This is a genomic window from Rhizobium sp. NLR16a (assembly GCF_017948245.1).
In the GTDB taxonomy this organism is placed as follows: domain Bacteria; phylum Pseudomonadota; class Alphaproteobacteria; order Rhizobiales; family Rhizobiaceae; genus Rhizobium.
Window position 1 is genome coordinate 452,255 of sequence record NZ_CP072867.1, and the last position, 56,332, is coordinate 508,586.

Sequence of the window (56,332 nt, forward strand, 5' to 3'; positions counted from 1 at the left end):
CGCCGCCTCGAGCAGGTCTTTGGGAATGTTTGTCAATCCGGCATAGGAGACGAGGGCGACAAAGGATGTCGTCAGCCAGATATCGGCGAAAGAGACGGAATAGATGACGATATCTTCGTCGGACAACCAGGCAATCGCATCGGGATCGCTGATGACGCCCAGATGGACGAGCCCGTAGTTCAAGATGCCGATGTTCCCGACCAGGAGAAAGCGCCACAAGAGGCCGGCGACGATTGGCGGCACCATCAATGGCAGCGTGAAGATCGTGCGGTGCCAGCGCGATTTACCGGGGAGCGCCGTGAACAGCAGCGCGGCGCAGAAACCGAAGGTAAATTCGAAGAACAGCGCAAAGATCGAATACTGGATTGTTCTGAATGCGCTTTCCGCGACACGCTTCGAGGTTAGCGCGTCGATATAGTTCTTGAGCCCGATCCATTCTCGTATGTGGGGAGTAATGGTGTCGACCTTAAAAAAGGAATCGAACACCAAAAGCCCTACCGGGTATGCGACCAGCAAGCCAAGGATGGCGAGGGCTGGCGCAAGCATGCACAGCACGAATCGGTCTTCACCCGACATGGCGCTCTCCGAAAGCTGATGATGCGAGGAGGACCACCCGTCCTCCTCGCCGCCGAGGGACTAGTCGAGGATGTCTTCGATCGTTTCCTTGGCGTCCGTCAGGACCTTGCCGACGTCCGCTTTGCATGTCAGGGCCTGCTGCACGGCTGGCAGAACCGCTTCGTCGACAAATTCCTGATATTTTTCATTCATCGGACGGCCTTGCGTCGCAGGAGCGCCCAACGTCTCAAGCAGCGGCGTGAAATGCTCATAACCGGGCTTGCTGGCATAGCCGTTATAGGCCGAATTCGTCGCAGCCAATCCAAGCGGCGCTTCGATACCGAGCGCATTGTTGGCGATGGCGAAGGCTATGAACTTCTTGGCCGCGTCCTTGTGCTGGGAGGTCGACGGAACGACATTGTACCAAGGACCCGGAATTGCCGCGATTCCTGCATCGCCAGCCAGCATTGGGGCGACGCCGACCTTTCCGCTGACCTTGGAATCGGCGGGCGTCATCTTGTAGGCGTGCGCCCAGAATTTCATCATCGCCGTCTTGCCTTGATAGAACAGGTTCTGAGCTTCGCCCCAGCCAGTCTCGTTGACGTTTTCGGGCACGGAATGATCGATGCAGTGAGGCGCGATGTAGAATTCGAGCGCCTTCCTATGCGCTTCGTTGTCGATGATCACCTTCCCATCCTTGTCGAGGATCACACCTGGCGAGCCCGCCTGAAGCACATGCGCCATCCACTCTTCGGAGAAGCTGCCGATGGTGTCGGTGCCCCAAAAGTCAGTCTTGCCGTCACCATCGGTGTCTCGGGTGAAGAATGTTGCGATGTCGCGCCATTGCTGCCAAGTCTTCGGCGGGGCGAGGGGATAACCATATTTTGCCTGGAACGCTTTCTGTTCTTCCGGCTTGTCGAAAACGTCCTTGCGATAAAAAACAATTTCGGCATTGGCCCAAGCAGGCATGCCGATCAGTTTGTCGCCGATCTTCGCGTCGGCAAGCAAGGCAGGCGGCAGGTCCTTGCGAACCGCGTCGGTGAAGAGCGGCGCGAGGTCTTCGACATGGCTTGCAAATTTCGCGTTCCACACGACGTCGATCGTTACCACATCGAACGCCGATGAGCCGGAGGCGATTTCGGCCGAAAACTTGTCGAAGACGCCCTGATAGGGAACGACGGTGAAGTCCACCTTGATACCGGTCTCGGCGGTAAACTTCTCTGCGGCTGCCTTCTGCAGCATTTCGCCGCCGCCTTCCACGAGGATATTGATGGTTTCGGCCTTGGCGGAGGCCGCTATGCAAACGAGCGCGAGCGCGCTGGCGCCAAGCAGTTTTTTCATGAATTCCTCCCTTGTTCCGCCGGAAGCACTTGCCTCAGGCTGTTCCATTGTTGGACCATAGGCGCGCTATGACGACGTTGTCAATTGGAATTGTCGACGTTGTCAGAAAAATATGTCGACGTTGTCATGCGTGTAGTTTACAACAGACCCGCATCAGGAGAATTGGCGGACATGGTTAGCATCGTCAGCGTCGCGAAAGCGGCCGGGGTTTCGAATAAAACAGTCTCTCGCGTCATCAATGGCGAGCCCTACGTGACTGAGGAAACCCGGGAGAGGGTGGAAAAGGCTATTCGCGACCTCGGCTACATCCCGAATATGGCGGCGCGCCTCATACGATCCAGCCGTTCCAACACCTTTGGGATTATCACCGATTATGTTTCCACGACGCCTTATTCGGTCGATATTGTCCGCGGAATTCAAGATTGGGCCAATGCGAACGGGAAAACCATCCTGATAGCCAACACCGGTGGTTCTTCCGAGAGAGAGGTGGAAATCTGGAAAATGTTCCAGTCCCATCGCATTGATGGAGTCCTGTATGTAACCATGTACCGCCGCATTGTGGATCCGGAGACCGGCGATGTCAGCATTCCGACGGTGATGATCAATTGTCGGCCGCAAACAAGGGAGCTCCTGCCGTCTATCGAGCCCGATGATTATCAGGGGGCGCGAGATCTTACCCGGTATCTCCTTGAACGGGGTCATCGCAGAATCGGTTACATCCGGCTCAATCCGATCCTATTGGGAGCCGAACTGCGCCTGGAGGCATTTCGCCGAACGGCAAGCGAATTCGGTCTCACAGAGAACGACCTCTCTATCAGCCTCGGCATGGATGGGCCTGTCGGGGCAGAAAACAACTACGTCTTTGCGGCAGCGACCGAAATGCTCAAACAAGACGACCGTCCGACCGCGATCATGAGCGGCAACGACGAAATGGCAATTCAGATCTACATTGCCGCCATGGCGCTGGGATTGCGGATTCCACAAGACGTCAGCATCGTCGGCTTTGACGATTTTCGAACAGTCACGACGGCGCTGAAGCCAGAGCTGACCACAGCAGCGTTACCATACTACGATCTCGGCAGAGAGGGTGCGAAGTGGCTGAACGATTTGATAGCGGGCGAGAAGATTTATCCGGGCAGTCGGGTTGTCTCTTGCAAGCTGGTTGAGCGTAGCTCTGTCGCCTTTAACCCTCATTAGGCGGGAGAATCTCTGCTGCCTACCTTGAATGAGAAGCGGCATTGAGCTTCTTGCACGACCGGGCGCCCTACGCCGGGGCTTACTCCGGTTTACCTAATCGCGGTGAACGCCTGGATGTGAGATACTGAATATGCGGCAGATCGCCCGATCTGCCCGATTGTTGAGGAGGATGTCCTATGCCACTGTTCATAATCACAGGGTGCTATTCAGCCGCGGCAGCGAAGGGAATGATCGCCGATCCATCGGACCGGGAAGCGGCGGCCCGTACCATCATGGAAGCAGCAGGCGGGAAACAGCATTCTTTCTACGTCACGACCGGCGAAACCGACTGGATGGTAATCGCAGAATTCCCCGACGGTGTTGACCTGATCCCCGCGCTTCTTGTCGTCGGCGCATCGGGAGCAGTATCGAATATCAAAACCGTGCGAGCATACACGGGTGCGGAATTCAAGGCCGCCCAAGAAAAGGCGGGCAAAATCGCATCTGCCTACAAGGCCCCGGCAAAATAACGAAACCACTCGTCGAACGATCTTCGGCAGCGGATGTTCGATCCGCTGCCGGTTCGTTCCGGCATCGCCACAGGCGGAGAGGTCAGCCATTCGGGCAGGAGAGTGCGTAAATCCAAAATTGTGGGTGTCCAAGAGTGCGTGACCGAAGTCCAAAAGTATCTGGCGACACTCACTGAATGGTGGGGGTGGTGGTGGAGAATCTGTGGCGCTCAGGTTGAAATGTCCGCTGAGCCGCAAAGCAGAAATGTCACTCGCGGCTGCCACGCGGCACGACGACCAGCCCCGATCTGAGCGGCTGGTCCGGGTTGCAAGGTCAGAATCGGGGCGGGGTTGTGGCACCATTGGCTTTAGCTTTGAGACTATGCGATCGACGCCTCACGCTGCCGCATCGAGCTTTTAGTTGCCGCTCAGATCTGGCATCTGCGGTCTTCAAAAGTATTCCGCTTGAGCTCGCGGAAGATCGTCGAGCGATGCCGGCCGAGCTTCTCGGCAATGACGGTGGCGCTCACGCCGGCCGCTCGCCAGCGAACGATCCTGCGACGTTCATCCATGTCGATTTGGGAGTAGGTGCGTCTCGCAAGTCGCACTTCATCCTTGAGTCCACCCCGGCTACAGGTGAATCCGGCGTAATCTGTGTTATGGAACTTGAAGACGTGTGGCAACCGCTGCCACATAATTCGTTGAAATACCCAGAAAATTACTTCTTGTGCCTTCCCACATCAGAGCGTCAGCCAGTCGCCGATCGTTGTCCCGACACGTCGCATGGAGCGTGTTGTTGGAACGGCCGGGTGCTCGGTTGCTATGGTCTTTCGGACTTCACGCGGGCTGAGCCCGAATTCATGGCTGAACGCGCGGGTGAAATTGGCTGCAACGTCGAAGCCGGCGGTCTCGGCAATCTCCGAGATTGGCCTGGTGTCGGTCGGGTTGGTAAGCTCCGCATAGGCCTGCAGCAACCGACGTTTGCGAATGTAGTTGAAGACGCCCCCGCTCGTTTCGAACAATTGGTAGAGCCGCGTCCGCGAGATCCCCAGCGCACGGCACATGACCTCAGGCGTCAAGCTATCTGAATGAAGATTGAGGTGAATATAGCGATGCGCCCGCTCCATCAGCCCCATGTTGGTCTGTTCGTGACCGCGGTCCGAACTGGTGGAGGATGCGGCGCATGCAACGACCATATCGCCGATCGTCCGTACGATCCGCGGCACCTCCTCCACCGTCAAGCTGCTCAGATTGGCTTCCAGGCCGTTGATATAGCTGACCAGCAATTCAGCCAGGCTACCGGAGAAGGCGGTGTTGTTGGCGTTCTGCAGAAGGCTGGCATCACGGGTCAACAGTTCATAGGGCAGGAAGACGAGCACAGCGACTGAATCGGTCATCCGCCCGCGGTACGGATAACCAAGAGACCTGAAAAATATCTCACCCGGGCCGGTCTCGGTTACATGCCGATCGGCCTCGGTCCAGGCCCGGCCGCTGCGCAGCACGCCGAGGTTCCAGTGATCGATTGGGCTCGATCGCAGCATCGCCTGATCGCGAATATAGCTGCACGCCTGCGCGCGCTGCTGAACGATGAGGATATCGCCGAGATGCCAGCCGGTCTGTTCCGCAAGGAAACCGTCGCCCTCCGATTTTTCGTCCGGCAGATGAACATTCATAAGGGGCGCGACATGTGATCGCCAAGCCTGGAACTGTTCTTTCGGTGGCAGTTCGTGCGTTGAAAATCGCAGGGGCGCCAGCGCCGGTGGAACGTCCACCCGATGTTCTTTCTGGGAAGACGGTTCGCGCGGCCAGCGCCGCCGCTCCAGGTGCGCCGGCCATTCCTGTCCCGCAGCCGGGTCATCTCCAGATTCCGTAACCATCCAATTCCTCCAGCGCAAGAGCCAATCCGGGCTGTTCAAACTGAAGCAAACAATCGTTTTCGCGGCTGAACCGCGCAGCCATCCGACAAAACCGAATTGACTAAAGCTCTACGTGCATAAGCTACTTATCATATTCATCCGCGAGCAGAAATGGACGGACCGATAATTTTCTGGATGCGGCGATAACGACAATTGCGTCCCGTTCATATATCTAAATAAGCAATGGTTAATTCCGAAGGACGTTCGGAAATTTCCAAAATACTCAACTGCCGGTGCAATGTAGTGTCGAAGCGCCGTCAACGTAAAAAGACACTTATTCAAAACAAAAGATGCGAACATGGGAGGATAGGTCGTGAACTATCGGGGAAATAGTCGTGTGCGATTTGCGCAAGCCTTGGCTTGCGACAGGAATCATCCTGAGGGTGCGCCAGGAGAGATTCTACCGCCCATCGTGCCGATTCATGCGAGACGCTCCTGAGGCCGGACATCGGCAAATAATGGCGCGCGAGGGGTTGCGCGCAACCGAGGCCATCTGTGTCGATGCGTAAAGGCTCGAGGCTTGCACGCAACCCCTATCATATCCACCCATTGTCGAATTTCTTTGACGCTGCCCTTCATGTGGCAGAGGAGGCTAAGATGACTACCGCATGCGATGAGAACGTAATCCAATTGAAGCCGATTTCGAGCTGCAGACGAGAAGTCGAAGTCGCAATGGTGGAAATGCTCGTCAGTTTGCAGAAACGTGGATGGTCGGCTGCGGAGTTGGCATTGACGCTCGCAGACGCCTCGGAAGATCTTGTCATGCTGATCGCGACCAAAAAGCTTCGACCGAATTAAAGCAGTTCCAGGAAATGACAGGGTCCGGAATTGCGTAAACACAAAAGAGTAGAGCGGTTCTGTGCTTCCGTGAAAAGCTGAACCGCTCTTTGATCGCGTGGAATTAGGCCGTTTCTGTCTTAATGAGATGTCGGCATTACAGGCGCGGCGCGGCGATTTTCATCACCCCATACCCCACCACGTCAGTTCGCCGCGCCGGGATGGTTGACCACCGCATCGATATGCCCACGCCTCCGTCGGCGGCATTTGCTCCAAAGCCGAATTGTTTCTGTCGCAGGTTACGACCATCACTTGTCTACTAATTCTCAATGCGCTAATTTATGCAATAATGAGTTGCATCCGTTTGTGCCGGGTCCCCTAGCGACGGATGGCTGCAGAGCGATACCTTCGGATGACAATATGATCTGGAACCATCGCATCACACGCATCGTCGTCGGCCTGTTGCTGCTGGCACTCGTGACCGTCCTGTCATTGCCGACGATTACCGGCTTTACGAGCCTTGATGGCACAGTCAATGCCCGGTTTGCTGTCGTTAATGCCCCAATCGACGGCACGATTGCGGAAGAACCCCTCAAGGTCGGCAGCCCGGTCAAGGCGGGGCAACCCCTCGCAGAAATCCGAAATACACGCGTCAATCGTGCAATCCTCGCTTCGCTCGAGGCAGATCGCAACACGGCACTCGACCGCGTCGCGGCACTTAAAAAGGAGCGGGAGGAGCTCTCCGCACTTCGCGAGGAATTGTCTGCCAGATTGGAAATCTACAGGCAGACCACCATTGCCAATCTCGAGCGCGAAGTCGAAATCCTGCGGAAAAAAGTCGAAGTGTCGCAAGCTCAGGATCTGGTCGCGCAGGTCGACCTGAATCGCCGGATGGAGCTCGAGTCAAAAGGCATTCTAACGCAGAAGCTGGTTGAGGTCGCGCGGGCCGCCGGAGCTGCGACTGGCGGCGAGGTCGAAATCAGCAATTTGACTGTCGATCAATTGGAACAAAGGCTCAATGCGGTCCGCCAGGGTATCTTTGTCTTCGGCGACGGACAGAATGACGTGCCTTATTCGCGACAGCGTGAAGACGAGGTTGTCGTTCGCATCAACGACTTGAACTCACGCATCGCGGAAAATGAGACACGAGCCACCGAAGTTCAAAAGCAGCTGGTCAAAGAGGCAGATCGCGTCAGCAGCCTTGAATCCGCGACCGCAATAGCGCCGTTCGACGGCGTTATTTGGACCAGGAGCATCGTCGACGGTTCCAACGTGGTGCTGAACGACGAGTTGATGCGCCTCCTCGACTGTCGAGAGCTGTTTGTGGATATCCTTGTTCCCGAGGTCAATTATGACGAGATCTATCCGGGGCTTGTTGCGCAGGTGCGCTTGTTCGGCCGCAGCGATGTCTTCCAAGGCACCGTCATTTCTGCCAGAGGCAGTTCGGCTTCGGTCGAGGCCGATTCCTTTGCCGCCAGTTTACCGCCGTCGACCGAGCGTAATGCCCGCATTCGCGTTCGCCTTGATCCATCTTTCATGAACGACGATTTTGCGAACTCCTGCCAGGTGGGGCGCACAGTGCAGGTACGGTTTTCCAAGCACGGCATCGACGTATCCAACTGGGTCAAAAGCCTGTGGTTCAGTATCTTCTAGCGCTGGTTCCGACCTTTCTCGTTATGGCCTTCTTCTTTCTGGGGCCGTTCAATTGGTCGCGGCATCACACCTGGACACGGGCGGTAACCTGCGCGTTCGTCGCAGCATTCGCCTTGCGATACATGTACTGGCGCTTGACCGAGACGGTGCTTCCCTATCCGAACGACGGTGCGAGTTTCTACTGGGTCTGGATCCTCTTTGTCGTCGAGGTTCTCGCCTGCGTCGAAGTCATCCTTTTTCTGGTATTGATGAGCCGCTATGTCGACCGGAGCGCGGAAACCGACAGGTTGGGTCGTGTTTTCTTTGCGCGCGACAAGCGTGAGCTGCCGACAGTCGATGTTTTCATTCCCACCTATAACGAGCCGCTCGATGTTCTCGAGCGAACCATCATCGGCGCCCGCTCGCTGGATTATCCTGCGGACAAATTGAATGTGTATGTGCTTGACGATCAACGCCGGGATTGGCTGAAGGCCTATTGCGAAGAAAAGAACGTCATCCACGTCACGCGCGGCGACAACAGCCATGCCAAAGCCGGCAATATGAACAATGGGCTGAAGGTCAGCTCGGGCGAGTTTATTGCGATTTTCGATGCCGATTTTGTTCCCTATCGACACTTCCTTCGCCGGACCCTGCCCTTCTTTTCCGACGAAAGCATCGGTATCGTCCAGACACCTCAACATTTCTTCAATGTCGATCCGGTGCAATCAAACCTGGGCCTGGAGAATATCTGGCCGGACGAGCAGCGTTTGTTCTTTGACGAGATCGCGCCCAGCCGAGATGCCTGGAACGTCAGTTTCTGCTGCGGGTCATGCTCGATTGCCCGCCGCCAGGCCGTCGATGCAATCGGCGGTTTTCCGACGGAGTCGATCACAGAAGACCTGCTGACAACTCTTTCGATGCTCAACAAAGGCTACAAGACGCGCTACCTGAACGAGCGGCTATCGATGGGACTGGCCGCCGAAAACCTGACCGGTTATTTCGTGCAGCGCGAACGATGGTGCCAGGGGGGTATTCAAACCCTGTACTTGTATAATGGCCCGCTGCGCGGCCCGGGATTGACGCTCTTTCAACGGATCATGTTCCTGCCGGCATCATGGCTGGTGCAGTATCTGGTCCGCTTCACTATATTGCTTGTCCCCATCGTCTATCTCTGGTTCGGCCTGCTTCCGCTCTATTTCACGGATATGGCCGATTATGTATCTCATCAGGTGCCGCTGCTGGCGGCGTATTTTCTGCTCATGCTGTGGATCACGCCGACGCGCTATCTGCCTGTGGTTTCCAGCGCCGTCGGTACCTTTGCGACATTCCGCATGTTGCCGACCGTGGTCTCCAGCCTGGTGAGACCATTTGGCAAGCCTTTCAGGGTGACGCCAAAGGGCAGTGGCAACGAGGCGAACCAGTTCGACCGCTACAGCTTCGCCTGGATCGCAAGCATGATCACGATCACCGTGGTTGGTCTGCTGGTCAACATCGTACCGGAAACGTCGCATGTACAAGGCCAGTTTTCGCCGGTCGCGGCATGGTGGTCAGGGATCAATATTGTCGTCCTGCTGATTGCGTCACTCATCTGCTTTGAGAAACCCCGGCGCCTGTTTCATGCGTTCAAGCTCGATGAACCCGCCATCGTCAACGATGTCCCCGGCCAAGTCGTCAGTCTCGCACTCGACAAGGCGGTCGTTGCAGTCCCGGACATGGCCCGATTTCAATCCAAATCGGCGATGCTGAAACTCTCTGGCTTCGCCCCGATCAAAGCGGAGCTCGGACAGATCACCCAACGACGAAGGAGCGTAAGTCGCGGCGGCGACAAGCAAGCCTATTACCTGCACTTGTATTTTGAACTCAGCGGCTCTGCTCGCGACAGCATGATTGTAAAACTCTACACCGGTCGATATTCGCGGGACGTTCGCGACATCGACAAGGTTGCCGTCTCTCTTAATCTGCTGTTGCGGTCATTCGGGCGAACGCGCACGTTGTAGCCCGGCTCGTGAGAGAGGTTGTCGCGCTTCTTCAACTTATTGCCCGGATCGTTCGTCGAGGATGGACAGCGCGTCCTGCAGTCTGAGCGCCGCCAGCGCTTCCGTTGCCTCGTCCGGAGACCATCCTGCTTCGAGCGCTGCAGAAAGAACCAGCGATTCCGTTTGAAGTTCGAGCTTCTCATAAAGCGGCTCGATGGCTTCGCGTGCGGTGACAACGTGCTGATCGGGCGGAGTGATGGGCGTCGCGGCAACCGTAGGCATGATGCTCCTCCTTTTAAACGCTAAGGTTCGAAACCCAATTGCAGGCATGCTTGTTCCGTTCACAATCGCATTTAGCCGGATCACGGCTGACGGACACTGTTCCGAAGCTCTGGCGATCGCAATTTCGCCCGTCCTCGGCATCTCTGGGCTCCCAGCGAAAATCTCCGCTGGATGTGAACGAACGGACAGGCTACCGCACAATTGCCGAAAGCGGAAGCGACTTGCGGTAATCACCGTTGCCGCAGAAGCGCGCCTAACGAGGACCGTCGCCACATCTGCCGAAATTTCCTCCATTTCAGAAGCGCCCTGATGACGAGGGCCGACGGTATCTTCTCGTGGTCGCCGACGGTCCCCTGCTTGGCGACCGGTGCGTTTGCGTAGAGGAGAAACGCGATCAGCGTGGCTGGATCCTTGGCCTCGAGGTCGAGGCGGGCATCCGACAGATGCAGTCCCTGCTCGCCGTCCATGAAGGTCTGACCATCAACGGTGATCGAGCCATGGAAGACATAGAAGTAGAGATCCCTGCCCTGCTTGCGCGGGAATTCCGACCGCGCACCCGCTTCCAGCCGGATGTCGAAGATGTCGACAGCGCTGCGGACATAAAACGGCGCGCCCTCCCCTTCCGGGCCGACCAGGTGTCGCCAGACATTCGCCGCGACCGTGGGGATCGGGCCGTATTGAATTTTGGGCTGCAGATCGACCGCACGCGGACGAATGAGGATCTGCACCATTCGCAGCGGCGGATCGGTCACCAGCGTCTCCTCGGAGTGCCAGAAGCCTTTCCCGGCATTCATCACCATCAGATGATGGCGGTCGATCAGCAGCCAGCCTGTGGCTCGGTTCTGGTGACGCATCACGCCATCAGGCACCCAGGAGACGATCTCGTCGTTTCTGTGCTCGTGCATCGCGATCAGCCGGCCAGGGTCGAGAATGGATTCGACGACCATGGCGAGAGGGCCATGGCCGTGGTCCGTCGGCTTCGGCTTCAACCATCCCGGCATATTGATGTGCGCGACAAAACCGCCAGCATCCCGCACCAGGAATGTCCGTTCGCCTTTGAGCAGCATCGCGTCCTCCATGCCTGTCAGGCTATGACGACACGTCTTGCTGAGGATGCCGATGAATGGCCTTAGTGGCAATTTGAAAAACATCCGCCGCAATCGATTCGCATACGGGATCTCCAATGACCATCGACGCCGCACGAAATCCGCATCCGATCTACTTTGCCGGCGCTTTTGCCACGGGTGGGCTCCTGACGTTCATGGTGCATCTCAATGGCGAGCTGGCACGGTACGGAAATCCGCTTTTTTCTTCCTGGACCGCTCACGGCACCGGCATCATCGCCGCCGTCATTCTTCTCCTGCTGGTTCACCGGCGGCGAATGCCAAGGCAGGAAAAGATCTTGAAGGCGCCCTTATGGGCCTATTTCGGCGGCATTTCCGGCGCGGCAACGGTCATGCTGACCTCGACCGCGGTCAACTCACCGCTCGGGCTCTCCGGCACCTTGGCTCTCGGCCTGGCAGGCCAGGTCGTCTTCAGCGTCGCGGCCGACAGCTGGGGGCTGTTCGGCCTGCAAAAGCGGCATCCCGATACTCGCGACATCGTTGCGCTCGGCCTGGTCGTTGCGGGAGCGGCGCTGATCATCCTGTTCGGGCGAGGCGCGGCATGACGCTCTTCATTCTCCTCGCTTGCCTCGGCGGCGTGCTCGTCGGCCTCAGCCGTCAGCTTAATGGGCGGCTGAGCATCTCGACGACGCCGCTGATCGCATCCTTCTGGAATCACGCGATAGGCTTTGCCGTCCTCACCTGCCTCGGTGTCGTCGTCGGCGGCCTGCTTCCTGCGGGGGCTGCCGAGGCGCCCTGGTATGCCTATCTCGGCGGTCCGCTCGGCGTTGTCTTCGTGGCGGCCGGCAGTTGGGCGATTGCGCGGATCGGCGCAGTCAACTCGGCTCTGCTGATCATCGGCGGGCAGATGGTCACGGGGGTGGCGTTTGATTATCTCAGCGCCGTGCCGGCCTCCTTCTGGGCGAATGCCGGCGGGATTGTTCTCATCATAGGCGGAATGATGGTCAGCCGGGGACGGCGCAGGGCCGGCGCTCCGAAATAACCCCGGCGTCCGGCGGGAACGCCTCCCCGCCGCCGGATCACCAAGCCGCTGCATTCTCAAGCGAGGTATTTGGTAAACCAGTCGACCGTCCGCTGCCAGGCCAGCTTGGCCGCCGCCTCGTCGTAGCGCGGCGTGGTATCATTGTGGAAGCCGTGATTGACGTCGGGGTAGATATAGGCCTCATAGGTTTTTCCCGCGGCTTTCAGCGCCGCTTCATAGGCCGGCCAGCCTTCGTTGACGCCCGTGTCCAGCCCGGCATAGTGGAGCAGCAGCGGCGCCTTGATCTTCGGCACGTCTTCGGCGCGCGGCTGCCGGCCGTAGAACGGCACGGCTGCGGCCAGTTCGGGATAGGCGACCGCCGCGGCATTGGCCACGCCGCCGCCGTAGCAGAAGCCTGTTATGCCGACCTTGCCGGTGGTGAGGTCACCCTTCATCAGGAACTCGACCGCCGCGAAGAAGTCGTTCATCAGCTTTTCCGGATCGACTTTCTGCTGGAGCTCCCGCCCCTTTTCGTCATTGCCGGGATAACCGCCGACCGAAGTGAGGCCGTCGGGCGCCAGCGCGATGAAGCCGGCCTTCGCCACGCGCCGCGCCACATCCTCGATATAGGGGTTGAGGCCCCGGTTCTCGTGCACGACCACGACGGCGGCGACCTTGCCGGTGGCGTTTTTGGGGCGGACGAGATAGCCGCGCACATCGCCATTTCCTTTCGGCGAGGGGTAGGTGATGTATTCGGCGGCGATATCCGGATCGGTGGCCTCGACCTGGGTCGCCAACGCATAATTCGGGCTCAGCGACGCCAGGATGGCGGCCGCGGTCACGCCGCCGACGGCGAATTTGCCGGCGCGGTCGAGAAACTCGCGCTTGGTGATCCTCCCATGCGCGTAGTAATCATAGAGTTCGAGCAGTTCCTGTGGGAAATCCTTGGCTGTCATGCGGGTCATGATGGCTCCTCCTGGCCTCCGGTTCCCATCCATCCTACACAGGCCAGCGTGCTCGACTTTTCAACATTTCGCGAGTTCTGCGTGAGCTTGCCGGCGAAATTGGCGTCAGTTGCAACCATTCGGCGCTTCCGCATCCGGTCGTCGACCGCATGAAAATCGAAAGCCGCCTGCCGGTTTATGAAAATTAATTTCATGGCCGTGGCGTGAGGCCCGTTTTCTATTGACGCCCTCCAATTTTTGTCTCAACTTAAAGAAAATAAATTACTTAGTTGGGAACTTGATCGGCATGAAAGTGGGCATCATCGGGCTCGGATTCCGGCTCGGCTACCTCGGCTACGTCTTCAAGGCGATCGATAGCAGCTTCGACATCGTCGGCTACGTGGATCCGGATCCCGCCGGCCTTCCCGGCTTGACGGAAAAGGGTATTTCCGCCGGCAAGGCCTATGGTACGCCGGAAGAGCTGCTCGCCTCGGAAAAGCTCGATCTGCTGATGATCGGTTCCCCCAATCACCTGCATCTCGACCACATCCGGCTCGGGCTCCAGTCCGGCCTCAAGGTGTTCTGCGAAAAGCCGATCGTCACGACCATCGCCGAGAGCATCGAGCTTGCCCATCTCCTGGCGAAGTTCGGCCACGAGCGGCTGATGGTCGGTCTCGTGCTGCGTTATTCGCCTCTTTATAAGGATCTGCGCGCCATCCAGGCCGAGGGCAAGCTCGGCCAGATCGTGTCGATCGAGGCTTCCGAACATATCGAGCCCTATCACGGCGCCTTCTTCATGCGCGACTGGCGCCGCTATGAGCGCTATTCCGGCAGCTTCATGCTGGAGAAATGCTGCCACGACCTCGACCTTTACAATGGTGTCGTCGGTGCGCGGCCGGAGCGCGTCGCCAGTTTCGGCGGCCGCAAGAGCTTCATTCCGGCCAACGATCCGACGCGCGAGGGCATCAACGACCTCGAGCTTTTCCATCGCAAGCCGAGTGGCTGGATGGGGTCGGACAAGGTGTTCGACAGCGATGCCGATATCATCGACTATCAGGTGGCGATCGTCGAATATGCCAATGGCGTCGGCATGAACTTCCATACCAATCTGAACGTACCCGACCAGTTCCGCCGCTTCGCCATCATGGGCTCGCGCGGCATGGCCGAAGGCGATTTCGTTCGCGGCTATCTCAACGTGCACGAACAGCTGACCGGCAACAAGGTGGTCGCAAACACTTATGCTGCAACCGAACTGTCCCAGCATTACGGCGCCGACGAACAGATGGCGAGCGACCTCCTGGAAAGCGTGCGCACCGGCCTCGAGCTTCCGGTTTCGACGCTGAATGCGCTCGAGGCCGGCATCCTGGCCCTTGCCATGGACGAAGCGAGGATGAAGAAATCGGTCGTCGACCTGCGTCCCGTGTGGGACCGCTTCGACGAGGCCCTTCACGCCAGAGCGGCTTGAGGAAGGCGGCAAGATGAGTGTTCAAAGAAGCGCCTTCATCTTCGCCTGGATCCTTCTTCTTCCGGCCGTTCTTTATGTCCTCGCCATCGTCGCCTATCCCCTCGTCGATACCTTCATTCTCTCCTTCACCGATGCGTCGCTGAAGAAGACCACCAATTGGGTCGGCTGGGTCAACTATGAGAAGATCTTCAACGCCACATTTGCGGAGGTCATTCTCCGAACCTTCGTCTGGACCTTCTTCTCCGTCGCGCTGAAAATGGTGATTGGCACATTCGGCGCCTGCATGCTGAATGCCGCCGTGCCGGGCCGCTCGCTGTTCCGGCTTTTGACCATGCCGCCATGGATCGTGCCGATGGCGATCGGCATCTTCATGTGGGGCTGGATGTATAATGGCCAGTTCGGGATGATCTCGGGCCTGTTGCAGCGCTTCGGCCTCGTCGACGGCCCGGTCGCCTTCCTCGCCTATGGCAGCACCGCCTTCTGGGCGACGATCGTTACCGACGTGTGGATCGGCGTGCCGCTGGTGACGATCTATTTCCTGGCGGCGATCCAGTCCATTCCGAAGGATCTCTATGAAGCCGCCTGGACCGATGGCGCCGGCCGCTGGTACCGCTTTCGCCGCATTACCCTGCCGCTGATGGTGCCTGCCATCATCACCATGTCGATGCTGTCGCTGATCGCCACCTTCAACTCGTTCGACATCATCTGGATCCTGACGCAGGGCGGTCCGAGCGGCGAGACGACGACGATGATCATCGACACCTATCAGACCGCGATCGGCTCGAAGAAATACGGCGAAGGGGCGGCGCGCGCCGTCCTGATCTGCATCTTCCTGTCGCTCTTCTGCTTTGCCTATTTCCGTGTCACCCGCCGCCTCAACCCGGAGAAGCGCGCATGAGCAGTGCCGCCATGATCGACCGTTACCGCTGGTGGGAAATCATCCTGATCTATTGCGGCATCGCGGTGTTCCTGTTCTTCGTGCTGGCGCCCTTCGTCGAGGGTTTTCTCGTATCGCTGAAGCCGCTTGCCCAGCTTTTCTCTTCGCCCTATCGCTTCTGGCCGGAGAACGGCTCGTTCGAAGCCTACCGGACGATGTGGATCAGCGTGCCGGGTTTCGGGCGCTATATCTTCAACTCCTTCTTCATTTCGATCATCGTCACGCTGATCGTGCTCTGCCTCGTCATTCCGGCGGCCTATGCCTTCGCCAAGTTCGAATTCAAGGGCATGGGCATCCTGCTCGGCGCCTTCCTGACGGTGAACATGTTCTCCGGCGCCGTGCTGCTCATCCCACTCTTCCGGCTGATGCGCAGCATGGGCGTGCTCAACACCTATCTCGCCATGATCGTGCCTGGCGTCGCCTTCCTGATCCCCTCGGCGATCTGGCTGCTACGCACCTATATGATCCGCATTCCCCAGGAGCTCAACGAAGCTGCCTTCATGGATGGCGCCAGCCACTTCTACACGCTGCGCCGCGTCATCCTGCCCATCGCGATGCCGGGGATCATCGTCGTCGCCATCACCACCTTCATCGGCGCCTACGCCCAGCAATTCATCTTCGCGCTGACGTTCAACTCGAAGAGCGAATACATGCCCTTGCCGGTGGGGCTCTTTGCTTACTTCGGCAAGCAGGAGGTCATCTGGAACGAACTGATGGCGGCTTCTTTCGTCGGCATCGCGCCGGCGATGGTCGTCATCTTCTTCCTTCAGCGTTACCTCGTCGGCGGTCTGACCGCCGGTGCGGTGAAACAATAAGAGCAATAATCAGTGAACAGCTAACAACCACATTGGGAGTCACAACGTGAGCATAGCAATCAAGACAGGCCTTATGGCGCTCGCCCTGCTCGGTTCGACGGCATTGACCGCGGTCACTGCCCATGCGGCCGACAAGGAAATCAGCTGGATCTATTGCGGCGACACGATCGATCCGGTCCACACCAAATACATCAAGCAGTGGGAAGAAAAGAACGCGGGCTGGAAGGTCACGCCTGAAGTCGTCGGCTGGGCGCAGTGCCAGGACAAGGCAACGACGCTCGCCGCCGCCGGCACGCCTGTTGCCATGGCCTATGTCGGCTCGCGTACGCTGAAGGAATTCGCCCAGAACGACCTCATCGTTCCGGTGCCGATGACCGACGACGAAAAGAAGGCTTATTATCCGCACATCGTCGACACGGTGACCTTCGAAGGCAACCAGTGGGGCGTTCCGATCGCCTTCTCCACCAAGGCGCTCTACTGGAACAAGGATCTCTTCAAGCAGGCCGGCCTCGATCCCGAGAAGCCGCCGAAGACTTGGGCCGAAGAAATCGAGATGGCCAAGACCATCAAGGAAAAGACCGGCATTCCGGGCTTCGGTCTCTCCGCCAAGACCTTCGACAACACCATGCACCAGTTCATGCATTGGGTTTACACCAACAACGGCACGGTGACGGATGCCGAAGGCAAGATCACGCTCGACAGCCCGCAGATTCTCGCCGCGCTGAAGGCCTACAAGGATATCGTCCCCTACTCCGAGGAAGGCCCGACGGCCTATGAGCAGAACGAAGTCCGCGCCATCTTCCTCGACGGCAAGGTTGCGATGATCCAGGCAGGATCCGGCGCTGCCTCCCGCCTGAAGGAAACCAAGATCAACTGGGGCATCACGACGCTGCCGCTCGGTCCCGACGCCAAGGGCCCCGGGACGCTGCTGATCACCGACAGCCTGGCGATCTTCAAGGGCTCCGGCGTCGAAGACAAGGCGACGGAATTCGCCAAGTTCATCACCTCGCCGGATGTGCAATCGGAGTACGAGCTGCAGGGCGGCGCCGGCCTCACCCCGCTGCGGCCCTCGAAGAAGGTTGACGAGTTCGTCGCCAAGGATCCCTATTGGAAGCCCTTGATCGAAGGCATCGACTATGGTGGTCCGGAACCGCTCTTCACCGACTACAAGGGCTTCCAGAACTCGATGATCGAGATGATCCAGTCGGTCGTCACAGGCAAGGCCGAACCGGAGGCCGCGCTGAAGAAGGCGGCTGGCGAAATCGAAGCCTTCAAGTAAGCTTGCTTCGCGCCTTGGGATCGTGGAGGCAACAATCCGCGATCCCTCCCCTGCAGCGTCACGCGTCTTATCGGATGCGTAACGCTGCAGCACCTTGCCTGTGCAGTAATGATGATCGAACGTGCGACAAAGACCGCCGGCGGAGACAGATTTTTGGGACAGCTTCTTCTCAACAAAGTTCAGAAGTTCTACGGCGATTATGAAGTGCTGAAGGGCGTGCAGCTCGAGGTGAGGAATGGCGAGTTCGTCGTCTTCGTCGGCCCCTCCGGCTGCGGCAAGTCCACGCTGCTGCGGATGATCGCCGGTCTCGACGCGACGACGGCAGGCGACATCATCATCGACGGCGTCAGGGTCAACGACCTGCCGCCCGTCAAGCGCGGCATCGCCATGGTGTTCCAGTCCTACGCGCTCTATCCGCATATGACTGTCTTCGAGAACATCGCCTTCCCGCTGCGCGTCGAGAAGATGGATGAGGCAAAACTCAAGGCCAAGGTCGAAAACGCCGCCCGCATCCTGCACCTCGACCAGCGGCTGCAGCAAAAGCCCGGCATGCTGTCCGGCGGCCAGCGCCAGCGCGTGGCGATCGGCCGCGCCATCGTGCGCGAACCGAAGATCTTCCTGTTCGACGAGCCGCTGTCCAACCTCGACGCGGCGCTGCGCGCCGACATGCGCATCGAACTTGCCAAGCTGCACCGGGCGTTGAAGGCGACGATGATCTATGTGACGCACGACCAGGTCGAGGCCATGACGATGGCCGACCGCATCGTCGTGCTCGACGCCGGCAACATCTCCCAGACCGGCGCGCCGCTGGAGCTCTATCACAAGCCCGCCAACCAGTTCGTCGCCGGCTTCATCGGCAATCCGAAGATGAATTTCCTGCCGGTGTCCTGCAAGGGTGTCAGCGCCAACGGCGTCGAAGTGGATTACAAGGGGCAGACGGCCGTTCTGCCGGTGACGCCGCGCGACGGCATGGTCGGCAAGACCCTGACGCTCGGGATCCGGCCGGAGCACATCCAGCTCAACGGCGGTGACATCGTCTTTACCGTGACGCCGACGGTCATCGAACGCCTCGGCGCCAATACTGTCGCTTACGCCTCGCTCAACGGCGAGGCGGAAAATTTCTGCGCCATGCTGCCCGGCAGCGTCGGCATTCGTCCCGACGCACCTGTTTCGACCGGCATCAACGCCGCCGATTGCCATCTCTTCGACGAGGCGGGGATTGCGTTTGAGCGGCGGGTGGAATTGACGGAAATCGATATGAACGTGATTAATCCGACGGCGGCTTGAGCTGATCCAATACCTCGACAGTGAAGCATGCACGTTCCAGCGCCAATCCCGACGACCGACGGCCAGCTGTTCGCGAGCGGTCTGGGGTGATGAAATACATGGAGGGCGGACCGCCCGAGACAGGGTCCGACTGGCGTCGCATGGCCTACACGCTCCGCGAGCTGCATCGGTTGACACAGGGCAGCGGCCGCCTAGGGAGAAATCACAACAAGAGCCGTCGAGATTACCTCGCCTTCCCGGCGGTAACTGTGCGGAACGCTTGAGTCAAAATACATAGCGTCGCCCGCATCCAGCGCTGTCTCCTTGCCGTCCACAATGATGACAAGCCGACCGCTGAGCACGTAAATGAACTCGGCGCTGCCATGTTGATGCGGCTCCGAGGGCGGCGAATCGAGTGGGAACTCGGCGTAATACGCCTCCATGCGGCGGTCGGAAGCGGGATAATCGAGGCTTTCGAAGAGGAAGGCTGGGTTCTTTTCGCCCGGCGGGCTTGGAAGTTTGAGACGCTCGTGCTTTCGGACGACCGCGATGAGCGGCTCCTCCTTGTCGGATTTGAAAAAGTGATCGAGGCCGACCCCGAAAACCATCGCGATCCGAAGCAGCGTGGGCAGCGTCGGAAACATCTGCCCGCGCTCGATCTTCGAAAGCATCGCAGGCGAGAGCCCTGTATGCCCCGCCAGCTGCACCAGCCCCAGCTTCTTTCTCAGTCGCAGTGTCTTGATACGCGGGCCGATCGCGTAGCGCTGAAGCTCATTGGACAGCGTGTCGGAGAGCACTCGTAAACTCCTTTTCGTTACGGGAAACTATCATAACGATAATTTTCATTACAATATAATTCTGTTTCCGCTCACGAAATTTTGAGTGGCAATAAAATCTGCGTTCTCCAAATGAAAGATGCGCGGTGCAACGCGCACCTGTCATCGAGAGGAGAATGACATGAAGTTGAGAAGCCTTTTAGTCGCTGCAGCAATCACGCTCGGCAGCAGTTTCAGCGGGGTCGCCGCGGAGAAGGATGTCGTCGAAACTGCCGCGGAGGCGGGTAAATTCAAGACGCTGGCGACCGCGCTCGAAGCGGCAGGCCTGGTCGCCACTCTCAAGGGAACGGGTCCGTTCACGGTCTTTGCTCCGACCGATGAAGCCTTCGCCAAGTTGCCGGCCGGTACCGTCGAAAACCTTCTGAAGCCAGAAAACAAGCAAAAGCTCACCGCGATCCTCACCTACCATGTGGTCGCGGGCAAGATGATGGCTAAGGACGTGGCGGGTATCGATGAGGCGAAGTCGGTCAATGGCAAAATGATCGACGTCAACGTCGAGGGCTCCACCGTCAAGGTCAACGACGCCGCCGTCACCGCCGCCGACATTGCTGCCTCCAATGGTGTCATCCATGTCATCGACAAGGTGATCGTGCCGCCGGAAGGCTGACCCTCGTCCCCTCAACTGGAGAAGAACCATGAAGTTCATCAACATACTAACGCTCATCCTCGTCATCGTAGGCGGCCTGAACTGGGGGCTGGTCGGGCTATTCGGCTTTGACCTCGTGGCCGCCATTTTCGGGGCCGGCTCGGTTATCGCCCGGATCGTTTACGTCCTGGTGGGGCTGTCAGCCGCCTGGCAGGTCATCCCGCTGTTTTCAGCAATGGGTTCCGGCGAGTTCGCTGCTCGCCAAAACCAATAGGGCCTTTGGAGGGACCCGCTTGCCGCGTCGGCGGCTCCCTCCACCTTTTGTCGGATGGACATGCATTCCCTTCTTGTGATGGTCGCCTTTCAGGCCGTGAGCTTTGCTGCGGCGGCCACCGGCGTGATTTTTCGGCCAGGCGACTGGTACAAGCAGCTCGACAAGCCAGGATGGCGCCCGCCCGATTGGCTGTTCGCCCCGGTCTGGACGGTACTCTATGCCTCGATCGGACTGTCGGGCTGGCTCCTGTGGCTGGAGGCAGGCATTGCCGGTGCAGCATTCCCGCTCAGTGTCTATGCAGTCCAGCTTCTGCTCAATGCTGCGTGGTCGCCGATCTTTTTTGCCCTTCACCGACCCGGGCTGGCCGCGGTGGAGATCATGCTCCTTTGGAATGCGATCCTGGCGACGATCATCCTGTTCTATCCCGCGAATTCGGCTGCTGCCCTGCTCCTTGTTCCTTACCTCACGTGGGTGAGTTTCGCGGCGGCACTCAACGTGTCCATCTGGCGGCGTAACCGCCCGAAACCGCTGTCGGAGGGCGCCCGATGAAACCCCAGTGGATCGTCGTGAATGATGGGATGCAGCAAGGCTACCGATACGCTCTCGCTGCACCAAGTGGCCGCAACTTTCATCCCGACTTCCGGCCAGAGCTGACCCCCGCCGAGATGCTTGCGCTCGGCGTGTTCGGCGGCAAATACATGACCGATTGTCGTAACGAATTCCCGGCAAGCTGGTTTGCAGAGGCCCGTCTATCGCCGCTGCGAAAGGATCCGTCACTGAATTGCTTCGGTGTCGACGCCAGCCAACCCCTTAGCGTCTGGCGAGCCAAGGGATGGATATATCCCGACGATCCGCGTGGCTGGTTCCAGTGGTACTGCCGCTATTATCAAGGTCGCCGCATGCCCGGCGAGGACGAGCGACAGATCGCCCGCTGGAAAGCCATTCGCCGCCATGTCGCTCAGCTTCGCCGAGCCTGCGAGCCTGGAGATTGTTGGTGCCGGCCGCGCCAGCGCCAGGCTCTGCTGCATTGGGCATATGACAGCCGCTCGATCTAACGGCCGCTGCTGCGCCGATGTGCGCATCGAGCTTGCCAAGCTGCACAGGGCTTTGAAGGTGATGATGATCTACCTGACGCACGACCAGGTCGAAGCTATGACAATGGCTGACCGCATCGTCGTGCTGGACGCCGGCAATATCTCGCAGACCGGCGCGCCGCTCGAGCTCTATCACAAGCCGGCGAACCAGTTCCTCGCCGGCTTCATCGGCAACCCGAAGATGAATTTCCTCCCCGCGACCTGCATGGCGTCAGCGCCGCCGGCGTCGAAGTGGATTACAAGGGGCAGACGGCCGTTCTGCCGGTGACGCTGCGCGACGGCATGGCCGGCAAGACCCTGACGCTCAGCATCCGCCCGGAGCATATCCAGCTCAACGGCGGCGATATCGTGTTCACCGTGACCCCGAGGGTCATCGAGCGCCTTGGCGCCAATAGGGTCGCTTACGCCTCGCTCAATGGCGAGGGAGAGAATTTCTGCGCCATGCTGCCTGGCAGCGTCGGCATCCGCCCCGACGCACCTGTTTCGACCGGCATCAATGCCGCTGATTGCCATCTTTCGACGAGGCCGGCATCGCCTTCGAGCGGCGTGTAACCGCAGGAATTTTTCGTCATGGCCTTCCTCAATTCGCCCTCAACCGGAAACGCCCCTACCAGACAAGACCGCGAGCCGCGACCTCTTCGACGCGGGTCACCACGCCAGCCCGATGAAACACCATCGTATCGAACAGGTTGGACACCACGCAGGTGTGGTTCGGGATGATGAAGAGCTTTTCGCCGATCTGCGGCCGGGGGCCGGTGCAGTTCGACAGATCGATCACGCCGTGTTCTTCCGAGAGGCTGGTGATGCGTGCCTGGGGATAACCGACGATCAGGCCGTAATCGCTGAAGCCCTGAAGATCCGATGTCAGCGCCTTTGAGCCGGCATCGATGACGGCGCGGTCGGCGTTCGGGCGTGACACGACCGTTGCCAGCACATGCATGGCGCAATCGTCCTCGGTGCAATGGCCCATGCGCACCATCTGGCGGTCGTTGTAGATATAGGTGCCGGCGCGGTGTTCGGTGGCCGATGCGACGAGATGCGCCTCGAACAGGCTTGGCGTTCCGCCATTGCTGACGATCGGGCAGGTTATGCCTTCGGATTGCAGGCGGCTCACTGTTTCGGCGATGAAGGCTTCCACGGCGGCGGCCGATTGCGGCTTCGGATAGGTGACGATGCCGCCGAAGGTGAGGCCGTCGGCTGCGGCTATGCGCTTGGCGAGCGAGGCTGCTTCCTCCGGCGTCTGCACGCCGCAGCGGCCGGCGCCGGTGTCGCACTCTACAAGCACCGTCAGCGGCTTATGTCCGGAAAAATGTGCGGCGAGCCCGTCGACCGTCACTTCGCTGTCGGCGACGACTTTCAGGGCTGGAATGCGCTCGTTCAGCCTGGCCAGGCGCTCGAGCTTCTGCTGGCCGAGGATGTTGAAGGTGATGAGGATGTCGCCGAAGCCGGCTTCGGCAAAGACCTCGGCTTCCGTCACCTTCTGGCAATTGATGCCCTTGGCGCCGGCGGCAACCTGCGCGACGGCGAGCGCCGGAATCTTGTGCGTCTTGATATGCGGGCGGAAGTTCAGGCCGTGCTCGTCCATATAGGATTGAACGCGGGCGATGTTTGCAGCCAGCCGGTCTTCGTCGATAATAGGGCGCGGCGTCGAGAGATCGGCGATCCTCTCCCCTGCCTTGGCGACGACGGCGAAGCTGTTGTCATGCATCTAGGCGGCTCCGCGTTGTAGCCCGTGTGGATCGGCCACGATCGGCCAGATGGTCTTCGGCGCTCGCCGGTACGGCGTCGTCGCAGGATTATTGGGATAAGGCGTTCCGGCGGAGCAGTAAAGGATTTCCGCGGCGATCCTCGAGAAGGACGCGAAGAAGTGGTTGGTGGATTTGATCACCAGGATCTTCTGCTTCGTCGGATCGATGCCCATCACCGAAAACAGGCTCGGATCGAAGCTCTGGGCGCGCGTCGAATTCAGGATGATGTCGATGCCGTTAAGCACGATATGGGCGGCATCGCCGAAGGGCACCAGGCTCTCGCCGAACCGCATCTCGGCATTCCTGACCAGCTTGACGATCTTGACGGTGCCGTCGATCGGGTTGCCGGTGCCGGGCGCCGACTTGGCGCCGAAGCGCAGCGGAATTTCCGCGCCCTCGCCTGCCGCAAAGCAAATCTGGACGGCCATCGGATCCCAGATGGTGCCGACCGCCGCACTCGTGACGCCGCGGGCCATCAGTTCTGCGAGAATAACAGTCGCATCCCCTGCCGTGCCGCCACCCGGATTGTCCCAGACATCGGCGATGACGACGGGCCATGCGGTTGCGGCGATTGCGCGCGCGACGGCTTGCCTCTCGTCGATTTGCGGCACCATGAAGGTGCCGCGCTTGGAAAACAGTTCGAGGCCGAGTTCGCGCGCCAGCGCCGCGCCCTTTTCCGGTCTGTTGTCGGTCACGACAAGCAGCTTCGTTCCCATTTCGGGAACGTCGCCGACCATGAAGCCGTGGACCACTGAAATCGACAGGATCTCGGGGTCGTCCTTTTCGATCTGCATGATCTTGTCGACGAAGGAGCGCATGGGTTCGCGCGAGGTCGGGAAGACATCGATCATCCGGCAGTCGAACACCGACATGACCGGCTTCACCCGGCCTTCCAATGTGTCGACGGTGATGCGCCAGAGGTCCTCGGCGCGGTCGACGAAGTCGGTATGCGGAAATTCCTTGAAATAGACGGCGAAATCGACTGCGGCGACGCGTTTTGCCGTGAGATGGCTGTGTGGGTCGAGTTCGGCTGAGATGAGCACGTCAGGTCCGACGATCTCGCGCATGCGCTGGAGAAGATCGCCTTCGGAATCCTCATATCCCGCCGCCACCATGGCGCCATGCAGGCCCATGACGACGGCATCGACAGGCATTGCCGCCCGGAGTTGGCCAAGGATTTCGTCGCGCAGTTCCTCATAGGTGGCCCGGTTGACGAGGCCGGCGGGGTCGGCCCAGGTGGCGGTTCCCTCGATCAGCTCCCATCCCTTCTCTTTGGCGACGCGCCTGCCGACGGTGATCGGCGCGGTGCAGAGCGTCGGCGTTTCGGGATGCTGGCCGGGCGGGGCATAGAGTGAGGCTTCGAAGGCGCGGCGATCCACGCAGATCGGGGAGAAGGTGTTGGTCTCGGTCGCCAGTGCTGCCGTGAAAATGCGCAAGAAAGTGGCCTTCTTCTTATCGGCTCCGCTTCAACCCATCGGGTTCGGCAGGTAGCCGGTGAAACCTGAGATCTTCCAGCGTCCCTCGTGCAGCCTGCAATAATAGAGTGTCTGCCATTGCAGGACATCGCGGGTGCCGTCCGCCTTGGTAATGCCGCCGTCGAATTTCTTGCGAACCAGCGCCGTGTCGCCTTCGATCTCGATATCTTCGAGCGTCGTCGTGGTGAAGATCGCTGTGCGCGCATCTTCAGCGAAGCTCTGTTTGGCGAAATCCTCCGCCTGCCTCAGCCACTCGTCGCGATAGGCTTTGAGCGTCGGGAAAGCGAGCCGCCATTTGTCGGGGTTTGTCTCCTTGCGGCCATCGATGCCGATGAAGCCATCTTCCACGAAGTCATGCTCCACCATCGACCAATCAGCGGCCAGAAAGGCATCGATATCGCGGGGAACGAGCATCTCCCAGATCGCGTGGCGGGCGCTATCGGATGGGAAAGGATTCTGGAATGGATCGCGCATGGCTGCCCCGGATTGAAATTCTTTTCATAAAACGCGTTTTTCACTGGTCAAATTCTGCTTTCTATGGTCACTTGTCAACTTATCAAGAAAATAATTTGCAAGGACTTTGAATGCCAATCAAGCGCTATGGCACTGTTCAAACCGGCGCCGGCGGCAAGGCGCTGCCTTTCGCGCGCGCCGTCGAAGCTGACGGATGGCTCTATGTTTCCGGGCAGGTTGCGATGGAAGATGGCGAGATCATCGACGGCAACATCATCGCCCAGACCCACAAGACGATCGCCAATGTTCTGGATATCCTCGAGGAAGCCGGTTACGGCGTCGAGGATGTCGTGCGCGTCGGCGTCTGGCTCGATGATCCCCGCGACTTCTGGACCTTCAACAAGATCTACCAGGAATATTTCGGCGAGCATCCGCCGGCGCGCGCCTGTGTGCAATCGTCGATGATGGTCGATTGCAAGGTTGAGATCGATTGCGTGGCCTATAAGAAGAAGGGCGCGTAGCGAACAATCGGAGGGAGGCGGTTTGGATATCTTTTCGACATTGCAGGAAGATAAGAGCCGGCTTTCTCCTTCGGAAAACCGCATCGCGGAGATCATCGTCAACGATTTCGAGTTTGCGGTGAATGCCTCGATCATCGAGCTCGCCGAACGCGCGGAGGTCTCGCCGCCGACTGTCACCCGCTTCTGCCGGCGGCTCGGCTGCGAGAGCTTTTCCGATTTCAAGGTGCAGCTCGCCCGCACCGCCCATATCGGCGTGCGCTATCTGAAGCCGGAATCGAAAAGCACCGATCCGGCCGATGTCGCCCAGGATATCATCACCAAGGCGCAGAACGCGCTCTTCCTCCTGCACCGCTCGCTCGATCTCGCGGCAATCGAAGCGGCCGTTTCGTTCATCGCCAAGGCCGATATGATCTATGCCTTCGGCTCGGGCGGCAATTCGTCGATGATCGCCGACGAGCTGCAGAACCGCCTCTTCCGTCTCGGGCTTCGCATCACCGCCAGTTCCGACCACAGCATGCAGCTGATGATGGCGGCCGCGGCCAAATCGGGCGACGTGCTGATCGGCTCGTCCTTCTCCGGGCGCAATATGGAGCTGGTGCGGGCCTTCGAGCTTGCCCGCGACACCAAGGTGAAGACGATCGCTTTGACCCAGACGGAGAGCCCGGTTGCCAAGGCCGCCGAAATCGTCGTGCCGATCGATCTTCCCGAGGGCAACAATATCTATCGCCCGACTTCGACGCGCATCGCCTACATCGCCATGGTCGATATTCTGGCGAGCTTGGTTGCCTACGCCGTTCAGCCGAAAGCGACGGTGACCCTGCGGCGCATCAAACAGCAGCTCGTCCTTCACCGGGACGGCGACGACCGGCAATTGCTTGGAGACTGAAGCATATGAACGGGAGCGACAATCAATGACTCAATCGATCGCCATCGTGACGGGCGCTGCAGGCGACATCGGCGCGGCGATTGCCGCGCGTCTCGCCGAGGACCATGATGTCGTTCTGCTTGCCGATATCGATGCGGCTGCTGCCGCCGCCGCGGCTTCGAAACTCGGGCCGGCGGAGCGTTTCGTCGCCGTCTGCTGCGATGTGACCAGCGAGGCGAGCATTGCCGAATTGGCAGAACGCGCTGCCGGCAGCGGCGTCGTCCGAACCCTCGTCAACAATGCCGGGGCCGCCCGCGCCACCAGCCTGCACGAGACGACGCCCGAGATCTGGCGGGCCGACAATGCGCTCAATCTCGAAGCGGCATTCTTATGTTTCCGCGCCTTCGAACCGATGCTGAAGACCTCCAAGGGTTCGGTCGTCAACATCGCCTCGGTCAACGGCCTGCATGTCTTCGGCCATCCGGCCTATAGCGCCGCCAAGGCAGGCCTCTTGCATTTCACCCGGCTGGTCGCCGTCGAATATGGCAAGTTCGGCATCCGCTCCAATGCGGTGGCGCCCGGCACGGTGAAGACGCAGGCCTGGGAAGCGCGCGCCGCCGCCAACCCGAACGTGTTCGAGGAGGCGCGCCGCTGGTACCCTCTGCAGCGCGTCGTCGATCCCAAGGACGTCGCCAATGCCGTGGCCTTCCTTGCCAGCCCATTGGCCGCGGCCATTACGGGCGTCTGCCTGCCCGTCGATTGCGGCCTGACGGCCGGCCAGGCCGAGCTGGCGCGAACCTTCTCGCAATCAGAACATTACTGACCGAGATAGATGCGCCGCCTCTTTCCCGACGTCTTCCGCAATCCGGCAATCCGCGCCAGCATGATCGCCATATTCACTTTCGGAATGGCGGGGGCGATGACCGCGCCCTATCGCTCGATCGTCGGCATCCGCGAGTTGGGGCTGAGCGACGGTCTCTATTCCATCCTGGCCTTTGCTTCGGCGGCGGTGAACGTGGTCGTCAGCGTTCTGCTCGGCAATCTCGCCGACCGGCTGGGCGAGTACCGTTCGGCGATGATCGGCGCCTGCATTTTCGGCATCGTCGGCTACGGCGTGGTCTATGCCTTTCCGAGCGCGGCCGTCTTCGTCGGCAGCGCGCTGCTGCCACTTCCGATCTACGGCGCGCTGAATTCACTGCTTTTCGCCAATGCGCGGGCGGCGATGCAGGGCATGAACCGGGAGGACATGGTGACGGCGAACTCGGGCGTGCGCGCCATGATCTCGCTATCCTGGGTGCTGATCCCCGGCATGACTGGCCTTCTGCTTTCGGGCGCATCGAGCATGCTGCCGGCCTATCTCTTTGCCGCCCTCTCCTGTCTCTTATGCCAGGGCATCATCCTCTTCGCCCTGCCGAAGCGCGCGGCAACGGAGATCGACACCATCGACCATCTTTCCCATCTCGGCGCCCTGCGGCAGGTGATTTCGCCGGGGATTTCGGCGCACATCATCGGGGTGGCGCTGATCACCAGCACGCTGCATCTCAACGATGCGCTGCTGCCGTTGATCGCTACCGGCGCGGCGCATGGTGCACTCAGCGATGTCGGCATTCTGGTCGGGATCGTCGCCTTGCTCGAGATCGTCTTCATCATCGTCTGGTCGCGGATAGCGCGGCAGGCCGGTCAGATGACCGCGCTTGCCGCCGGCACGATCGTCTATGCCGTCTTCCTCGGCCTTCTCGGCTTTGCCTCCGCGCCGTGGCATCTCTACGCGCTCACCTTGCTCGCCGGTATCGGCGCGGCGGCGATCATCAGCATCCCGATCACCTATCTGCAGGATCTCATCGCCGACCGGCCGGGGCTCGGCAGTGCACTAATCTCCGTCAACGTCTTTGCGAGTGCGGGCATCGGGGCGCTGGTCTTTGCCGCCGGCACCTATGTGACCGGATACTCCGGGACCGCCATGCTGAGCGCCGTCACCGGATTGTCGGGGATTACGATCCTCGGCCTGCCGCAGCGACGAAATGCCGTTGCGCCTGTCGACGCCGAGCTTCGATAAATCAGGCGAAGAATCCCGCTTTCATCGCCACCCGTCTTGTGACAAGGGTGATGCTTCACTTGCTTCGAAGGCGACATGAAGGCGATCTCCGGCACGAATCTCGAGCAGGCCAAGTCTCACAACCGGCGCGTGGTGATCGAGGCTGTGCGCACCCACGGTCCGCTGTCGCGGGCGGCGATTGCCCGAATGACGGCGCTGACGCCGCAGACCGTCTCCAATATCGTCGAGGAGCTGGAGAGCTCGCAGCTTCTCGTTGCGGCCGAGGCTCAGAAGCTGGCGCGAGGCCAGCCGATCATTCCCTACAGCATCAATCCGCATGGTGCCTATTCGATCGGCCTGGAGCTTGGCCGTCGACGCGCCAGCGGTGTGCTGACGGACCTCTCGGGCGCCGTCTGCGCCCGCATCGAGCACCAGGTCGAACAGGCCGATCCGCAACAGGCCATGCCGGCGCTGCAAACAATCGTCGAGGATCTTCAAGAGGCTTTCGTCTTCGATCGAAACAGGCTGCTCGGCGTCGGCATCGCCCTGCCCGGCCGCTACGCCGATGGCGGCACCACGTCTCTCAGCCCGCACAGCCTGCCGGGCTGGCAGGATTTCCCGGTCGGGCATGCACTGGAACAACGGGTCGGAGTGCCGGTCCTCGTCGAGAACGACGCGACGGCGGCCGCAATCGGCGAGCGTCTTCACGGTGTCGCCCGCGGCCTCGGCAGTTTCGTCTATCTGTTTCTGGCCGGCGGCGGCGGCATCGGCGCCGGAATGTTTCTCGACGGCCACCTCTACAAGGGCAGCCGCAACAATGCCGGCGAGATCGGTCATATCATCGTCGAGCCGCATGGCAGGCTCTGCAGCTGCGGCAAGCGCGGCTGCCTGGATCGCTATCTCTCGCCCTCGGTCGCCTACGAATTCATGGGCATCGCCAATGCCGGGGAGCTTTCCCCCGACGATCTCGATGCGCTGATCGCCGAGGGACGTGAAGGCCTGGATGCGTGGCTCGATCAGGCCGTCGAGCCGCTGCGCCAGACCGTCGATTTTCTGGAGCTCGCCTTCGATCCGCAGACCATCGTGCTTGGCGGCAGCATCCCGACGTCACTGATGCGCCGGCTGGCCGAACGGCTGGAGCCGCTGCATGATCCGCTCGATCCCGGCCGGAAGCGGACGCTGCTCCGCATCATGATCGGCATGACCGGCAAGGATACGGCGATCCTCGGCGCAGCCGCCCTGCCGATCTTTTCCGAAACCAATCCGCGCTTCGACGTCCTGCAAAAGCCGGTCGGCTGACGCCCTTACCCGCCTGCCGGCAGCCTCGCATCTGCTTGGAGCGCGCGACGGGCCAGAGGTCGTGCAAAGATGACCACGTTGCCGAGAAGCGTCAGCGCCAGGCCGATCAGGCCGAGGCTGGTCCAGTGGTAGCCCTCGAAGATCGTCGACAATGACAGGGCGACGATCGGGAACAGGACGGTGGCATAGGCGGCGCGTGAGGAGCCGATGCGGGAGACCAGCATGAGATAGGCGGTGAAACCGATCACCGATCCGATTGCCGCGAGATAGAGCAAGGCGGCGAGATAGGTGATGTCAGGCGGCGTCACGATCGGCGTTTGCGTTAGGGCAATCAGCAACAGGAGAACGACCGCGCCATAGGTCATGCCCCAGCCATTGGCGGTCAGCGGTGAAATTCCCGCCGCGCTGTTTCGACGCGAGGCCATATTGCCGAGCGAGAAGAACAGCGTGCCGAGCGCCGCGAGCCCGATCCCTTTCAACGTGCCCACATTGAAATCGACGACAACCTCCTCTGCGAACAGCAGCAGCAGGCCGGTGGCGCCGAGCGCTGCCGCGAGCAGCGTGCGGCCTGTAATGCGGTCGCCGAAGAACAGGCGCGCATTGACGGCATTGTAGATCGTTGCGAGCGAGAAGATGACGGAGATCAGCCCGGACGGGATGAAGCCGGCGGCGTTGTAGAAACAGATGAAATTGAGGCTGAACAGGCAGAGCGCTTGCGCCAGGATGAAAGGTTGGTCACGCAAGGCCGGCAACTTCAGCCGCCGCATGAAAGCCAGGATGGCAACGAGGATCACGGCTGCGAGCGCAAATCTGTAAAAGACCGAGACCAGGACCGGCACGGGACCGACCTGGATCGCAATGGCGATCCAGGTCGTGCCCCATATGAGGACGGTCGCGATGAAGAGAGCGGCATTTGCCATGGAGTGATCCTCGTTTTCTCCATGAATAGGCGAACCGTGAGCCGGTCTCTTGCAGATTCTTGCTGTGAAATTCTTAGCCCCGGAGTTCCCGCTCGCCACGTCGGCCGTCCACCGCTATTGTTCGCAAGACGTCACGGGTGTGGGAAGAAATTGGTGAAAGACAGCCGCCTCTCTGTTTTCAGGTTTTTGTCCGCATCGCCCTCGGCGCGGATGTCGCAGTCGATCGATCTGGGGCTCGGGCGATCTGCGGCCCTCTGGAGCAATGGCAGCGACAGGATGAGCTATGAGCGGCCGGACGGACATACGTTCAGCCTTTATCTCAACGGAGGCGCCGGAACGCGCCGTCTGGACGGCAGCCCCGCCGCGCGAGGACGGCCCGGGGCCTTGTGTGTCATGCCACAGGGGCACTCGTCCGAATGGGAAATCACCGATCCCTTCGACTTCGTCCATCTCTATGTTCCCGACGATCAGATGCGCCGGATGTTTGCCGAGACGTTTGACCGCGATGCGCGGTTTATGGCTGTTGCCGAAGCGACCTTCGCCGATGCACCCGTCTTGGCGCATACGCTTCGGCAGTTGACGGAAGCGATGTTGGCGGGGGATCATCTGCTGGCTGAAGAAGCGATGACGCAGACGATCAGTGATTTTTTGGTTGATCCGCGTTATGGAGGGATGCGCCCTTGCGCGATCAGCGGCGGGCTCGCGCCCCATGTGCGCCGCCGCAGCCTGGACTATATCGAGGCCCATCTCGGCGAGACCATCCGCTTGCAGGATCTGGCGACGATCGGCCAGCTCAGCGCCTTTCATTTCCAGCGGATGTTCCGGGCAAGCTATGGTGTGTCCCCGCATGGCTGGGTGGCTCACCGGCGTGTCGAGCGCGCCAAATCGATGCTGCGCGGCCCGGACCCGATCGCACAGATCGCTTCGGCCTGCGGCTTCAGCAGCCAGAGCCACATGACGCGGGCTTTCAAGTCGGCCACAGGCGTCACACCCTCTGCCTACCGGCAGCGGCAGTGACGCGGCTTCTCCGAGCGCTACGACTCCTGCAATCCATAGAGCAGCGGCATCAGCCCCGCGAGCGCCTTGAAACGTTCCCATGACTTGGACGAGGGTTTCGTCCAGCCGGTTTCGGCAAGTGCCGAAAGGCGCGGGAAGACGAGACGGTCGAAGACGGCGCGATCCGTCATCGGCTCGGACCAGATGCAGGCCTGGATGCCGAGCAGTTGCTGTTTCTGGCTCGCTGTCCAGCCGCCGACGGGATCGAAATTGTAGAGCTTTTCCGCGTTGGAATTTCCTGCCCAGCTGGCGCCGGGCTCATCCCAGTCCGTCCTCAGCGCCATGTCGAGATAATAGACCTGGCCCGGGCAGACGACCATCTGATAGCCGCGTTCGGCGAGTTCGGCCGAAACCTCAACATTGCGCCAGCTGCAGAGATAGCTCTTCGACTTGTCGATGACGTCGCCGTGCGCGGCTTCCTCCCAGCCGCCGGTGATGCAGCCCTTGCTCGCGAGGAAGCGCTGGACACGCTCAAGGAATTCCGCCTGCAGGATGGCGGCGCCCGAGCCGTGAATGTCGTCGGCGCCATGGGTGTTGGTGACGACGTTCAACCGTTTGGCATGCGCATCGGCAACCTCGTCGCCGGCGATGGCGCTGAGGCGCGCCAGCGCTTCCGGCGAGCCGGACCATGCGCCGAGGGGAACCTCGTCGGCGCCGAGATGGATCGTCTTGAACGGAAAGAGCTCGATGAGTTCGGAGAGAATGGTCTCGACGATCTGGTAGGTTTGTTCGCGCGCCGGATTGATGCAGTTGTCGGGAAAACCCTGAACCGAGTAATAGCTGCCTTTTTCGGCCGGATCGCGCAGCTCCGGTATCGCCTGTTGCATGGCGTAACAATGTCCGGGCATATCGATCTCCGGCACGATTTCGATGCCGAAGTTCTTTGCGAGGGCGACGATCTCGCGGATGACAGGCTTGGTGTAGTAGCCGCCCGTCCGCGCCGGGCTTGAACCCAGAAGCGGCGGCACGGCGAGACCGTGGCCGCGCCATGCGCCGATCTCTGTCAGGGCCGGGTAGGCATCGATCTCCACGCGCCAGGCCTCGTCGTCGGATAGGTGCCAGTGGAAGCGGTTGAGCTTGTTCCAGGCCAGCACCGCCAACAGCTTCTTGACCTCGGCCGCGCCATAGAACTGGCGTGCGACATCGAGATGCAGACCGCGCCAGCCCATCGACGGCTCGTCGACGATCTCGCCGGATGCGGGAAACTGGAAAACTTGGGGGTGCAGCCTGGCGCCGCGCCAGATCTGGCCGAGCGTGACGAGGCCGTAGAGGAAGCCGGTGCGGCTGCTTGCCTCGATCGTGATCGCCTCTTCTTCGAAGCTCAGCCGATAGGCCTCCGACCCGAAGCCGGCAGCCTCCTTCAGGCCGACACGAACCGCGCCTTCGGCCTGGGTTCGCACGATGCCTTCGACCGCGAAGAGATGCTCCGCCAGCGCCGCGAAGCCTTTTGCCGCCGCCTCCCCTTCAGGGCTCTGCGCCTGCGGCGCAAAACCCGCCGGCAGCGGGCGGCGCGATGCGACGGCGACGCGGTTCGGCCAGGGAATGATCGACACCGGAACGGGCGCGTTGACGGGAACGGGATAGATCTCGGCACCGCGCTTCAGCGGCGCATTGCTGACGGAAGAGCGTGTCGGCCCGACGCCGAGCACGATGGTGCTGCCATCGGACAATGCGAGATAGGCACTCGTCGCGCCGTCCGTCCAGTGGCGGAACTGCCAGCTGAGCGCATAGACGGAGATCGTCCAGGTTTCGCCTGCGCCGAGAACGAAGTTGGCCGGCGGCTGGAATTCGGTGAAATTAGAAAGCCGTTGCGACACCGTTGCGCCTTCCACGCGTCCGGCGGGGTCGACGCGGCCCGGACCGCTGACGCAGAGGGAAAAACTCGAAAGCGGCTCGCTGCCTAGGTTCTTGAGGCGCAGGACATAGGAGAATTCCTTGCCCTCGGCAGGCGGATTCCAAATGGTTTCAAGCCGCAGGGCGTTCGGTCGCGGTGTCGACATTGGTCACTCTTCCTTTGAGGAAAACGGGGCTTTTGGACGTTCCGGCACGGCCACCGGGATCGGAGCGGCGATTGAAGTCAATCAAATTGATTTAATAGTGATAGCCAGTTTCCCGCCGGGCCGTCAATCGGCCACCCGGAATTTCTGCCGCCCGGCACTTAAGCAAATCCACCCGATGACATCGCCGGGGTGTCGCAATGTGGGAAATAATATCGGCTTGCCCATTTGCGTTAATATTAAGGTACCGTGAGCGACCAACGCCCGGCTGGTGGCGATCTCCTCGGTCTGCGCGCGCTGGATCAATTCTTCGCCGCAGCGTGGCGGTTGACATGCCGATCGTTTCGATCGCAAACATGAAAGCCCTAGATTTCTCACCGATCGGACGATGCCGCGCTGGCGGGATACTCGCATGTCGGAACGACTTGAAGCTGCTCGTCCTGATGGAAGGCCCGCCATGGTCTGGTTCGGCTTCCTGGCCATGTGCGTCGGCATGTTCATGGCAATCCTCGACGTTCAGGTGGTGGCGACATCGCTGCCGACCATCCAGTCGGCGTTGGGCATCGATCCGGATCAGATGAGCTGGATACAGACGGCCTATCTGATCGCCGAAGTGGTCGCCATCCCGCTGACCGGTCTGCTGACGCGGCTTTTGACGATGCGTTGGCTGTTCGTCGTCGCCATCAGCCTGTTCGTGACGGCGTCGGCCGGTTGTGCGGCGAGCGGCAGCTTCGGCGCGCTGGTCGCCTGGCGGGTGCTTCAGGGCTTTTCCGGCGGAACGCTGATCCCTTCGGTGTTTTCAGCCGTGTTCATTCTGTTTCCGAACGAGCGGCAAGCGCTTGCGACGACGATTGCCGGCGTGCTTGCGGTGCTTGCGCCCACCGTCGGCCCGATCGTCGGCGGATGGCTGACCGAAACCTATTCCTGGCACTGGCTGTTCCTGATCAACATCCTTCCGGGGCTTGCCTCGGCAATCCTTGCGGCCCGCTTTCTTCCCAGGCAGGAGGCCGATCGGTCCGAACTCAGGCATCTCGACGGGCTGTCGCTCCTCTTGATGGCGGCAGCGCTGACGGCGCTGGAACTCAGCCTCAAAGAGGCGCCGACCAGCGGCTGGACCTCGGCCTACGTCCTCAGCCTGCTGGCCGTCTGCCTTCTCTCGGGCGGCGCGTTCATAACGCGAACGCTGCGCCGACGCCGGCCGATCGTCGATCTTGGCAATTTCGGCGATCGGAATTTTCTCGTCGGCTCGGTTCTGAGCTTCATCCTCGGCATCGGCCTTTTCGGCTCGGTCTATCTCATGCCGGTCTTTCTCGCTTTCATCAGGGGACACGACGCCCTTGAGATCGGCGTGACCATGCTGGTCACGGGCATCGCACAGCTGGTCACTGCGCCGGTCGCTGTCGCGCTGGAGAAACGCATGGATGCGCGGCTGCTGTCGGCCGCAGGTTTCGCGCTGTTTGCGATCGGCGTCGGCATGAGCGCGTTTCAGGATCCGCGCTCGGATTACGACGCGATGTTCTGGCCCCAGGTGGTGCGCGGCGTCGCCATCATGTTCTGCCTGCTGCCGCCGACCCGGCTGGCGCTCGGCACGCTTCCGGCTGATCGCGTTCCCGATGCGAGCGGGCTTTTCAATTTGATGCGCAATCTCGGCGGCGCCATCGGCATCGCGCTGATCGACACCATCATCTACACACGCTCGGAGCCGCTGGGACAAGACCTCTGGGCACATCTTGAGGCCGGCGACATCGAGGCGGCCACGTTTGTCGGCGCGCCTGCCGAGATCATATCGGGACATAGCGGCAGCTTCGATGCGGATACCATGGCGACGCTCGATCCGCTGGTCCAGACCGCGGCCAGCGTTCAGGCGATCAACGAAGCCTGGATGGTCGTCGCCGTCCTGACCGGCTGCGCCCTGCTCTCGGTCCCTTTCGCCAGGCGGCCGGCGCCGGCATGAGACCCGGGCAACGATCCGACTCGACTATCTTCTGCGGCAAATATCAATCGGACACAGAAACGTCGATCCATCGACCGGTTCCTTGGTCACCGTAGATATCAACGTCAATCCATACATTGCCACGCAGGATCATATTGGCGGCCCCTCGCGTCATCGTTCCGTTCCGAAGCATCTGCTCCAGAGCTTGGCGATTTGCCGGATCGGCAAAGAATGAGTCCGATTGATCGTCATGATCGCGCACATGGTACTGATGGAAATTCGCCCTGTCTTGTCGGATGATCTGCCACGGCTGGGTAAGTCTAGCCCCATTTGAATTGTAAAGATCAGCGTCGCCGATATACGCGCGATAGCTTTCGATCAGGCGATTGCTGTGGGTGGCCTGAACTCTCGCTTGAGCGTGCGCTGTTCCCGCCACGATGACTGTGCTGAATAGAATCGATAATAATTTCCGCATGTTGCCCTCTTTCAAAAAGAGCGGTCTTACTGAGCGTTAAGCCAATTCGCCAGCCAAAAAGTGTCTTTTTGGCATAGCGAGGCTCCAGCGTGTGAGGGAACCGCCGGCGGCCGCCAAAGTTTAGCCTTTTGAAGCCATTGGCGGAGATGAGTTCAATGGCAGACGCACCGAACTCGCTCACCAGCACCGATGGCTCGCAGATTATCCTGTTGAGGCCATCATCGCCTACCGTGGGAATTCAGCATGAACACCGAGACGATTATTTTCGATGAGAGCGACTGGGTTCCGAACAACCCACGCCTTCCTGTATTGCTTTACCGGGATGTCTTTGCCGACGGTGGACCTCGCGATTTCAAAGATCGCTTCGCGGCAAACGGTTGGACCGGCATCTGGACGAACGGTGTCTTCGATTATCAGCACTACCATTCCGGTGCTCATGAAGTGCTGGGCATTGCACGTGGCAGCGCCACGCTGCTGATCGGCGGTCCCGGCGGTCGAGCGCTCGAAGTCACGGCGGGAGACTGTCTGGTGCTTCCAGCCGGAACCGGGCACCAAAACCTCGGCTGCACGTCGGAGTTCGAGGTCATCGGGGCTTATCCCAAGGGGCAGCATGCCGACATTCAGACTTCGGCTGCTTCAAGTGAAATGCTGGCGAAAATCTCGTCAGTGCCCCTGCCCGATACCGATCCCGTTCAGGGACCATCGGGATTTCTCATCGAGAAGTGGCGATAGCCATTTGCGCACCCTGATATCTTTCGCTTTCTGTTCCGCTTTGAGCCGGTTTTTGCAGCGTCCTCATGTGCGTTCATCAGCTGCGGCACCTTGTCGACCTTCCCATCATCGGTAAGATTTCTCTCAATCTTTTTGCGCCATCCTTTGATTCCCCTCTGACATCAATCGACGAGATCTTTATGGCCCCGAACCTCAAGCGCAGTTTGCAAATGCCACGACGCGAAGAGCTGGGTCTCGTTGCGATCAGCAACGGTTCCGGCCTGTCGATATCGGCTTTGCCGAACGGCACGTTGTTTGCCATCGAATATGCCGACGACAAAGGGGCGGTGCAGATCAATCAGATCCAGGGCTCGCCGCTCTACGGCGGCATCGGCCGCCTTTATCTGCGCATCGGAGGCGCCAAGCCTGATGTCGTCGAGATCGTCGGCCCTCGCGCCGATGGCCGCTTCGGGCACGATGCGACTGGCTTTTCCTGGAGCGGCAAGGCCGGCGATATCAGCTACACCGTCCGCCTCGAGCTGCATCCCTCCGAGACGGCCTGGTTCTGGCGCGTCACGTTCAAGCATCCGAAGAAGGGAGCGCTGCCGGTGGATCTGGTGCTCGTCCAGGACGTCGGTCTCGGCGATCGCGGTTTTCTGATGAACAGCGAAGCCTATGCTTCGCAATATGTCGATCACCATATCGCCGATCACGAGACATATGGCCCCGTCGTCATGAACCGGCAAAATCTCAAGCAGTCGGGCGCCCGCAATCCCTGGCTCATCCAGGGGTGCTTCGATGGCGCGGCCGCCTATGCCACGGATGCGATCCAGCTGGTGCAGGCGAAGCATCGGCAGGGCGACCTTCTGGTTGGTTCCTTCGGCACCAACCTTCCGAGCGAACGGCGGCAGCAGGAGACGGCCTGTCCGGCCATTCAGTCGAAATCCTTCTCCGTACCGGCAAGCGGTGCGACTGCGAGTTTCTTTGCTCTGTTCGCCGCCGATCACCCCGAGGCCTCGAGCGATGCCGACCTCTCGCGGCTCGACGGGTTCGCGGCGCCGGAGAGTGCAGCCGCCGATCCGGAGGCGGCCGCGGCCGTTCGCAGCCTGCTCCAGGATGCGCCCCTGCTGGAGGCCGAGGCGCTGGACCTGAAGGCGATCCGAAGGCTCTATCCGGAGCGGACCTTGGAGGAGCGCGCGCACGGAAGGCTTCTTTCATTTTTCGTGCCGGACGGCGTTCTCAACCGTCACGTCGTCCTGCGCGACAAGGAATTCATCGTCGCGCGGCGCCATGGCGCCATCGTGCGAAGCGGTCAAAACATGCTGCTCGACGATTCAACCCTTGCCGCCACCTGCTGGATGCAAGGGATTTTCGCCGCGCAACTGACGATCGGCAATACATCCTTCCACAAGCTTTTTTCCGTCTCCCGTGATCCCTACAACCTGATGCACGCCAGCGGATTGCGCATCATGGCCGATCTCGACGCAGGCTGGCAGCTCCTGGCGGTACCGTCGGCCTTCGAGATGGGACTGAGCGACTGCCGCTGGATCTATCAGTGCCGGGATCGCAGGATCATCGTCACGGCGATCGCTTCCGGCGAGGATGCGGCGATGCAGTGGAGCGTGTCGGTGGAGGGCAAGCCGTGCCGCTTCCTGGTGTTCGGTCATGTCGTGCTCGGGGAGCGCGAATATGACGCCGGCGGGCAGATCGAATTCGATCCCGGCCGCAAACGCATCTCTTTCCGGCCGGACCCGGCCTGGCTCTGGGGCGAGCGTTATCCCGATGCCGTTTACTGGCTGGTGAGTTCGACGCCCGACGCCATCGAGGAGATCGGCGGCGACGAGCTGCTCTATGCCGATGGCGCTGCGCGCAACGGCGCCTTCATCGCGCTCAAGTCCCGGCCGACGCGGGCGCTCTCCTTTGCCGTTGTCGGTTCGATGGCCGATGCCGAAGAAGCCGAACGGCTGGCGCGCCGTTATGAGGCCGGCGTCACCGATGAGGCCATGCTTGCGCCGGCATCGGCATTCTGGCGCAACGTCGTGCGCGGCATGAGGATCGACAATCCTTCGCCCGATCTCGCTGCCCAGACGACCCTTCTGCCCTGGCTTGCGCATGACGCCATCGTGCATCTCAGCGTACCACACGGCCTGGAACAATATACGGGTGCGGCCTGGGGGACGCGCGATGCCTGCCAGGGGCCGATCGAATTCCTGCTCGCTTACGAGCACGACCGCGAAGCCAGGGAGGTGGTGAAGACCGTCTTCAGCGAACAATATCTGGAAGGAGGCGACTGGCCGCAATGGTTCATGCTGGAGCCCTATGCCAACATCCGGGCGGGCGACAGTCACGGCGACGTCATCGTCTGGCCGTTGAAAGCGCTCTGCGACTATATCGAAGCGACCGGCGATCTCGCCATTCTCGACGAGAAGGTTTCCTGGCGCGATGAAAAGACCATGCAGAACGCGCCCGAGGCCGACGCCATCGCCTCTCACGTCGAGAAGCTGCTCGATACCGTCCGCACACAGTTCATCCCGGGAACGCATCTGATCCGCTATGGCGAGGGAGACTGGAACGATTCCCTGCAGCCGGCCGATCCGCATCTGCGCGACTGGATGGTCAGCAGTTGGACCGTTGCTCTGCTCTATGAGCAGTTCGTCCGTTATTCCGCCATCCTGCGCCGGCGCGGCCAGAGCGGCAAGGCAAAGGCTCTGCGGCAGATTGCAACCGCGATGCGCCGGGATTTCAACCGTCATCTCGTGCGCGACGGCGTCGTTGCCGGCTACGGCATCTTCGATCCCGCCCATGACGGCGTCGAATTGCTGCTGCATCCGAGCGACAAACGCACAGGCCTTTCCTTTTCGCTGATCTCGATGACGCAGGCCATGCTCGGCAAGCTGTTCACGCCGGCGCAGAGGCGGCATCATATGCGGCTGATCGAGGAGCATCTGCTCTTCCCCGATGGCGTGCGGCTGATGGAAAAGCCGGCGAGCTACGCCGGCGGGCCCGAAACGCTGTTTCGCCGGGCCGAATCCTCGTCCTTCTTCGGCCGCGAGATCGGACTGATGTATGTGCACGCGCATCTGCGCTATTGCGAAACGCTCGCGCTGGAGGCTTCGGCAGAGGAGCTGTGGAAGGCGGTCGCCATCGTCAATCCGATCGCCGTCACGACGGTCTTGCCGCACGCTTCACTGCGCCAGCGCAATACCTATTTCAGCAGCAGCGACGCGGCTTTCCACGACCGCTATCAGGCGGCGGATGACTGGGCGCGCGTCAAGGCGGGGAAGATCGCCGTCGACGGCGGGTGGCGCATCTATTCAAGCGGACCCGGCCTCTACACCAGGAGCTTCGTCGAAAATATCCTGGGTTTCAAACGACGCTTCGGCCGGCGCCGCCGCAAACCGCTTCTGCCGCCGTCGCACGCCGCCGTCGCTCTGCAAACGGATCATAGCGCCTGGCGGCGGTTGAGGAAGCCGAAGATGAAAATGGCGTTGAGAGAACCCTAAACAACGGCAAGAGAGAACGGCTGGAGAGCATCCTATGCGGCCCGTGTTCCTCGGCAGGACGAGGGTTTCCGCGCCTTAGCTTGCGCAGCCCGCCCCCGGGGCCGCTATCAGCAGATCCGAGCGACAGGGTTCTTATGACAGGCAACTCCTCACAAAGCAAAATCCTGAAACACAGGGCACGGTCCGATGCCGAAAAGGCGCGTATTTGTGCCGCTAACAATGCAGATCTGTATCAGGCGGTTTTCCGTGCCCATGGACTGCCTGATCAACGAACCAACGCATTTTGGTCAAGCGACGCGATTGCACCGCCATACTATTCCAACATGACAACACTTGACCCGGATGCAACGGAGGAACAGCTGGTTGAAATCGGTTGGCTGACAGATCGGCTGGGACGGCGCCCCGGTTTCAAAGACGGGTTTTCCCGGTTCAATCTCGTCGACAAAGGGTTCCAGTTGTTGTTTTCCGCATCGTGGATTTGGGCCGAACCTCACAAAATTTCAGCGCGTGCGCCCCAGGAGTGGGTACGCATTCGCGATGCGGCGGCCCTGCAACGCTGGGAACATTCGTGGAAAGAGTCGGGTAGCCCCACAGATGCCGACGTCTTCACACTGGGTCTGCTTTCCGATCCGGACATACACATTATGGCCGATGGGCCGACGACGGCTTTGACGCGGGCTGCATCGTAAATCGATCACCCGAGGCTGTCGGGATCTCCAACATCTTTAGCTTGGCTGGCACGCCGCAGGTCTTCCGGGATGCCGTCTCCTTGGCCACTGTCGCCTTTTCACCCGATCTGCCGCTTGTCGGATACGAGCGTGGTGCAGCACTGGACGAAATGACAAAACTGGGTTTCAAGCCGGTCGGCCAATTGCGCATTTGGCTATCTGATGAAGGCGGCATGTAACGCTTTTCTTCATTTGCGTTGTTCAGCGGGAAATCACGCAACGCCCTCAAGATGCGAACGTTCAGGACAGGCCGGTCGCGTCGCGCAGTTCCTCGAACCGGGCAGCACTCTTCGACAGATGGCTGCGGATGGCACGGCGCGCGGCCGCTTCGTTGCCGTCGCGGATCGCCGTGAATATGGCGTGGTGTTCCCTACGCATACGAGCGGCATGGCGCTTGCGCTCCGCCGCAGTCATCTTGTCCAAGCGTGCCCATTGCCGCGGCACCATGATGTTGCCGAACGTATCGAAGAGGCGGCCGTAGTAGGAATTCTGCGTCGCCACCAGGATCGACCGGTGGAAGGCGTAATCTTCCTCTGCGCCATATCCACCCTCTTCGAGCGCCCTGTCGAGCGCATCGAGCCGGTCCTGCATACGGTCTATGTCTTCCGGCGTGCGCCGCAGCGCGGCAAGACCGGCCGCCTCATATTCGACCCCCATGCGCAGCTCCAGCACCCGCAGAACCTCATCGATCGACTGCAGGTCATTGGGAATGATAGAGAAGGATCTCGGTGTCGGATCGTCCGAGACGAAAGCCCCGAGCCCCTGGTGCGTGGTGATCAGTCCTTTGGCGCGCAGGGTCGCGAGCGCCTCGCGCACGATCGTGCGGCTGACGCCGGTCGCCGCCATGATCGCCTGTTCGGTCGGCAGGCGCTGGCCCGGCTTGAGGTCACCGGACTCGATCTGCGCCGTCAGCGTATCGGCAAGGTTGCTGCGCAGGTTCGACGGCTGGCGAATGGTGGTGAAGAGCGCGTTGTCCTTGTCCGTCATTCCTTGTCATATCCTGCCTGTCGGGGCGGCTGCGCCGGCCGGTATGCTTTTGCTAGCGCATGCCGGCCGGAAAGGCAAAACGACGCGGGCCGAGACGCTGTGTTTCGCCGGTCGACGAAAGCGATTACCGCGCCAGCCAGCCGCCGTCGACGGGCAGCACCGTCCCGTGCACGTAATCGGATGCAGGCGATGCCAGGAACACGGCGGCACCTCCAAGTTCGGACGGCGTTCCCCAGCGTCCCGCCGGAATACGGGCCACGATGGCGGCGTTGCGATCGGGATCCTCACGCAGCGCCGTCGTGTTGTTGGTGACGAAGTAACCGGGGGCGATGGCGTTGACGTTGACGCCCTTGCCGGCCCATTCGCAAGCGAGCAGCTTCGTCAGTCCGGCAAGCCCGCTTTTCGAGGCGGTATAGGACGGGATGCGAATGCCGCCCTGGAAGGAGAGCAGCGACGCGATGTTGATGATCTTGCCCCTGCCCTTCCCGACCATATGGCGGCCAGCCGCCTGCGACAGGAAGAAGGCCGTCTTCAGATTGACGTCGATCACCGCGTCCCAATCTTCCTCGGTGAAGTCGAGCGCATCGGCACGGCGGATGATGCCGGCGTTGTTGACGAGAATGTCGAGGCCGCCGAAGGTCTGGATCGTCTCGGCGACGATCCCCTTGACCGGTTCGATGGTGCCAAGATCGGCCTTGATGACATGGAAGCGGCTTCCGGCCTGCTTCACCAGCGCCTCGGTTTCCTCCATCGAGGAGCGCCCAACGGCGACGATCGCCGCACCGGCCTCGGCCAACGCCGCAGCGATCGCCTGGCCGATCCCGGTATTGGCGCCGGTGACGACGGCGGTCCGGCCGGAGAGGTCGAAGGGATTTGCCACGGTGCTCACCTCAGATCCGCGATGGCGATATGATCCATGTCGGTAAAGCTCTTGTTGTCGCCGGCCATCGCCCAGATGAAGCTGTAATTCTTGGTGCCGGCGCCCGAATGGATCGACCAGGGCGGCGAGATGACCGCCTGCTCGTTGGCGACCAGCATATGCCGGGTCTGTTGCGGCTCGCCCATGAAGTGGAAGACACGCTGGTCGGATTCGAGATCGAAATAGAGATAGGCTTCCATGCGCCGGTCATGCGTATGGGCCGGCATGGTATTCCAGACGCTGCCCGGCTCGATCATGGTGAAGCCCAGGGTGAGTTGGCACGACTGGCAGACTTCCGGGTGGATGAACTGGTAAATCGAGCGCTTGTTGGCCGTCGCGGCTTCGCCGGGCGTCAGGTGACGAGCCTTTTCGCGGGTGAGCAGCACGGTCGGGTGCGTTTGATGGGCCGGCGTCGAGACCAGATAGAATTTCGCCGGATTGGCGGCATCCAGGCTTTCGAACCGGATGTCCTTGGCGCCCTTGCCGGCATAGAGGCAATCATATTTGGCAAGGTCGTAGCTCGTGCCGTCGACGATGATGCGGCCGGCGCCGCCGATGTTCAAGGTTCCGAGTTCACGCTCGGCGAGGAAGGTTTCCTGTCCGATCGCCGTCGGCGCCGTCAGCGTCAGCGCGACACCGAGCGGCGTGGCGCCGCCGATGACCATCCGGTCGTAATGGGAATATGTCAGCCGGATCTCGCCGCCTGCGAAAACGGTCTCGACCAGAAAGTGACGCCGCAGCGCTTCGGTGTCGTATTCGCGCACGGCCTCAGGATGGGAGGCGTGCCTCACGTCGATCTGCATGTCAATTTTCCTTCAGCTTCGTTGTCGTCACGCATCGTCGCTATTGCGCAAGCCGATCCATCAGGCGTCCTCCGCTGCGGCGGTATCCGTCTGGTTACATAGTTGTACGACAAGTTTGGTGTCAACACGTTTGTCCGGGACTTGGCTGAGCAGACGTGAAGGGATCGTAAGGGGGCGCTTTCGGCGCGGCCGCACATTCCTCGGCCAAAACGAAAAAAGCCTGCCGCGGGAGGAGGTGCGGCAGGCTTTCGATAAAAACCGAACGACAGCTGGGAGGAGGAGTGCTGCCGTTCCCGCAAGCGACCCTGGGAGGAGGATGGGGCGCCTGCATGGTCGAAGGATGCGGGAGGAGGTGCACCGCTTCGATGAAATAATCATACTTATTTTCTGCTCAGATGATAGGCATTTCTTTGCAGGGCAGCTATGCGTTATGCGAAAAGCGGGCGGCTCGCCATCTGACGGGCAAGCCCAAAAAGCAAAGCGCCCGCTCGGGAGGAAGCAGGCGCTGGCCAAATGTCGAAGGTGGTGGTCTGTCTGGCCGTTAGCGGGCGATGGCCGCACGGGCGATGGTGCGGATTTCGCCGCGGCCGATGCCGAGGTCGTCCAGTTCGCGCGTCGACATACGGCCCAGTTCAGCGACCGTCTGACGGTACTTGCGCCAGTTGTTGAAAGAGCGTGCTACGTTCATGATGATCCCCTTTCCGTGGGCTTTCGAAGCCTAGCTGCCAGTCCTTGGCGCTTCGGTTGCTTCGATGAGTTCTATATAATACGGGACCCCCGGTTGTTGCAGCGCCAATGCATCACTGCACCTATGCGATAACTGCATGGGTTCTGATGGGCCGCGGCCGATCTCAGGCTTTGAAGCGATCGAAGGCCGTCAGCCGGACGAGCGGCGGATCGGCCTCCTTCCACCGATAGATTTCCGAACGCAGATAGGAAAGCTCGTCGCCGAGATCGTCCTCGCCGACTTCGATCCACCAGGATTTCAGGCGGCCATCGCTTCCATCAGACCAGCGGTAGCCCCTTGCCTTCAGGTGGTCCTTCATCTCGAACGGGCTGTGTTCGGCAAAGATGCGGACGCGGCAGCGTTGGCTGGCGCGGTACAGCTCGGCGAAGGGGCTTTCACCGTCGCCCTGCTGTCGATCCAGGATCTCCAGGAGTGCGTGGCAGTCGTCCACCGCGCGGTGGCCTTCATGGAAATAGCCGGCCTGGCCGACGAGGTAACCGAGCTTGGTGCCCTCGAAGCCGCGGGCGCTCCAGTCGATCTCCGAAACCGAGCACGCCCAGGCCTTGCCGGTGAAGATGGGTGAGAAGGCCTCGCAGAACGGCCGGTCGAACCCGGCATTATGGGCAATGATGAGGTCCGCCGGTTCGATCAGTGCACTCAGCGACGGCATGTCGATCATCTGTCCTTCGACCATGGCATCGGTAATGCCGGTCAGCCTGGTGATGTCGGGCGGGATCGGCCTGGACGGCTGCTGCAGACCGCCATAGATGCCGACCACATCGCCGACCGCGCCGTCATCGTTGAAGGTGAAGGCGACGGCGCCGATTTCGATGATTTCATCGCTGCGGTAGTTGAGGCCCGTCGTCTCGGTATCGAGGATGACGCCGAGCCGCGAAAACTGCGGCTGTCTCGCTGCCGCGACCGGCCGGGCGGCAAGTTTCCTCAGGATGCGATAATTGCCGCTCTCCTCGAGCGCGCGCGCCATGTCTTCATCGCAGCGGGCCGCCGGCGGTGACGGCCGCCGGCGCGCCGGGCCGCGTGCCTCGGCCATTGCGGGCGATGGCTTGGCAAACATGTCGAGTTGCGAATCTCTGTGCACGCTCATCGAACTTGTATGTCACGGAGGCGCGGGCGAATCCATCGCCCGCGGCGCGCTATGCCCAGCCCTTGCCTTTCATGGACAGGAAAGTTTAGCTGAGTGTCAGCGGCGGAAGGAGAAACCATGCCTCGTGACGACTTCAAGGACGCGGACGAAGACGTCGTCATCATCGGCGCCGGTGCTGCCGGTATTGCCGCTGCCCGCCGCCTGCTGGCAATCCGTCCCGGTCTTTCCGTCCTCCTGCTCGAAGCCGGCGACCGTCTCGGTGGCCGGGCCTGGACGGTCGGGCTGCCCGGAACCGGCGATCTCGGTTTCGATCTCGGTTGCGGCTGGCTGCATGGGGCGCGGACCAATGCCTGGACGGCGATTGCCGGTGAGGTCGGATTGACGGTCGACCGCTCGCCGGCGCCCTGGAACGGGGGGCGGCGGCTTCAGCGGGACGATGCGGAGAGCCAAGCCGCGCAGCAGGCGATTGGCGCTTACTTCGAACGCCTAGAAAGCCACGAAGGCAACGATCGCGACATGGCAGCAAAGCTACAGCCCGGTAGTCGCTGGAACGGCCAGATCCGGGCAATCGGCACCTATATCACCGGCGCCGAACTGGAGCGTTCGTCGATCGTCGACTACAACAGATATGATCCCGGCGCCGGTCCCGACTGGCGGGTGCGGGAAGGCTATGGAACATTGATCTCGCTCTATGGCGCGCCGGTCCGGACAAGGCTTGGAGTCGAAGCAAGGCGCGTGGATCACCGCCATGCCGGCCGTATCAGTATCGACACGAACAAGGGGATGATCACCGCCGGGACGGTGCTCGTCACCGTTTCGACGAATATGCTTGCCGCCGGCAGGATCGCGTTCGATCCTCCCCTGCCCGACAAGATTGAAGCGGCAGCTCGTTTGCCGCTGGGGCTCGCCGACAAGATTTTCCTCAGCCTCGCCGATCCGGACGCGTTGCCGGCAGATACGCATATGCTCGGATCGACCAGTCGCGGTGCGACCGGCACCTATCAGCTGCGGCCGTTCGGCGCTGCCGTCGTCGAGGCCTATTTTGCCGGCGATCTCGCGCATGATCTGGAGCGGGCAGGGAAAGAAGCCGCCTTTGCCTTCGCCGCCGATGAGATGGCGGGGCAATTCGGCGCGGACATCCGCAAGCAGCTGTCGCTGGCGGCGATCTCGGCCTGGGCCGCTACACCCCATATCGGCGGCTCCTATTCCTATGCCGAGCCCGGCGCCTCCGATTTGCGCGCGATCCTCGCCGCACCGCATGACGAACGGATCTTCTTTGCCGGCGAAGCCTGTTCGCATGCGCGTTATTCGACGGCGCACGGCGCCTACGAGACCGGCGTCGCCGCAGCCGAGCTGCTCGCCGCCTCGTTTTCGAAAAATCCGTAACCGGCGCCCGCCCGCGGGAATATGTTTTCCCACTTGTGGCACGGGCGGGATTGGTTATGCTGCCCTCGCCCCTGCGCTGGATGAGCCCAGGGCGCCATACGTCATCCGGCGGCAAGCGGCCGCCTCAAGCTCGATATTGTCATTGGATTGCGGAAGCCCCGGCTTCTACCCCGGCGATTTTGCGCGTCGGCTGCGGGCGCCCGCATGAGGAGGAAGAAATGGATTATCGCAAGCTCGGTCCCAGCGGGACCGTCGTTACCGCCTATTGCCTGGGCACCATGACCTTCGGGGCGGAGGCCGACGAAGCGGCCTCGCACAAGCTGCTCGACGATTATTTCGCCTGGGGCGGCAATTTCATCGATACCGCCGACGTCTACAGCGCCGGCAAGTCGGAAGAGATCATCGGTCGCTGGCTGAAGGCGCGCCCGACCGAGGCCCGCCAGGCGATCGTCGCGACCAAGGGCAGGTTTCCGATGGGCAACGGGCCCAACGATATTGGCCTGTCGCGCCGCCATCTCGGTCAGGCACTCGACGATTCGCTGCGCCGGCTCGGCCTCGAGCAGATTGACCTCTACCAGATGCATGCCTGGGACGCGCTGACGCCGATCGAAGAGACGCTGCGTTTCCTCGACGACGCGGTTTCATCAGGCAAGATCGGCTATTACGGCTTTTCCAACTATGTCGGCTGGCACATCGCCAAGGCTTCGGAGATCGCCAAGGCGCGTGGTTATACGCGTCCGGTGACGCTGCAGCCGCAATACAGCCTGCTGGCGCGCGACATCGAGCTCGAAATCGTCGCCGCCTGCCAGGATGCCGGCATGGGCCTGTTGCCGTGGTCGCCGCTCGGCGGCGGCTGGCTGACCGGCAAGTACAAGCGCGACCAGATGCCGACCGGCGCCACCCGCCTCGGCGAGAACCCCAATCGCGGCAGCGAATCCTATGCGCCGCGCAACGCGCAGGAACGCACCTGGGCGATCATCGGTGCGGTCGAAGAGATCGCCAAGGCCCGCGGCGTCAGCATGGCGCAGGTGGCGCTCGCCTGGACGGCGGCGCAGCCGGCTGTAACCTCGGTCATCCTCGGCGCCCGCACGCCCGAGCAGCTCGCCGACAATCTCGGCGCCATGAAGGTCGAGCTATCCAAGGAGGAAATGACGAAGCTCAACGAGGTCAGCGCTCCTCAACCGATGGACTATCCCTACGGCAAGGGCGGCATCAACCAGCGCCACCGCAAGATCGAAGGCGGCCGCTGAGCCCTCCGGCCGCAACTGAACGAAGCCTGTCTGCTTCATGCCGAAGCGGACAGGCTGTCCGGTCCGAGGCCTATTGACTCGTTCTTTGGGCTGCTGGTCGGTCGCCGGCGCTGCCGAATGTCTTCAGGTAGATTGACAAAAGCTGCGTCTGCGAGGAGATGCCCAGCTTGCGATAGACGTTGCGGCGATGGACCTTCACCGTGCCCGTCGAGATGTTGAGCCTGAGGCCGATCGATTCCGAGGAATGTCCTTGCAATACCAGATCGACGATCGCGGTTTCGCGGCTCGTCAACTTGAGGTCACGCCAGACAGTGTCGGCCGGCTGCAGCGCCTGCGCCGCCGCACCGCTTTTCCTTCCCTTTCTCAAGCCGGCATCGCGTTGCGCGTCGAAGCGGACGCCGAGCCCCGGCCAGAAATGCCGGACAAGGCTCGCCACCAAAGGTTCGGCCTTTTTCAGAAGCGCGAATTCAGCCGGTGGAAACGGGCCGGTCTTTTCCCGGCGCATCAGCGACAGCACGACGGTGATGTCGTCGTCGAGTGTCACGAAGAAGCCGATCTCCTCGGCAAGTCCCGTCTGGACATAGTAGCTCCGGTAATATTCGCTGGAGAAGAAACGGTCGGGCGCGAGTTCGCGCATGCGGAAGACCCCCGGACGGCGTGCGCGGGCGGTATGGTAAAATGGATCGAGCAGGTAGGGACCGACCTGATAGAGGGTGACGAAAACGACGTTTTCGTCTGGATCGAAGGTGCTATAGAGATCGATCGGTCGCTCCTTGCCGCGATAGGCAAAAACCACGACATAATCGAAGCGCACCAGCGCCGCCATCATCCGGCGGAACGTCTCTCCAAACTCCGCATCCGCCATGGCGGCCTTTCCGACGGTGACGTCGAAAGCCTGAAACAGCGCCTCGAGATCGATGCTCATCGATAGCCTCCCCAAAACCGCCTCAGCAGGAATACTCTGAGTTTCATATACACCTTCCACGAAGAGATGTGAGGCAGAATACCTCTTTCGGGGTATATACCGCGCCGAGGGCCCGGGCTTACTCTTTGTCCAACGACGGTGGCAAAAAGGCAGCGCTAGACTGCCCATCCCAACCAACCGCAGGGAACAGACGCGTGGCATCCGCTTCGACGAACGATATCGAATTCCGTTCGGTCACCAAGAATTATGGCGCGGTGACCGCCGTGACCGACATAAACCTGAATGTACCGAAGGGCGCTTTCCTCGCTCTGCTCGGCCCGTCCGGCTGTGGCAAGACCACGTGTCTGCGCATGATCGGCGGCTTCGAGCAGCCGAGCGAGGGCTCCGTGCTGATCAACGGGCGGCAGATGAACGGCGTTCCGGCCTATCGCCGCCCCGTCAACATGGTCTTCCAGCATTATGCTCTGTTTCCGCATTTCAACGTCGAACAGAACGTCGCCTATGGCTTGCGGCAGATGCGACCAAGGCTTGCGGAGGCCGAGATCAATCGCCGCGCGGCAGAGGCGCTCGAGATGGTGCGTCTCGGCGGGTTCGCCAAGCGGCGCATCCACGAGATGTCCGGCGGCCAACAGCAGCGGGTGGCGCTGGCGCGCGCGATCGTCAACCGGCCTTCGGTACTGCTGCTTGACGAGCCGCTGGCCGCGCTCGACAAGAAACTGCGCTCGGCCATGCAGATCGAATTGCAGACGCTGCAGCGCGAGCTCGGCATCACCTTCGTGCTCGTCACCCACGATCAGGAAGAAGCGCTGTCGATGGCGGACGTCGTCTGCGTCATGAGCGCCGGCCGCATTCGTCAGCTCGGCACGCCGCAAGAGGTCTATGACCGCCCGGCCGATCTTTTCGTCGCCGATTTCGTCGGCAAGACCAACCGGATCGATGCGACGCTGGAAGCCGGTGGCACGCTGCGCCTTGGCGACGGTTCGGCGCTTGCAGCCATCGGCCGCCCTGGCCTTACGATGGGCGACGTCATCGTTGCGATCCGTCCCGAGGCAATCCGGCTTACGCGGGCTGCGGTCGGCAGCACGTCCTTTGCCGGGACGGTCACGCACCGCATCTTCCTCGGCTCCTCGGCCGAATATGCCGTGACTGTTCCAGGTCTCGGCGATTTCCTCGTCACCGCCGACCGGCGCGGCATGAATGAGAGCGATCTGGTCGAGCCAGGTGAAGCGGTCTTCCTCAGCTTCGATCCTGATATGGCCCACATTTTTCCAGGCGAGGCTTCTTCGCCCCAAGTTTCTTCAGCATCGAATGCAAAAACCAGAACAAGGGAACAGCATCATGAGCAAGGACTACAAGGATCATCTGCCTCTTACCCCTGAAGGCTTCATGGACGAGTTCATGCGCCTGAAACGCGGCTCCGTCAGCCGCCGCCACTTCCTCGGCGTCACCGGCCTCGGACTTGCGACCGCCGTGCTGTCGCGTTTCCCCGGTGCGCTGTCGACGCCCGCTTACGCCGAGGACCTCGGTACCCAGATGTCGATCGCCACCTGGCCGAATTATCACGACCCTGCGACCTTCGAGAATTTCAAGGCGGCGACCGGCGTTGCCGTCGAGGTCAACGTCTTCGGCTCCAACGAGGAAATGCTGGCCAAGCTCCAGGCGGGCGCCTCCGGCTGGTCGCTCTTCGTGCCGACCAACTACACGATCTCCACCCACCACAAGCTCGGCCTGATCGACGAACTCGATCTCTCCAAGATCCCGAATTTCAGCCCGGCGACGGAAAATCCGCGCTTCACCAGGGAAGGCATGATCGACGGCAAGACCTACGCGGTGCCGAAGAACTGGGGTACCACCGGGTTCTCGGTCAACACAGCGAAGATCAAGACCAAGCTTTCGAGCTGGAAGGATTTCTTTGATATCGCCCAGACGGAAGCCGACGGCCGCGCCATGGTGCACGACTATCAGTTAACGACGATCGGCAGCGCGCTGGTGTCGCTCGGCTACGATTTCAATTCGATCAAGGCAGACGAACTCGCAAAAGCCGAGGAACTGCTGATTAAAGTCAAACCGCATCTTTTCGCCATCAACAGCGACTACCAACCGGCCATGCGCGCCACCGACGCCTGGCTCACCATGTGCTGGACCAATGACGGGGCGCAGCTCAACCGTGACGTTCCCGAGATCGCCTATGTGCTCGGCACCGACGGCGGTGAGATCTGGACCGACTATTACGCCATCCCGAAGGACGCGCCGAATAAGGCGGCGGGTTACGCGCTGCTCAACTACCTCATGGATCCGGCCAATGCCGTCAAGGAGCACGTCGCCAACGGCGCACCGACGACCGACAGCCGGGTCATCGCACTGCTGCCGAAGGAGATCACCGCGAACAAGATCGTCTATCCGGACGAGGCCTCATTGACGCCGCTGGAATTCGGCGCGGCGGTGACGTTGACCGATCCCGGCCGGGCGGAGCTGATGGCGCGTTTCAAGTCGGCTTGATCGCCGTGCCCAACTCCGGCCCCGCCGCCTTGGCGCGAGGGGCCGGTCTCGTGCTTAGAATCGGCGGATAAAGAACCTTTCGATGCCTTTTACTCCTGCCACAAATCGGCGCCTTGTCACCGCGGCTCTTGTCGGTCCGGCCAGCATCTGGCTGTTCGTGTTCTTGGTGCTGCCCTTCATCGCCATCATCGTCTTTGCCTTCGGAGAGCGGGCGCCAGAAGGTGGTTATCAGGCGGCTTTTACCTTTGCGCAGTTTGCCAATCTCGGCTCGCGCACCGCAGCCTTCAAGAACACGCTGATTCTTGCGCCGATCGGCGCCTTCGCCTGCCTGCTCGTCGCCTATCCGGTTGCTTATTACCTGGCCGTCAAGGCGAGCGCCAAATACCGGCTGCTGCTGGTCTCCCTCGTCGTCGTGCCCTTCTGGACGAGCCTTCTCGTGCGCACCTACGCCTGGATGTACATCTTGGGCGCGCGCGGCATTCCGCATCTCTTGGAGATGGTCGGCATCGAAGACGTCAGGCTGCTGAACACACCGGGCGCCGTGCTGCTCGGCATCGTCTACGGCTACCTGCCGCTTATGATCATGCCGATCTATGTCAGCCTCGAAAAGCTCGACCGCCGCCTTCTGGAGGCCTCCGCCGATCTCGGCGCGCGGCCGCTTTCGACCTTTTTCGGCATTACGCTGCCTCTGTCGCTTCCGGGTGTGATGACCGGCATCGCCCTCGTCACCATCCTGCTGCTCGGCGAATATTTGATCCCGCAGTTGCTTGGCGGCGGCAAAGTCTTCTTCATCGGCAATGCGCTGGTCGATCTCTTCCTGCAGTCGCGCAACTGGCCGTTCGGCTCTGCAATCGCTGTCACTCTCGTCGTTGTCGTCGTCATCGTGCTGTTGATCGCCATGCGCATCGCCTGGCGTGTTGCCGGTACCCGCCAAGTGGATCTCGTCTGATGCGCGCGCTGGTCACCGCAGTCTACCTGTTCCTCTACATGCCGATCGCGCTTGTCGTGCTGTTCTCCTTTAATGCAGGCCGTAATGCCAGCGATTTCACCGGCTTCTCGACGCAATGGTATGGCAGGGCGATTGCGAACACTTTCCTGATGGAAGCGCTGCAGAACAGCCTGACCATCGCCTTTACCAGTGCCGGGCTGGCGGCCATTTTCGGCACGATGGCGGCGATCGGCATGGAGCGGCTCGGCGTCCGGGCGCGAGCGGTCTTCGACGGGCTGTTCGCTGCGGCGATCGTCGTTCCCGGCGTCGTCATCGGCATTGCGACGCTGGTGGCGCTGGTCGAGGTCTTCGGCTTCGTCAATCCGCTGATTGCCGCCGTCTGGCCAGGCGAACAGGCGCCGAAGCTATCACTCGGCTATGGCTCGATCATCGCCGCCCACGGCCTCTTCACCATGGCGCTGGTGGCAATGATTGTCAAAGCACGCATCGCCAGCCTCGGCCGTGACATCGTCGAAGCGTCGAGCGACCTTTACGCCACGCCTTTCACCACTTTTCGCCAGATTGTGCTGCCGCAGATCCTGCCGTCAATCCTGGCCGGTTTCCTGCTCGCCTTCACCTTCTCCTTCGACGATTTCATCATCGCCTTTTTCGTCGCAGGTTCGAACACGACACTGCCGATCTATGTCTTCGCCTCGATCCGTCGTGGCGTGACACCGGAGATCAACGCCATCGCCACGATGGTGCTTGTCGCATCGCTGGGACTGATCCTCATCGCGCGCTTTCTGATGCGCGAGAAAACAACAAACTGAACGGGAAACACCAATGATTCTTGAAAATCGCGTCGCGATCATCACCGGAGCGGGCTCGGGCATCGGCCAGGCCGGCGCGCTGATCATGGCAGGAGAAGGTGCTTTCGTCGTCGTGGCCGACCTGAATGCCGCCAGTGCCGCCGAAACCGTCGACCGGATTGAGGCCGCCGGCGGCAGGGCTGAGTGCCTAGTTCTCGACGTCACCGACGACAGGGCGCTCGAAGCGGGCATCGCTGCGGTCGCCGAACGTCATGGCCGAATCGACATCCTCCACAATCATGCCGGCGCACAGGTGGCGGGCGATCTGGAACAGGTGGCTGTCGAGGGTTTCGACAGGTCCTGGAGCCTGAATGTCCGAGCGCATTTCATGGCGGCCCGCTTCGTCATGCCGCTGATGAAGAAGGCGGGCCGCGGCGTCATCCTCAACACCTCTTCCTCGTCGGGCGTACTCTACGATCGCGAGATGATCGCCTATACGACGACGAAACATGCGGTCATCGCGATGACCCGGCAGATGGCCGGCGACTACGCCAGGTTCGGCATCCGCGTCAACGCGCTCTGCCCGGGCTGGGTGGATACGCCGTTCAACGAACCCTTCATCGCCCAGATGGGCGGCCGTGGCGCGATCGAGGCCTATGTCGCTGAGAAGGTGCCGCTCGGACGCTGGGCCGATGTTTCCGAAATCGCCGAGCCCATTCTCTTCCTGGTCTCGGACCGTTCGTCCTACATGACCGGTCAGATTCTCGTCGTCGACGGCGGCGAGACCATTGTTTGACGGTGGTGGAATGGTTTGCCCCCTACTAGGTCAACCCTCATCCAGATCAAATCCCAGAATCAGGGCATGAAAAAGCCGCCATGTTTCCATGGCGGCTTGCGGCTTTTCTGCTTGGGAGGCTATTCAAGCCGGGAGCTGGAAGAACCAGTTGGCGATCAGTACGATCGCGAGGCCGCCGACAAGTGCAAGATAAGGGAGCATGCCGGCTTTCCTGACGCCGAGATCCTGGCCGATGAGGCCGAGATCCTCCATCGCGCCGGCCGGGAACTTGCCGCCGTCGCGCACATAGTGGCGATAGGCGAAGACGGGCAGGATCAGTGCGGCGAAGATGAATCCGACCCAGAGTGCGTTGGAATAACCCCAGACCTTGGCGCCGGCGCCGAGGAAGAGCGCGTTGACGAAGGCGAGCACGGTGTTGAGGCCGATCAGCCAGCTCGGCGCCTTCCAGGGCCGTTCGATATGGCCGGAATCCACCCGGTGGATCCAGCCGGAATTGAGGTTCAGGAAGTTGAAGATGATGTAGCCGACATTCGAGACGGCGAGTACGAAGAAGTAGCCGCCGACGTCCGATGCGATCGCCAGAAGGAAGAGATTGAAGGCGAAATCGGTCCACATCGCCCGTGTCGGGGCGCCATGCTCGTTGGCGTGGTCGAGATATTTCGGCAGCCAGCCGTCTTTCGAACCCTGATAGAGCGTACGTGAGGAACCGGCCATTGCCGTCATGATGGCGAGGAAGAGCGCCAGGATCATCAATATCACGAGCAGTTGGGTGATGACCCGGCCGGCGCCGATCAGGCCGCCAAGCGCTTCGGCAACGCCCGTGCCATCGACGATGCCGGGGGCCAGCATGCCGGCGTGGCCGAGTACGCCCTGGAAGGCGAAGGGCACCAGGAAGAAGAACAGGCAGCAGGCCAGGCCGGAATAGAAGATCGCCTTGAAGGTGTCTGTCTTCGGATTCTTCAGTTCGCGGGTGTAGCAGACCGCCGTCTCGAAGCCGTAGGTCGACCAGGCGGCGATATACAGGCCGCCGAGAAACAGCGTCCAGCCGCCATTGCTCCAGCTGCCGTCGCTGGCGGCATAGGCCGCCGTCGGCGGGACGAGGCCGGTGACATTTGCGGAAACGATCTGGCCGCTGACGATCGGATAAAGGCCGATGATCAGCAGCGGCACCAGCACGATGATCGCCAGCCATTTCTGCACGCTAGCCGTTTCCGAGATGCCGCGATGCTGGATCGCGAAGATGATCAGCATCAGGATGCCGCCGATGAAGAAGGTGGCGTTGATGTTGGCGGTGGCGAGGTAGGGAATGCTGAAGCTTGCCAGCGACCAGTTGCGGATCGCCGGCGTCAGAGCGGCAACACCGTCGGCGCCGAGCAGCGCCTTGACGGCATCGTCAGGCGTCGTGCCGGCGTGGGCTGCGATATATTCGGCGACGCGGGGGCTGTCGGCCGTGACGGAAGCGGCATGCGCGGCGATCCAGTCGAGGACCATTTGCGAATCGGCTGCCGGAATCGGGAAAAATGCATTGAGAATGTAGCCGGCGGCGATGGCACAGCCGAGTGAAAGCACCGGCGACCAGGCAAACCAGTTGCACCAGACCGACAGCGGCGCGATGAATTTCGAATAGCGCAGCCAGGCGGTGGCGCCGTAGACGGAGGCCCCGCCGGATTTGTTGCCGAACATGCCGGCGATCTCGGCATAGGTGAAGGATTGCAGGAAACCCATCACCATCGA

General features: G+C 61.0%; 54 protein-coding genes and 3 pseudogenes (2 of these 57 cut by a window edge). 36 read left to right on the forward strand and 21 right to left on the reverse strand.

Translation table 11 applies throughout. The features are described 5' to 3' along the window. On the reverse strand, positions 1-576 hold the 5' portion of the coding sequence (locus tag J7U39_RS24385; protein WP_210632379.1) for a sugar ABC transporter permease. 306 nt of this gene lie to the left of the window's left edge; only the first 576 of its 882 coding nucleotides appear in the window; it begins with the start codon at positions 574-576; its stop codon lies beyond the left edge, outside the window. A 60-nt stretch (positions 577-636) separates the two neighbouring features. Continuing rightward, complete coding sequence (locus tag J7U39_RS24390; protein WP_210632380.1) at positions 637-1,896, reverse strand: sugar ABC transporter substrate-binding protein; 1,260 nt, start codon at positions 1,894-1,896, stop codon at positions 637-639. Positions 1,897-2,067: 171 nt separating this feature from the next. Here J7U39_RS24390 and J7U39_RS24395 point away from each other — a divergent pair, with 171 nt between their 5' ends. Further along, positions 2,068-3,093, forward strand: a complete 1,026-nt coding sequence (locus tag J7U39_RS24395) for a LacI family DNA-binding transcriptional regulator (protein WP_210632381.1) — start codon at positions 2,068-2,070, stop codon at positions 3,091-3,093. A gap of 176 nt (positions 3,094-3,269) precedes the next feature. Continuing rightward, positions 3,270-3,602 carry a GYD domain-containing protein gene (locus J7U39_RS24400; RefSeq protein ID WP_210632382.1) on the forward strand — a complete coding sequence of 111 codons (333 nt, stop codon included), beginning with the start codon at positions 3,270-3,272 and terminating at the stop codon, positions 3,600-3,602. A 402-nt stretch (positions 3,603-4,004) separates the two neighbouring features. On the opposite strand, the pseudogene J7U39_RS24405 reads toward J7U39_RS24400, so the two are convergent. Together J7U39_RS24405 and J7U39_RS24410 are read right to left on the reverse strand one after the other, a co-directional pair. Then, positions 4,005-4,153: pseudogene (locus tag J7U39_RS24405) on the reverse strand (helix-turn-helix domain-containing protein); the annotation flags it as partial. Positions 4,154-4,321: 168 nt separating this feature from the next. Beyond that, positions 4,322-5,458: an AraC family transcriptional regulator gene (locus tag J7U39_RS24410; RefSeq protein ID WP_210632383.1), complete on the reverse strand. Its 1,137-nt coding sequence runs from the start codon at positions 5,456-5,458 to the stop codon at positions 4,322-4,324. Between the two features lie 636 nt (positions 5,459-6,094). Here J7U39_RS24410 and J7U39_RS32275 point away from each other — a divergent pair. The 3 genes from J7U39_RS32275 (at position 6,095) to J7U39_RS24420 (ending at position 9,903) form a co-directional block, all read left to right on the forward strand. Then, complete coding sequence (locus J7U39_RS32275; protein ID WP_184458619.1) at positions 6,095-6,295, forward strand: hypothetical protein; 201 nt, start codon at positions 6,095-6,097, stop codon at positions 6,293-6,295. Positions 6,296-6,694: 399 nt separating this feature from the next. Then, positions 6,695-7,927 (forward strand): HlyD family efflux transporter periplasmic adaptor subunit, encoded by a 1,233-nt coding sequence (locus tag J7U39_RS24415; protein WP_210632384.1) that lies wholly within the window; start codon positions 6,695-6,697, stop codon positions 7,925-7,927. After that, on the forward strand, positions 7,909-9,903 hold the full coding sequence (locus J7U39_RS24420) for a glycosyltransferase (RefSeq protein ID WP_210632385.1): 1,995 nt from the start codon (positions 7,909-7,911) through the stop codon (positions 9,901-9,903). The genes J7U39_RS24415 and J7U39_RS24420 overlap by 19 nt, the downstream gene beginning before the upstream one ends. 36 nt (positions 9,904-9,939) lie before the next feature. Here J7U39_RS24420 and J7U39_RS24425 read toward each other — a convergent pair whose 3' ends face one another. Continuing rightward, positions 9,940-10,164, reverse strand: a complete 225-nt coding sequence (locus tag J7U39_RS24425; protein WP_064695708.1) for a hypothetical protein — start codon at positions 10,162-10,164, stop codon at positions 9,940-9,942. A 230-nt stretch (positions 10,165-10,394) separates the two neighbouring features. After that, on the reverse strand, positions 10,395-11,231 hold the full coding sequence (locus tag J7U39_RS24430; protein WP_210632386.1) for a pirin family protein: 837 nt from the start codon (positions 11,229-11,231) through the stop codon (positions 10,395-10,397). Between the two features lie 116 nt (positions 11,232-11,347). Here J7U39_RS24430 and J7U39_RS24435 point away from each other — a divergent pair, with 116 nt between their 5' ends. Together J7U39_RS24435 and J7U39_RS24440 are read left to right on the forward strand one after the other, a co-directional pair. Beyond that, a complete protein-coding gene (locus J7U39_RS24435; protein ID WP_210632387.1) occupies positions 11,348-11,833 on the forward strand; it encodes a DMT family transporter in 486 nt (161 codons plus the stop codon). Then, positions 11,830-12,270, forward strand: a complete 441-nt coding sequence (locus J7U39_RS24440) for a DMT family transporter (protein ID WP_210632388.1) — start codon at positions 11,830-11,832, stop codon at positions 12,268-12,270. Before J7U39_RS24435 ends, J7U39_RS24440 begins: the two co-directional genes overlap by 4 nt. A 56-nt stretch (positions 12,271-12,326) precedes the next feature. Here the strand turns inward: J7U39_RS24440 and yghX are convergent, their stop codons facing one another. Beyond that, positions 12,327-13,214 (reverse strand): YghX family hydrolase, encoded by an 888-nt coding sequence (gene yghX, locus J7U39_RS24445; protein WP_210632389.1) that lies wholly within the window; start codon positions 13,212-13,214, stop codon positions 12,327-12,329. Between the two features lie 286 nt (positions 13,215-13,500). Between yghX and J7U39_RS24450 the strand changes: the two genes are divergently transcribed. The 6 genes and pseudogenes from J7U39_RS24450 to J7U39_RS24475 form a co-directional block, all read left to right on the forward strand. Continuing rightward, positions 13,501-14,658 (forward strand): Gfo/Idh/MocA family oxidoreductase, encoded by a 1,158-nt coding sequence (locus J7U39_RS24450; protein WP_210632390.1) that lies wholly within the window; start codon positions 13,501-13,503, stop codon positions 14,656-14,658. Between the two features lie 13 nt (positions 14,659-14,671). Beyond that, positions 14,672-15,556: a sugar ABC transporter permease gene (locus J7U39_RS24455; RefSeq protein WP_097601388.1), complete on the forward strand. Its 885-nt coding sequence runs from the start codon at positions 14,672-14,674 to the stop codon at positions 15,554-15,556. After that, positions 15,553-16,410: a carbohydrate ABC transporter permease gene (locus J7U39_RS24460; RefSeq protein ID WP_004672438.1), complete on the forward strand. Its 858-nt coding sequence runs from the start codon at positions 15,553-15,555 to the stop codon at positions 16,408-16,410. The genes J7U39_RS24455 and J7U39_RS24460 overlap by 4 nt, the downstream gene beginning before the upstream one ends. Before the next feature lie 73 nt (positions 16,411-16,483). Beyond that, a complete protein-coding gene (locus tag J7U39_RS24465; protein WP_210632663.1) occupies positions 16,484-17,689 on the forward strand; it encodes an ABC transporter substrate-binding protein in 1,206 nt (401 codons plus the stop codon). A gap of 153 nt (positions 17,690-17,842) precedes the next feature. Next, complete coding sequence (gene ugpC, locus J7U39_RS24470; protein WP_210632391.1) at positions 17,843-18,976, forward strand: sn-glycerol-3-phosphate ABC transporter ATP-binding protein UgpC; 1,134 nt, start codon at positions 17,843-17,845, stop codon at positions 18,974-18,976. 33 nt (positions 18,977-19,009) lie between these two features. Next, positions 19,010-19,158: pseudogene (locus J7U39_RS24475) on the forward strand (aminoglycoside phosphotransferase); the annotation flags it as partial. A gap of 9 nt (positions 19,159-19,167) precedes the next feature. Here the strand turns inward: J7U39_RS24475 and J7U39_RS24480 are convergent. Then, a complete protein-coding gene (locus tag J7U39_RS24480; RefSeq protein WP_210632392.1) occupies positions 19,168-19,752 on the reverse strand; it encodes an XRE family transcriptional regulator in 585 nt (194 codons plus the stop codon). Positions 19,753-19,912: 160 nt separating this feature from the next. Between J7U39_RS24480 and J7U39_RS24485 the strand changes: the two genes are divergently transcribed. From J7U39_RS24485 to J7U39_RS24505, 5 genes and pseudogenes are all read left to right on the forward strand, one after another. Further along, the gene (locus J7U39_RS24485; protein WP_210632393.1) at positions 19,913-20,398 is read left to right on the forward strand and encodes a fasciclin domain-containing protein; all 486 of its coding nucleotides are present in this window, start codon (positions 19,913-19,915) and stop codon (positions 20,396-20,398) included. A 28-nt stretch (positions 20,399-20,426) separates the two neighbouring features. After that, positions 20,427-20,651, forward strand: coding sequence for a DUF378 domain-containing protein (locus J7U39_RS24490; protein WP_210632394.1), 225 nt, complete (start codon positions 20,427-20,429; stop codon positions 20,649-20,651). 60 nt (positions 20,652-20,711) lie between these two features. Then, complete coding sequence (locus J7U39_RS24495) at positions 20,712-21,200, forward strand: TspO/MBR family protein (RefSeq protein ID WP_210632395.1); 489 nt, start codon at positions 20,712-20,714, stop codon at positions 21,198-21,200. Beyond that, positions 21,197-21,706: a hypothetical protein gene (locus J7U39_RS24500; protein ID WP_210632396.1), complete on the forward strand. Its 510-nt coding sequence runs from the start codon at positions 21,197-21,199 to the stop codon at positions 21,704-21,706. The genes J7U39_RS24495 and J7U39_RS24500 overlap by 4 nt, the downstream gene beginning before the upstream one ends. Positions 21,707-21,719: 13 nt before the next feature. Then, a pseudogene (locus tag J7U39_RS24505) lies at positions 21,720-22,296 on the forward strand (TOBE domain-containing protein); the annotation flags it as partial. 56 nt (positions 22,297-22,352) lie between these two features. On the opposite strand, the gene J7U39_RS24510 reads toward J7U39_RS24505, so the two are convergent. From J7U39_RS24510 to J7U39_RS24520, 3 genes are read right to left on the reverse strand one after another with little or no spacing between them, the layout of a single operon-like run. Beyond that, entirely contained in the window at positions 22,353-23,453 is a 1,101-nt protein-coding gene (locus J7U39_RS24510; RefSeq protein WP_210632397.1) for a D-TA family PLP-dependent enzyme, read from the reverse strand. Then, entirely contained in the window at positions 23,454-24,929 is a 1,476-nt protein-coding gene (locus J7U39_RS24515; protein WP_210632398.1) for a M81 family metallopeptidase, read from the reverse strand. A 30-nt stretch (positions 24,930-24,959) separates the two neighbouring features. Further along, positions 24,960-25,442 carry a hypothetical protein gene (locus tag J7U39_RS24520; protein ID WP_210632399.1) on the reverse strand — a complete coding sequence of 161 codons (483 nt, stop codon included), beginning with the start codon at positions 25,440-25,442 and terminating at the stop codon, positions 24,960-24,962. A gap of 110 nt (positions 25,443-25,552) precedes the next feature. On the opposite strand from J7U39_RS24520, the gene J7U39_RS24525 reads away from it, so the two are divergent. The 5 genes from J7U39_RS24525 (at position 25,553) to J7U39_RS24545 (ending at position 30,141) form a co-directional block, all read left to right on the forward strand. Then, the gene (locus J7U39_RS24525) at positions 25,553-25,942 is read left to right on the forward strand and encodes a RidA family protein (protein ID WP_071091593.1); all 390 of its coding nucleotides are present in this window, start codon (positions 25,553-25,555) and stop codon (positions 25,940-25,942) included. A gap of 22 nt (positions 25,943-25,964) precedes the next feature. Further along, a complete protein-coding gene (locus J7U39_RS24530) occupies positions 25,965-26,828 on the forward strand; it encodes a MurR/RpiR family transcriptional regulator (RefSeq protein WP_210632400.1) in 864 nt (287 codons plus the stop codon). Between the two features lie 25 nt (positions 26,829-26,853). Next, entirely contained in the window at positions 26,854-27,630 is a 777-nt protein-coding gene (locus J7U39_RS24535; protein WP_210632401.1) for an SDR family oxidoreductase, read from the forward strand. A gap of 9 nt (positions 27,631-27,639) precedes the next feature. Then, a complete protein-coding gene (locus J7U39_RS24540) occupies positions 27,640-28,863 on the forward strand; it encodes an MFS transporter (protein WP_210632402.1) in 1,224 nt (407 codons plus the stop codon). A gap of 75 nt (positions 28,864-28,938) precedes the next feature. Continuing rightward, on the forward strand, positions 28,939-30,141 hold the full coding sequence (locus tag J7U39_RS24545; RefSeq protein ID WP_210632403.1) for an ROK family transcriptional regulator: 1,203 nt from the start codon (positions 28,939-28,941) through the stop codon (positions 30,139-30,141). A 5-nt stretch (positions 30,142-30,146) separates the two neighbouring features. Here the strand turns inward: J7U39_RS24545 and J7U39_RS24550 are convergent, their stop codons facing one another. Continuing rightward, positions 30,147-31,061: a DMT family transporter gene (locus tag J7U39_RS24550; RefSeq protein WP_210632404.1), complete on the reverse strand. Its 915-nt coding sequence runs from the start codon at positions 31,059-31,061 to the stop codon at positions 30,147-30,149. Between the two features lie 276 nt (positions 31,062-31,337). Between J7U39_RS24550 and J7U39_RS24555 the strand changes: the two genes are divergently transcribed. Continuing rightward, positions 31,338-32,078, forward strand: coding sequence for an AraC family transcriptional regulator (locus tag J7U39_RS24555; RefSeq protein WP_221102534.1), 741 nt, complete (start codon positions 31,338-31,340; stop codon positions 32,076-32,078). A 17-nt stretch (positions 32,079-32,095) separates the two neighbouring features. On the opposite strand, the gene J7U39_RS24560 is transcribed toward J7U39_RS24555, so the two are convergent. Then, complete coding sequence (locus J7U39_RS24560) at positions 32,096-34,117, reverse strand: beta-N-acetylhexosaminidase (protein ID WP_210632406.1); 2,022 nt, start codon at positions 34,115-34,117, stop codon at positions 32,096-32,098. A 409-nt stretch (positions 34,118-34,526) separates the two neighbouring features. Between J7U39_RS24560 and J7U39_RS24565 the strand changes: the two genes are divergently transcribed. After that, entirely contained in the window at positions 34,527-36,068 is a 1,542-nt protein-coding gene (locus J7U39_RS24565) for a DHA2 family efflux MFS transporter permease subunit (RefSeq protein WP_210632407.1), read from the forward strand. A 43-nt stretch (positions 36,069-36,111) separates the two neighbouring features. Here J7U39_RS24565 and J7U39_RS24570 read toward each other — a convergent pair whose 3' ends face one another. Continuing rightward, positions 36,112-36,522 carry a hypothetical protein gene (locus tag J7U39_RS24570; protein WP_210632408.1) on the reverse strand — a complete coding sequence of 137 codons (411 nt, stop codon included), beginning with the start codon at positions 36,520-36,522 and terminating at the stop codon, positions 36,112-36,114. Between the two features lie 243 nt (positions 36,523-36,765). Between J7U39_RS24570 and J7U39_RS24575 the strand changes: the two genes are divergently transcribed. The 4 genes from J7U39_RS24575 (at position 36,766) to J7U39_RS31910 (ending at position 41,643) form a co-directional block, all read left to right on the forward strand. Continuing rightward, the gene (locus J7U39_RS24575) at positions 36,766-37,254 is read left to right on the forward strand and encodes a cupin (RefSeq protein ID WP_210632409.1); all 489 of its coding nucleotides are present in this window, start codon (positions 36,766-36,768) and stop codon (positions 37,252-37,254) included. A 179-nt stretch (positions 37,255-37,433) separates the two neighbouring features. Next, on the forward strand, positions 37,434-40,736 hold the full coding sequence (locus J7U39_RS24580; protein ID WP_210632410.1) for a cellobiose phosphorylase: 3,303 nt from the start codon (positions 37,434-37,436) through the stop codon (positions 40,734-40,736). A 134-nt stretch (positions 40,737-40,870) separates the two neighbouring features. Next, positions 40,871-41,425 carry a hypothetical protein gene (locus J7U39_RS24585; RefSeq protein ID WP_247241783.1) on the forward strand — a complete coding sequence of 185 codons (555 nt, stop codon included), beginning with the start codon at positions 40,871-40,873 and terminating at the stop codon, positions 41,423-41,425. An 80-nt stretch (positions 41,426-41,505) separates the two neighbouring features. Next, a complete protein-coding gene (locus J7U39_RS31910; RefSeq protein ID WP_247241784.1) occupies positions 41,506-41,643 on the forward strand; it encodes a hypothetical protein in 138 nt (45 codons plus the stop codon). Positions 41,644-41,704: 61 nt separating this feature from the next. Here J7U39_RS31910 and J7U39_RS24590 read toward each other — a convergent pair whose 3' ends face one another. The 5 genes from J7U39_RS24590 to J7U39_RS24610 form a co-directional block, all read right to left on the reverse strand. Continuing rightward, the gene (locus tag J7U39_RS24590) at positions 41,705-42,451 is read right to left on the reverse strand and encodes a FadR/GntR family transcriptional regulator (protein ID WP_210632411.1); all 747 of its coding nucleotides are present in this window, start codon (positions 42,449-42,451) and stop codon (positions 41,705-41,707) included. 124 nt (positions 42,452-42,575) lie between these two features. Continuing rightward, entirely contained in the window at positions 42,576-43,340 is a 765-nt protein-coding gene (gene kduD, locus J7U39_RS24595; RefSeq protein WP_282615087.1) for a 2-dehydro-3-deoxy-D-gluconate 5-dehydrogenase KduD, read from the reverse strand. Then, positions 43,337-44,173, reverse strand: a complete 837-nt coding sequence (kduI, locus tag J7U39_RS24600) for a 5-dehydro-4-deoxy-D-glucuronate isomerase (protein WP_210632413.1) — start codon at positions 44,171-44,173, stop codon at positions 43,337-43,339. The genes kduD and kduI overlap by 4 nt, the downstream gene beginning before the upstream one ends. A 541-nt stretch (positions 44,174-44,714) precedes the next feature. Beyond that, entirely contained in the window at positions 44,715-44,861 is a 147-nt protein-coding gene (locus J7U39_RS24605) for a DUF1127 domain-containing protein (RefSeq protein WP_064695679.1), read from the reverse strand. A gap of 163 nt (positions 44,862-45,024) precedes the next feature. Continuing rightward, complete coding sequence (locus J7U39_RS24610; RefSeq protein WP_210632414.1) at positions 45,025-46,005, reverse strand: 3'-5' exonuclease; 981 nt, start codon at positions 46,003-46,005, stop codon at positions 45,025-45,027. A gap of 117 nt (positions 46,006-46,122) precedes the next feature. Here J7U39_RS24610 and J7U39_RS24615 point away from each other — a divergent pair, with 117 nt between their 5' ends. Both J7U39_RS24615 and J7U39_RS24620 read left to right on the forward strand, forming a co-directional pair. Further along, entirely contained in the window at positions 46,123-47,391 is a 1,269-nt protein-coding gene (locus tag J7U39_RS24615) for an NAD(P)/FAD-dependent oxidoreductase (protein ID WP_210632415.1), read from the forward strand. Between the two features lie 218 nt (positions 47,392-47,609). Further along, entirely contained in the window at positions 47,610-48,641 is a 1,032-nt protein-coding gene (locus tag J7U39_RS24620) for an aldo/keto reductase (RefSeq protein WP_210632416.1), read from the forward strand. Between the two features lie 70 nt (positions 48,642-48,711). Here J7U39_RS24620 and J7U39_RS24625 read toward each other — a convergent pair whose 3' ends face one another. Then, positions 48,712-49,566 (reverse strand): helix-turn-helix transcriptional regulator, encoded by an 855-nt coding sequence (locus J7U39_RS24625; protein ID WP_210632417.1) that lies wholly within the window; start codon positions 49,564-49,566, stop codon positions 48,712-48,714. Positions 49,567-49,760: 194 nt separating this feature from the next. Between J7U39_RS24625 and J7U39_RS24630 the strand changes: the two genes are divergently transcribed. The 5 genes from J7U39_RS24630 to J7U39_RS24650 all read left to right on the forward strand — a co-directional run bounded on the left by J7U39_RS24630 (position 49,761) and on the right by J7U39_RS24650 (position 54,598). Next, entirely contained in the window at positions 49,761-50,945 is a 1,185-nt protein-coding gene (locus J7U39_RS24630) for an ABC transporter ATP-binding protein (RefSeq protein ID WP_210632418.1), read from the forward strand. Continuing rightward, a complete protein-coding gene (locus tag J7U39_RS24635) occupies positions 50,905-52,065 on the forward strand; it encodes a spermidine/putrescine ABC transporter substrate-binding protein (protein WP_210632419.1) in 1,161 nt (386 codons plus the stop codon). Before J7U39_RS24630 ends, J7U39_RS24635 begins: the two co-directional genes overlap by 41 nt. 82 nt (positions 52,066-52,147) lie before the next feature. Then, complete coding sequence (locus J7U39_RS24640) at positions 52,148-53,014, forward strand: ABC transporter permease (protein ID WP_210632420.1); 867 nt, start codon at positions 52,148-52,150, stop codon at positions 53,012-53,014. Beyond that, on the forward strand, positions 53,014-53,823 hold the full coding sequence (locus J7U39_RS24645) for an ABC transporter permease (RefSeq protein ID WP_210632421.1): 810 nt from the start codon (positions 53,014-53,016) through the stop codon (positions 53,821-53,823). The genes J7U39_RS24640 and J7U39_RS24645 overlap by 1 nt, the downstream gene beginning before the upstream one ends. A 13-nt stretch (positions 53,824-53,836) precedes the next feature. Beyond that, complete coding sequence (locus J7U39_RS24650; protein WP_207245846.1) at positions 53,837-54,598, forward strand: SDR family oxidoreductase; 762 nt, start codon at positions 53,837-53,839, stop codon at positions 54,596-54,598. Positions 54,599-54,721: 123 nt separating this feature from the next. On the opposite strand, the gene J7U39_RS24655 is transcribed toward J7U39_RS24650, so the two are convergent. Continuing rightward, positions 54,722-56,332 carry the 3' portion of an APC family permease gene (locus tag J7U39_RS24655; protein WP_210632422.1) on the reverse strand. It continues 174 nt past the right edge of the window, so only the last 1,611 of its 1,785 coding nucleotides appear in the window; its start codon lies beyond the right edge, outside the window; the stop codon is at positions 54,722-54,724.

What these genes read in the sequence shown, in the direction of transcription:
- J7U39_RS24390 (WP_210632380.1), bottom strand. Translation starts at nt 1,896, where the DNA reads ATGAAAAAACTGCTTGGCGCCAGCGCGCTCGCGCTCGTTTGCATAGCG.
- J7U39_RS24395 (WP_210632381.1), top strand. Translation starts at nt 2,068, where the DNA reads ATGGTTAGCATCGTCAGCGTCGCGAAAGCGGCCGGGGTTTCGAATAAA.
- J7U39_RS24400 (WP_210632382.1), top strand. Translation starts at nt 3,270, where the DNA reads ATGCCACTGTTCATAATCACAGGGTGCTATTCAGCCGCGGCAGCGAAG.
- J7U39_RS24410 (WP_210632383.1), bottom strand. Translation starts at nt 5,458, where the DNA reads ATGGTTACGGAATCTGGAGATGACCCGGCTGCGGGACAGGAATGGCCG.
- J7U39_RS32275 (WP_184458619.1), top strand. Translation starts at nt 6,095, where the DNA reads ATGACTACCGCATGCGATGAGAACGTAATCCAATTGAAGCCGATTTCG.
- J7U39_RS24415 (WP_210632384.1), top strand. Translation starts at nt 6,695, where the DNA reads ATGATCTGGAACCATCGCATCACACGCATCGTCGTCGGCCTGTTGCTG.
- J7U39_RS24425 (WP_064695708.1), bottom strand. Translation starts at nt 10,164, where the DNA reads ATGCCTACGGTTGCCGCGACGCCCATCACTCCGCCCGATCAGCACGTT.
- J7U39_RS24430 (WP_210632386.1), bottom strand. Translation starts at nt 11,231, where the DNA reads ATGCTGCTCAAAGGCGAACGGACATTCCTGGTGCGGGATGCTGGCGGT.
- J7U39_RS24435 (WP_210632387.1), top strand. Translation starts at nt 11,348, where the DNA reads ATGACCATCGACGCCGCACGAAATCCGCATCCGATCTACTTTGCCGGC.
- J7U39_RS24440 (WP_210632388.1), top strand. Translation starts at nt 11,830, where the DNA reads ATGACGCTCTTCATTCTCCTCGCTTGCCTCGGCGGCGTGCTCGTCGGC.
- yghX (WP_210632389.1), bottom strand. Translation starts at nt 13,214, where the DNA reads ATGACCCGCATGACAGCCAAGGATTTCCCACAGGAACTGCTCGAACTC.
- J7U39_RS24450 (WP_210632390.1), top strand. Translation starts at nt 13,501, where the DNA reads ATGAAAGTGGGCATCATCGGGCTCGGATTCCGGCTCGGCTACCTCGGC.
- J7U39_RS24455 (WP_097601388.1), top strand. Translation starts at nt 14,672, where the DNA reads ATGAGTGTTCAAAGAAGCGCCTTCATCTTCGCCTGGATCCTTCTTCTT.
- J7U39_RS24460 (WP_004672438.1), top strand. Translation starts at nt 15,553, where the DNA reads ATGAGCAGTGCCGCCATGATCGACCGTTACCGCTGGTGGGAAATCATC.
- J7U39_RS24465 (WP_210632663.1), top strand. Translation starts at nt 16,484, where the DNA reads ATGGCGCTCGCCCTGCTCGGTTCGACGGCATTGACCGCGGTCACTGCC.
- J7U39_RS24485 (WP_210632393.1), top strand. Translation starts at nt 19,913, where the DNA reads ATGAAGTTGAGAAGCCTTTTAGTCGCTGCAGCAATCACGCTCGGCAGC.
- J7U39_RS24490 (WP_210632394.1), top strand. Translation starts at nt 20,427, where the DNA reads ATGAAGTTCATCAACATACTAACGCTCATCCTCGTCATCGTAGGCGGC.
- J7U39_RS24495 (WP_210632395.1), top strand. Translation starts at nt 20,712, where the DNA reads ATGCATTCCCTTCTTGTGATGGTCGCCTTTCAGGCCGTGAGCTTTGCT.
- J7U39_RS24500 (WP_210632396.1), top strand. Translation starts at nt 21,197, where the DNA reads ATGAAACCCCAGTGGATCGTCGTGAATGATGGGATGCAGCAAGGCTAC.
- J7U39_RS24510 (WP_210632397.1), bottom strand. Translation starts at nt 23,453, where the DNA reads ATGCATGACAACAGCTTCGCCGTCGTCGCCAAGGCAGGGGAGAGGATC.
- J7U39_RS24520 (WP_210632399.1), bottom strand. Translation starts at nt 25,442, where the DNA reads ATGCGCGATCCATTCCAGAATCCTTTCCCATCCGATAGCGCCCGCCAC.
- J7U39_RS24525 (WP_071091593.1), top strand. Translation starts at nt 25,553, where the DNA reads ATGCCAATCAAGCGCTATGGCACTGTTCAAACCGGCGCCGGCGGCAAG.
- J7U39_RS24535 (WP_210632401.1), top strand. Translation starts at nt 26,854, where the DNA reads ATGACTCAATCGATCGCCATCGTGACGGGCGCTGCAGGCGACATCGGC.
- J7U39_RS24540 (WP_210632402.1), top strand. Translation starts at nt 27,640, where the DNA reads ATGCGCCGCCTCTTTCCCGACGTCTTCCGCAATCCGGCAATCCGCGCC.
- J7U39_RS24545 (WP_210632403.1), top strand. Translation starts at nt 28,939, where the DNA reads ATGAAGGCGATCTCCGGCACGAATCTCGAGCAGGCCAAGTCTCACAAC.
- J7U39_RS24550 (WP_210632404.1), bottom strand. Translation starts at nt 31,061, where the DNA reads ATGGCAAATGCCGCTCTCTTCATCGCGACCGTCCTCATATGGGGCACG.
- J7U39_RS24555 (WP_221102534.1), top strand. Translation starts at nt 31,338, where the DNA reads ATGAGCTATGAGCGGCCGGACGGACATACGTTCAGCCTTTATCTCAAC.
- J7U39_RS24560 (WP_210632406.1), bottom strand. Translation starts at nt 34,117, where the DNA reads ATGTCGACACCGCGACCGAACGCCCTGCGGCTTGAAACCATTTGGAAT.
- J7U39_RS24565 (WP_210632407.1), top strand. Translation starts at nt 34,527, where the DNA reads ATGTCGGAACGACTTGAAGCTGCTCGTCCTGATGGAAGGCCCGCCATG.
- J7U39_RS24570 (WP_210632408.1), bottom strand. Translation starts at nt 36,522, where the DNA reads ATGCGGAAATTATTATCGATTCTATTCAGCACAGTCATCGTGGCGGGA.
- J7U39_RS24575 (WP_210632409.1), top strand. Translation starts at nt 36,766, where the DNA reads ATGAACACCGAGACGATTATTTTCGATGAGAGCGACTGGGTTCCGAAC.
- J7U39_RS24580 (WP_210632410.1), top strand. Translation starts at nt 37,434, where the DNA reads ATGGCCCCGAACCTCAAGCGCAGTTTGCAAATGCCACGACGCGAAGAG.
- J7U39_RS24585 (WP_247241783.1), top strand. Translation starts at nt 40,871, where the DNA reads ATGACAGGCAACTCCTCACAAAGCAAAATCCTGAAACACAGGGCACGG.
- J7U39_RS24590 (WP_210632411.1), bottom strand. Translation starts at nt 42,451, where the DNA reads ATGACGGACAAGGACAACGCGCTCTTCACCACCATTCGCCAGCCGTCG.
- kduI (WP_210632413.1), bottom strand. Translation starts at nt 44,173, where the DNA reads ATGCAGATCGACGTGAGGCACGCCTCCCATCCTGAGGCCGTGCGCGAA.
- J7U39_RS24605 (WP_064695679.1), bottom strand. Translation starts at nt 44,861, where the DNA reads ATGAACGTAGCACGCTCTTTCAACAACTGGCGCAAGTACCGTCAGACG.
- J7U39_RS24610 (WP_210632414.1), bottom strand. Translation starts at nt 46,005, where the DNA reads ATGAGCGTGCACAGAGATTCGCAACTCGACATGTTTGCCAAGCCATCG.
- J7U39_RS24615 (WP_210632415.1), top strand. Translation starts at nt 46,123, where the DNA reads ATGCCTCGTGACGACTTCAAGGACGCGGACGAAGACGTCGTCATCATC.
- J7U39_RS24620 (WP_210632416.1), top strand. Translation starts at nt 47,610, where the DNA reads ATGGATTATCGCAAGCTCGGTCCCAGCGGGACCGTCGTTACCGCCTAT.
- J7U39_RS24625 (WP_210632417.1), bottom strand. Translation starts at nt 49,566, where the DNA reads ATGAGCATCGATCTCGAGGCGCTGTTTCAGGCTTTCGACGTCACCGTC.
- J7U39_RS24635 (WP_210632419.1), top strand. Translation starts at nt 50,905, where the DNA reads ATGAGCAAGGACTACAAGGATCATCTGCCTCTTACCCCTGAAGGCTTC.
- J7U39_RS24640 (WP_210632420.1), top strand. Translation starts at nt 52,148, where the DNA reads ATGCCTTTTACTCCTGCCACAAATCGGCGCCTTGTCACCGCGGCTCTT.
- J7U39_RS24645 (WP_210632421.1), top strand. Translation starts at nt 53,014, where the DNA reads ATGCGCGCGCTGGTCACCGCAGTCTACCTGTTCCTCTACATGCCGATC.
- J7U39_RS24650 (WP_207245846.1), top strand. Translation starts at nt 53,837, where the DNA reads ATGATTCTTGAAAATCGCGTCGCGATCATCACCGGAGCGGGCTCGGGC.